Source organism: Nocardioides carbamazepini, from assembly GCF_024614185.1.
In the GTDB taxonomy this organism is placed as follows: Bacteria; Actinomycetota; Actinomycetes; order Propionibacteriales; family Nocardioidaceae; genus Nocardioides; species Nocardioides carbamazepini.
Genome location: NZ_JAHTLF010000025.1, coordinates 57,672 through 115,342 on the forward strand (window position 1 = coordinate 57,672; position 57,671 = coordinate 115,342).

General features: G+C 71.9%; 49 protein-coding genes (2 of these 49 cut by a window edge). 30 read left to right on the forward strand and 19 right to left on the reverse strand.

The genetic code is table 11. From position 1 onward, the window contains the following. A protein-coding gene (locus KVF89_RS26365) for a long-chain-fatty-acid--CoA ligase (RefSeq protein WP_257430106.1) crosses the window boundary here: on the forward strand, positions 1-74 show its 3' end. The gene continues 1,510 nt to the left of window position 1, outside the view; the window shows 74 of its 1,584 coding nt (coding positions 1,511-1,584); its start codon lies beyond the left edge, outside the window; the stop codon is at positions 72-74. On the opposite strand, the gene KVF89_RS26370 is transcribed toward KVF89_RS26365, so the two are convergent. Then, positions 67-573 (reverse strand): YflT domain-containing protein, encoded by a 507-nt coding sequence (locus KVF89_RS26370; RefSeq protein ID WP_257430107.1) that lies wholly within the window; start codon positions 571-573, stop codon positions 67-69. The two genes, KVF89_RS26365 and KVF89_RS26370, sit on opposite strands and share 8 nt — an antisense overlap. 75 nt (positions 574-648) lie before the next feature. Here KVF89_RS26370 and purS point away from each other — a divergent pair, with 75 nt between their 5' ends. Together purS and purQ are read left to right on the forward strand one after the other, a co-directional pair. Continuing rightward, the gene (purS, locus tag KVF89_RS26375; protein WP_257430108.1) at positions 649-906 is read left to right on the forward strand and encodes a phosphoribosylformylglycinamidine synthase subunit PurS; all 258 of its coding nucleotides are present in this window, start codon (positions 649-651) and stop codon (positions 904-906) included. Then, complete coding sequence (gene purQ / locus KVF89_RS26380; protein WP_257430109.1) at positions 903-1,571, forward strand: phosphoribosylformylglycinamidine synthase subunit PurQ; 669 nt, start codon at positions 903-905, stop codon at positions 1,569-1,571. Before purS ends, purQ begins: the two co-directional genes overlap by 4 nt. Positions 1,572-1,634: 63 nt before the next feature. Here the strand turns inward: purQ and codB are convergent, their stop codons facing one another. Continuing rightward, a complete protein-coding gene (gene codB / locus KVF89_RS26385) occupies positions 1,635-2,933 on the reverse strand; it encodes a cytosine permease (protein WP_257430110.1) in 1,299 nt (432 codons plus the stop codon). Next, positions 2,930-3,388 carry a nucleoside deaminase gene (locus KVF89_RS26390; RefSeq protein ID WP_257430111.1) on the reverse strand — a complete coding sequence of 153 codons (459 nt, stop codon included), beginning with the start codon at positions 3,386-3,388 and terminating at the stop codon, positions 2,930-2,932. The genes codB and KVF89_RS26390 overlap by 4 nt, the downstream gene beginning before the upstream one ends. Positions 3,389-3,500: 112 nt before the next feature. Here KVF89_RS26390 and KVF89_RS26395 point away from each other — a divergent pair, with 112 nt between their 5' ends. After that, positions 3,501-5,042, forward strand: coding sequence for a PucR family transcriptional regulator (locus tag KVF89_RS26395; protein ID WP_257430112.1), 1,542 nt, complete (start codon positions 3,501-3,503; stop codon positions 5,040-5,042). A 120-nt stretch (positions 5,043-5,162) separates the two neighbouring features. Here the strand turns inward: KVF89_RS26395 and KVF89_RS26400 are convergent, their stop codons facing one another. After that, the gene (locus tag KVF89_RS26400) at positions 5,163-6,380 is read right to left on the reverse strand and encodes a glycoside hydrolase domain-containing protein (protein WP_257430113.1); all 1,218 of its coding nucleotides are present in this window, start codon (positions 6,378-6,380) and stop codon (positions 5,163-5,165) included. A gap of 123 nt (positions 6,381-6,503) precedes the next feature. Between KVF89_RS26400 and KVF89_RS26405 the strand changes: the two genes are divergently transcribed. Together KVF89_RS26405 and purL are read left to right on the forward strand one after the other, a co-directional pair. Continuing rightward, complete coding sequence (locus tag KVF89_RS26405) at positions 6,504-7,943, forward strand: serine/threonine-protein kinase (RefSeq protein WP_257430114.1); 1,440 nt, start codon at positions 6,504-6,506, stop codon at positions 7,941-7,943. 43 nt (positions 7,944-7,986) lie between these two features. Then, positions 7,987-10,260 (forward strand): phosphoribosylformylglycinamidine synthase subunit PurL, encoded by a 2,274-nt coding sequence (gene purL, locus KVF89_RS26410; RefSeq protein ID WP_257430115.1) that lies wholly within the window; start codon positions 7,987-7,989, stop codon positions 10,258-10,260. A gap of 45 nt (positions 10,261-10,305) precedes the next feature. Here the strand turns inward: purL and KVF89_RS26415 are convergent, their stop codons facing one another. After that, on the reverse strand, positions 10,306-11,349 hold the full coding sequence (locus KVF89_RS26415) for a hypothetical protein (protein WP_257430116.1): 1,044 nt from the start codon (positions 11,347-11,349) through the stop codon (positions 10,306-10,308). A gap of 174 nt (positions 11,350-11,523) precedes the next feature. On the opposite strand from KVF89_RS26415, the gene KVF89_RS26420 reads away from it, so the two are divergent. The 6 genes from KVF89_RS26420 (at position 11,524) to KVF89_RS26445 (ending at position 17,857) form a co-directional block, all read left to right on the forward strand. After that, a complete protein-coding gene (locus tag KVF89_RS26420; protein ID WP_257430117.1) occupies positions 11,524-11,883 on the forward strand; it encodes a sterol carrier family protein in 360 nt (119 codons plus the stop codon). Positions 11,884-11,983: 100 nt separating this feature from the next. After that, a complete protein-coding gene (locus KVF89_RS26425; protein WP_257430118.1) occupies positions 11,984-13,336 on the forward strand; it encodes a dipeptidase in 1,353 nt (450 codons plus the stop codon). Positions 13,337-13,399: 63 nt separating this feature from the next. Next, entirely contained in the window at positions 13,400-14,794 is a 1,395-nt protein-coding gene (locus tag KVF89_RS26430; RefSeq protein ID WP_257430119.1) for an FAD/NAD(P)-binding protein, read from the forward strand. Positions 14,795-14,819: 25 nt separating this feature from the next. Continuing rightward, the gene (gene purF, locus KVF89_RS26435) at positions 14,820-16,289 is read left to right on the forward strand and encodes an amidophosphoribosyltransferase (RefSeq protein ID WP_257430120.1); all 1,470 of its coding nucleotides are present in this window, start codon (positions 14,820-14,822) and stop codon (positions 16,287-16,289) included. A gap of 169 nt (positions 16,290-16,458) precedes the next feature. Continuing rightward, entirely contained in the window at positions 16,459-17,520 is a 1,062-nt protein-coding gene (gene purM / locus KVF89_RS26440) for a phosphoribosylformylglycinamidine cyclo-ligase (RefSeq protein ID WP_257430121.1), read from the forward strand. A gap of 154 nt (positions 17,521-17,674) precedes the next feature. Further along, positions 17,675-17,857, forward strand: a complete 183-nt coding sequence (locus tag KVF89_RS26445; protein ID WP_257430122.1) for a DUF3073 domain-containing protein — start codon at positions 17,675-17,677, stop codon at positions 17,855-17,857. Between the two features lie 348 nt (positions 17,858-18,205). Here KVF89_RS26445 and KVF89_RS26450 read toward each other — a convergent pair whose 3' ends face one another. From KVF89_RS26450 to KVF89_RS26500, 11 genes are all read right to left on the reverse strand, one after another. Then, positions 18,206-19,336 carry an MFS transporter gene (locus KVF89_RS26450; RefSeq protein WP_257430123.1) on the reverse strand — a complete coding sequence of 377 codons (1,131 nt, stop codon included), beginning with the start codon at positions 19,334-19,336 and terminating at the stop codon, positions 18,206-18,208. Between the two features lie 53 nt (positions 19,337-19,389). Then, positions 19,390-20,778, reverse strand: coding sequence for an amidohydrolase family protein (locus KVF89_RS26455; RefSeq protein WP_257430124.1), 1,389 nt, complete (start codon positions 20,776-20,778; stop codon positions 19,390-19,392). Then, entirely contained in the window at positions 20,778-22,274 is a 1,497-nt protein-coding gene (locus tag KVF89_RS26460) for an amidohydrolase family protein (RefSeq protein WP_257430125.1), read from the reverse strand. The genes KVF89_RS26455 and KVF89_RS26460 overlap by 1 nt, the downstream gene beginning before the upstream one ends. Then, a complete protein-coding gene (locus KVF89_RS26465) occupies positions 22,267-23,073 on the reverse strand; it encodes an ABC transporter ATP-binding protein (protein WP_257430126.1) in 807 nt (268 codons plus the stop codon). Before KVF89_RS26465 ends, KVF89_RS26460 begins: the two co-directional genes overlap by 8 nt. Then, the gene (locus KVF89_RS26470) at positions 23,070-23,915 is read right to left on the reverse strand and encodes an ABC transporter permease (protein WP_257430127.1); all 846 of its coding nucleotides are present in this window, start codon (positions 23,913-23,915) and stop codon (positions 23,070-23,072) included. The genes KVF89_RS26465 and KVF89_RS26470 overlap by 4 nt, the downstream gene beginning before the upstream one ends. Then, positions 23,912-24,916, reverse strand: a complete 1,005-nt coding sequence (locus KVF89_RS26475) for an ABC transporter substrate-binding protein (protein WP_257430128.1) — start codon at positions 24,914-24,916, stop codon at positions 23,912-23,914. The genes KVF89_RS26470 and KVF89_RS26475 overlap by 4 nt, the downstream gene beginning before the upstream one ends. Positions 24,917-24,999: 83 nt before the next feature. Further along, positions 25,000-25,641, reverse strand: coding sequence for a GntR family transcriptional regulator (locus KVF89_RS26480; protein ID WP_257430129.1), 642 nt, complete (start codon positions 25,639-25,641; stop codon positions 25,000-25,002). 137 nt (positions 25,642-25,778) lie between these two features. After that, a complete protein-coding gene (locus tag KVF89_RS26485; protein WP_257430130.1) occupies positions 25,779-26,690 on the reverse strand; it encodes a LysR family transcriptional regulator in 912 nt (303 codons plus the stop codon). Positions 26,691-26,733: 43 nt separating this feature from the next. Next, positions 26,734-28,062, reverse strand: a complete 1,329-nt coding sequence (locus KVF89_RS26490; RefSeq protein WP_257430131.1) for an LLM class flavin-dependent oxidoreductase — start codon at positions 28,060-28,062, stop codon at positions 26,734-26,736. After that, positions 28,059-29,309, reverse strand: coding sequence for a flavin reductase (locus KVF89_RS26495; protein WP_257430132.1), 1,251 nt, complete (start codon positions 29,307-29,309; stop codon positions 28,059-28,061). Before KVF89_RS26495 ends, KVF89_RS26490 begins: the two co-directional genes overlap by 4 nt. 339 nt (positions 29,310-29,648) lie before the next feature. Then, positions 29,649-30,989: a hypothetical protein gene (locus KVF89_RS26500; RefSeq protein ID WP_257430133.1), complete on the reverse strand. Its 1,341-nt coding sequence runs from the start codon at positions 30,987-30,989 to the stop codon at positions 29,649-29,651. A 158-nt stretch (positions 30,990-31,147) separates the two neighbouring features. On the opposite strand from KVF89_RS26500, the gene KVF89_RS26505 reads away from it, so the two are divergent. The 9 genes from KVF89_RS26505 (at position 31,148) to KVF89_RS26545 (ending at position 40,540) form a co-directional block, all read left to right on the forward strand. Further along, positions 31,148-32,581 (forward strand): uracil-xanthine permease family protein, encoded by a 1,434-nt coding sequence (locus KVF89_RS26505; RefSeq protein ID WP_257430134.1) that lies wholly within the window; start codon positions 31,148-31,150, stop codon positions 32,579-32,581. Between the two features lie 22 nt (positions 32,582-32,603). Beyond that, the gene (locus tag KVF89_RS26510; RefSeq protein ID WP_257430135.1) at positions 32,604-33,506 is read left to right on the forward strand and encodes a LysR family transcriptional regulator; all 903 of its coding nucleotides are present in this window, start codon (positions 32,604-32,606) and stop codon (positions 33,504-33,506) included. An 87-nt stretch (positions 33,507-33,593) separates the two neighbouring features. Then, on the forward strand, positions 33,594-34,334 hold the full coding sequence (locus KVF89_RS26515; RefSeq protein WP_257430136.1) for an MOSC domain-containing protein: 741 nt from the start codon (positions 33,594-33,596) through the stop codon (positions 34,332-34,334). Further along, the gene (locus tag KVF89_RS26520) at positions 34,331-34,525 is read left to right on the forward strand and encodes a ferredoxin (RefSeq protein WP_257430137.1); all 195 of its coding nucleotides are present in this window, start codon (positions 34,331-34,333) and stop codon (positions 34,523-34,525) included. The genes KVF89_RS26515 and KVF89_RS26520 overlap by 4 nt, the downstream gene beginning before the upstream one ends. Next, positions 34,525-35,724, forward strand: coding sequence for an NAD(P)/FAD-dependent oxidoreductase (locus KVF89_RS26525; protein ID WP_257430138.1), 1,200 nt, complete (start codon positions 34,525-34,527; stop codon positions 35,722-35,724). Before KVF89_RS26520 ends, KVF89_RS26525 begins: the two co-directional genes overlap by 1 nt. A 219-nt stretch (positions 35,725-35,943) precedes the next feature. Then, positions 35,944-36,945, forward strand: a complete 1,002-nt coding sequence (locus tag KVF89_RS26530; protein WP_257430139.1) for a BMP family protein — start codon at positions 35,944-35,946, stop codon at positions 36,943-36,945. Positions 36,946-36,947: 2 nt separating this feature from the next. Next, on the forward strand, positions 36,948-38,516 hold the full coding sequence (locus KVF89_RS26535) for an ABC transporter ATP-binding protein (protein WP_257430140.1): 1,569 nt from the start codon (positions 36,948-36,950) through the stop codon (positions 38,514-38,516). Continuing rightward, a complete protein-coding gene (locus tag KVF89_RS26540; protein ID WP_257430141.1) occupies positions 38,509-39,606 on the forward strand; it encodes an ABC transporter permease in 1,098 nt (365 codons plus the stop codon). The genes KVF89_RS26535 and KVF89_RS26540 overlap by 8 nt, the downstream gene beginning before the upstream one ends. Before the next feature lies 1 nt (position 39,607). Next, entirely contained in the window at positions 39,608-40,540 is a 933-nt protein-coding gene (locus tag KVF89_RS26545; RefSeq protein ID WP_257430142.1) for an ABC transporter permease, read from the forward strand. A gap of 104 nt (positions 40,541-40,644) precedes the next feature. Here KVF89_RS26545 and eutC read toward each other — a convergent pair whose 3' ends face one another. Both eutC and KVF89_RS26555 read right to left on the reverse strand, forming a co-directional pair. Further along, complete coding sequence (gene eutC, locus KVF89_RS26550; protein WP_257430143.1) at positions 40,645-41,367, reverse strand: ethanolamine ammonia-lyase subunit EutC; 723 nt, start codon at positions 41,365-41,367, stop codon at positions 40,645-40,647. Continuing rightward, positions 41,364-42,764: an ethanolamine ammonia-lyase subunit EutB gene (locus tag KVF89_RS26555; protein ID WP_257430144.1), complete on the reverse strand. Its 1,401-nt coding sequence runs from the start codon at positions 42,762-42,764 to the stop codon at positions 41,364-41,366. The genes eutC and KVF89_RS26555 overlap by 4 nt, the downstream gene beginning before the upstream one ends. Before the next feature lie 273 nt (positions 42,765-43,037). On the opposite strand from KVF89_RS26555, the gene KVF89_RS26560 reads away from it, so the two are divergent. The 8 genes from KVF89_RS26560 to KVF89_RS26595 all read left to right on the forward strand — a co-directional run bounded on the left by KVF89_RS26560 (position 43,038) and on the right by KVF89_RS26595 (position 51,780). Next, positions 43,038-43,757 carry an SDR family NAD(P)-dependent oxidoreductase gene (locus KVF89_RS26560; protein WP_257430145.1) on the forward strand — a complete coding sequence of 240 codons (720 nt, stop codon included), beginning with the start codon at positions 43,038-43,040 and terminating at the stop codon, positions 43,755-43,757. 39 nt (positions 43,758-43,796) lie between these two features. After that, positions 43,797-44,522 (forward strand): SDR family NAD(P)-dependent oxidoreductase, encoded by a 726-nt coding sequence (locus KVF89_RS26565; protein ID WP_257430146.1) that lies wholly within the window; start codon positions 43,797-43,799, stop codon positions 44,520-44,522. Between the two features lie 14 nt (positions 44,523-44,536). After that, positions 44,537-45,412 (forward strand): nitrilase-related carbon-nitrogen hydrolase, encoded by an 876-nt coding sequence (locus KVF89_RS26570; protein WP_257430147.1) that lies wholly within the window; start codon positions 44,537-44,539, stop codon positions 45,410-45,412. A 35-nt stretch (positions 45,413-45,447) separates the two neighbouring features. Further along, positions 45,448-46,290: a polysaccharide deacetylase family protein gene (locus KVF89_RS26575; protein WP_257430148.1), complete on the forward strand. Its 843-nt coding sequence runs from the start codon at positions 45,448-45,450 to the stop codon at positions 46,288-46,290. A gap of 79 nt (positions 46,291-46,369) precedes the next feature. After that, the gene (locus KVF89_RS26580) at positions 46,370-47,401 is read left to right on the forward strand and encodes a sugar ABC transporter substrate-binding protein (RefSeq protein ID WP_257430149.1); all 1,032 of its coding nucleotides are present in this window, start codon (positions 46,370-46,372) and stop codon (positions 47,399-47,401) included. Between the two features lie 20 nt (positions 47,402-47,421). Next, positions 47,422-48,936, forward strand: a complete 1,515-nt coding sequence (locus KVF89_RS26585; protein ID WP_257430150.1) for a sugar ABC transporter ATP-binding protein — start codon at positions 47,422-47,424, stop codon at positions 48,934-48,936. Continuing rightward, positions 48,920-49,918 carry an ABC transporter permease gene (locus tag KVF89_RS26590; protein ID WP_257430151.1) on the forward strand — a complete coding sequence of 333 codons (999 nt, stop codon included), beginning with the start codon at positions 48,920-48,922 and terminating at the stop codon, positions 49,916-49,918. The genes KVF89_RS26585 and KVF89_RS26590 overlap by 17 nt, the downstream gene beginning before the upstream one ends. A gap of 92 nt (positions 49,919-50,010) precedes the next feature. Continuing rightward, positions 50,011-51,780: an ABC transporter substrate-binding protein gene (locus KVF89_RS26595; protein ID WP_257430152.1), complete on the forward strand. Its 1,770-nt coding sequence runs from the start codon at positions 50,011-50,013 to the stop codon at positions 51,778-51,780. A 96-nt stretch (positions 51,781-51,876) separates the two neighbouring features. On the opposite strand, the gene KVF89_RS26600 is transcribed toward KVF89_RS26595, so the two are convergent. Then, entirely contained in the window at positions 51,877-56,358 is a 4,482-nt protein-coding gene (locus KVF89_RS26600) for a phosphodiester glycosidase family protein (protein ID WP_257430153.1), read from the reverse strand. Positions 56,359-56,687: 329 nt separating this feature from the next. Here KVF89_RS26600 and KVF89_RS26605 point away from each other — a divergent pair, with 329 nt between their 5' ends. Next, positions 56,688-57,671 carry the 5' portion of an MMPL family transporter gene (locus KVF89_RS26605; protein WP_257430154.1) on the forward strand. 1,065 nt of this gene lie beyond the right edge of the window, so only the first 984 of its 2,049 coding nucleotides appear in the window; it begins with the start codon at positions 56,688-56,690; its stop codon lies beyond the right edge, outside the window.

Consider the following 57,671-nt stretch of genomic DNA (forward strand, 5'->3'; position numbering starts at 1 on the left):
CGCGCATCGTCGAGATCGTCGAGGCCCTGCCGATGACCGCCACCGGCAAGATCCTCAAGCGCGAGCTCAGCTGAACGGGTTCGGCAACGCGCCCGGGAGCTTCGCGAGGAGTTCCCGGGCCTGGCCGACGACCTTGTGCTCGACGAGCACCTCGTAGCGGGTCGCGACGACGGAGCTGACCGAGGAGAAGTCCCGCCGGCCGCGGGTGAGGGCATAGCCCGCGAGCGCGAACACCACGCCGAACGCCAGCCCGAGCAGCACCGTCGAGGCGATGATCGCCCAGGTGTCGCCGGTGCCGAAGAAGCTGAACAGGACACCGACGAACAGGCCGAACCACAACCCGCTCATGGCGCCACCGGCCGCGACCCGGCCGCTGGTGAGGCGCCCGGTGATCCGTTCCACCTGCTTGAGGTCGGTGCCGACGATCATGCAGTTCTGCACGGGGAAGCCCTCGTCGGAGAGGAAGTCCACCGTGCGCTGCGCGGTCGCGTAGTCGTCGTAGACCGCCAGGGACTGAGGGAACTCGAGCGCCAGCGGGGATCGGGAGGATGCGCCGGGAGTGGGGTTGCTCATTCCCCCAGTCTGCCCCGCGTCCGGCGGAAGAGCGCGGAATCGGCCGCCACGCCTCGCGGCACTAGACTGCGGGCCGTGGCCCGAGTCGTCGTAGCTGTCATGCCGAAGCCCGAGATCCTCGACCCCCAGGGGAAGGCCGTCCAGGGCGCACTGCCCCGGCTGGGCTTCACCGGCGTGACCGACGTCCGCCAGGGCAAGCGGTTCGAGATCGAGTTCGAGGGCGAGGTCACCGACGCGGTGCTCGCCGAGGTCGACAAGATGGCCGAGACGCTGCTCTCGAACCCGGTGATCGAGAACTACACCGTCACGGTCGAGCAGGGCGTCGCGCCGTGAAGGTCGGCGTCGTCACCTTCCCCGGCTCGCTCGACGACGTCGACGCACGCCGTGCGGTCCGCATCGGCGGCAACGAGGCGGTCGCCCTCTGGCACGGTGACGCCGACCTCAAGGGCGTCGACGCGGTCATCCTGCCCGGCGGCTTCTCGTACGGCGACTACCTGCGCTGCGGCGCCATCTCCCGGTTCGCCCCGGTCATGGAGAAGGTGGTCGAGGCCGCGAACGCCGGCATGCCCGTCCTCGGCATCTGCAACGGCTTCCAGATCCTCTGCGAGTCCCACCTGCTGCCCGGCGCGCTGATCCGCAACGATCACCGCAGGTTCGTCTGTCGCGACCAGCTGCTGCGCATCGAGAGCAACCGGACCCCGTGGACCTCGGCCTACGCCCAGGGGCAGGAGATCCGGATCGTGCTCAAGAACGGGGAGGGCGGCTTCGTCGCCGACACCGAGACCCTCGCCCGCATCGAGGGCGAGGGCCAGGTCGTGGCGCGCTATCTCGAGGTCAACCCCAACGGGTCCCTCGACGACATCGCCGGTGTCGCCAACGAGCGCGGCAACGTCGTCGGCCTGATGCCCCACCCCGAGCACGCCGTCGAGGAGCTCACCGGCAGCGGTCTCGACGGGCTCGGCTTCTTCACCTCGCTCGTCGAGACCGCCTTCGCCTGAGCTCCCGCGGGGTCAGACCCGGCCCCGGACCCGCCCCAGTGGGGCCCGGGGCCAGGAGCCGGCTCAGCTCCCGGTGGGGGTGAGCCGACGGTTGAGTCCGGCGCGCCCGACGGCGTACGAGCCGAATGCGGCCAGCACGACGCCGATGACAGGTGGCACGCCGAACTCAGTCTCCTTGGCGATCCACGCGATGCCGCTGGCGGCCGCGTAGACCGCGAGATTCATGACGTTGAGGGCGGGCAGGCGCTCGCCCTCGGGCATCCCGCCGCGGCGCCAGCGGGCGTAGTAGTCGCCGATGACGACGCCGCCGAGCGGCGGGATGAAGACGCCGAGCAGGACCAGGTAGTCCACGAGGTGGTTCTGCACCCCGACCAGCGCGAGCACGGTGCCGACGATCGAGCCGTAGATGACGAACGGCGTCTTCTTGGGCTTCTCGAACAGCTCCGCCCCGGCCACGCCGAAGGCGTAGGCGGTGTCGGCGTTGGACTTCCACAGGTTGCCGAAGAGCAGCACCAGGCCCCAGGTGATCAGGCCGAGGTCGTAGAGGACGAGGACGAAGTCGCCCTGGCCGAAGGTCATCGCGCCGGTGGCGCCGAAGAAGATCATCAGCCCGTTGCCGATGAGGAAGCCGATCACGCAGGCGACCAGCGCCTGGTTGCCGGTGCGGGCGAAGCGGGTCCAGTTGGGTGCCTGGGTCCCCGCCGAGACGAAGGTGCCGACCACGGTCGTGATCGCGACCGCCATCGTCATCGAGCCGTTGGGCTCGACGTCGGCGAGCCCGGACCAGCCGCCGACCTCCTCGAGGGAGCGGAAGAGCACCCAGAACGCGAGGATCAGGATGAGCGGGGTGGAGATCGCCGAGACCCAGTACATGCCGCGGTAGCCGTAGCAGGCGGTCAGGCACATGAGGACGCTGGTCAGGATCATCACGGCGGCCTTCGCGGCACCCGACTCCCACTCGAACGCCTGCGCGGTCAGATCGCCGATGGTGCCGATGACGACGCCGTACCAGCCGATCTGGGTGCCGCCCAGCAGGATCGAGCCGAGCTTGCTGCCGCGGTAGCCCAGCACGTAGCGCGCCATCACGACGGTGGTCAGGCCGGTCTTGGCGCCGATCCAGCCGAGCAGGGCGACGTACGTGCCGAGGATGAGCGAGCCGAGCAGGATCACGCGCAGCAGCTCGCCGAGCGCGAACGCCGAGCCGAGCTGGGCGCCGGCCAGCATGGTCGGCGTGAAGACGGTGAAGCCGAGCAGCACGACCGCCAGCGAGATGAACGACTTGCGGGCATGCGCCGGGACCGGGGTGACCGGGTAGTCGGGGTCGACCGGGGCGGTGGCCTCGGACGGCCGCACGGTGCTCACGCCTCTTCCCCGATGTCCTCGGCCCACAGCTCGGGCTTCTCGCGCATCATCGTGACCATCAGCTCGCGGCAGCTCGGGTCGTCGAGCACGTCGACCACGACGCCGCGCGAGCGCAGCCATTCCTCGGAGGCCTGGAAGCTCTGGTTCTCGCCCACGACGATCCGCGGGATGTCGTAGAGCACCGAGGTGCCCGCGCACATGAAGCAGGGGGAGAGCGTCGTGTAGAGCGTGCTGGCCCGGTAGACCTTGGCGGGGAGCCGGCCGGCGGTCTCGATGCAGTCCGTCTCGCCGTGCCGGATGGCCGAGCCCTGCTGGACCCGGCGGTTGCGGCCGACGGCGAGCACCTCGCCCTCGTGGACGAGCGCGGCGCCGATCGGGATGCCGCCCTCCCCCCAGCCGATCCGGGCCTGCTCGATGGCGAGGTCGAGGAACCTGCGGTCGTCGTCGGTGATCATGGGCCTGCCTCCGTGGGTCGATGTGTCGGGGCTCACATCACCAGAGGCGCCGCACCGCGACAAGGGACATAATGTCGGGCATGATCCATCATTCGCCGGACGGTTCGTCCTGATGGGGGCAACTCTCGCCGAGGTGCTGGCCCTCCCGTCGTTCCGTGCTGCCAGCACCGAGGTGCTGCACGGCGACGTCGAGCGGGTCCAGGTGCGCTGGGTGCACTCCTCGGAGGTCTTCGAGATGGGCGCCCTGCTCGCCGGGGGCGAGGTGCTGCTCACCACCGGCCTCGGCCTGCACGGGCGCACGGCCGACCACCTCGCGTCGTACGTCGACCAGCTGGCCGACGCGGGCGTCGCGGCTCTCGGGCTGGAGCTGGGCCGGACGTTCTTCGCCGTACCGGAGCCGATCCTGGCCGCCGCGCGCCGCCGCGGCCTGGCGTTGCTGGCGTTCCCGGCGATGGTGCCCTTCGAGCGGATGGTTGAGGACTTCCACGAGCTGCTGGTGCGCCGCCGGGTCGCGGCCGGCGGTGACGGCGGGGACGCGGGCTGGCGCGCGCTCACCCAGGTGGTGATCGAGGGTCGCGGACTGCGGGCGCTGCTCGACGAGGTGTCCCGGCTCGCGGGCTGCGCCGTCGAGCTGCGGGACCCGGAGGGGCAGACCGTCGAACGGAGCCGGATCGCGTCGGTCTCCGACGACGAGGTCATCCCGACGCCGGTGCGCGGATCGGCCGGGCCGGTCGGCACCCTGCGGCTCCTGGGCGCGGAGAGTCCCGAGAGGCTGCGTCTGGCCGAGGTCGCGGCGCACGCCGTCGCGCTCGAGGTCGGGCGGGGGAGTGGCGCGGGCCATCGCCCCGGGCCCGCCCAGTCGCTGGTGTCCGACCTGGTCGCCGGCGTCGTGGTCTCGCGGGCCGACGTGCTGCACCGGCTGGCCGCGCTCGGCTGGCCGCCCCAGGAGGGACGTCACCTGGTGGTCGCCGCGGTCGAGGTCGACTCCGCCGTACCGCTGACCGATGCGGCTGCCGCCGTCGAGGCGGCCTTCCACGACGACGAGCGGGCCGACCCGGCCGTGCTGGTCGGGGTGAGCGGTGGACACGTCGTCGTGGTGCACCGCGGGGGCAGGCGCCCGGTGCCGGCCCAGGTCCGCGACGAGCTGACCGGTGCCCGGGAGCGGCTCACCGTCCGGCTCCCCGGGCGGGTCCTGGTCGCAGCCGCCACCCCGGTCGCCGACCCGGGCGATCTGGCGTCGGCGGTCGGCCGCGCCCGGCAGGTGCTGCGCACCGCCCGGCGATACGGTCGGCGCGACGGGGTCGTGATGGAGCGCGACGTGGCGGCGCACCGACTGGTCACCTCGTCGGTGGACCCCGCCGCGATGCGCGGGTTCGTCCGCGAGCAGATCGGCCCGCTCATCGACCACGACCGCGAGCACCGCAGCGAGCTGCTGCGGACCCTGGACGCCTACCTCGCCTGCTCGCTGTCGAAGGCCCGAGCGGCGGACCTGCTCGGCATCCGCCGCCAGTCGCTCTACGACCGGTTGGCGCGGATCGAGAGACTGCTCGGCGTCTCCCTCGACGAGCCGGACCACCGTACCGGCCTCGGCATCGCGCTGCTCGGCTGGCGGATGCAGACCGGCCTGGACCCGCAGGTCGGCTTCGGCGGCTGACCCGTTGAGTCGGCGGATCTGACCGGTCGAGCCGTCACTTCTGGATCCGGTTGTCAGCGGCGATGGACGGAAGTGACGGTTCAACGGGTCAGATGTGACGACTCAACCCCAGCCGGCTCACTAGGAAGCGCCGCCGGCCAGCAGCGAGGCCCAGTTCTTCTTGGTCCACTTGTCCTTGACCTTCTGGCCGGCGCGGGCCTGCCAGCCGTGGATGCCGGCCTTCAGCTTCTTGTTGTACTTCTTCGACATCTTGCCCGGGTAGAGGCTCTGCTCCTGGAGCAGGCACTTGAGCGCGCGGACCTGCTTGGGCTTGGCCTTGCTCGGGGTGATCTTCTTGTAGTTGGCCAGGTTGACCTTGACGCCGCCGCACCGGAGCGGGCTCCCGTTGCCCAGCTCGAGGTAGTTGCTGTCGATGTTGATGGTGACGCCGCCCCAGGTCTCGTTGTGGCCGCCCCGGTACTGCTTCATCCGGTTGCCGGGCCGCCAGCCGTCCTCGGCGATGTAGCTGGTGGAGGTGTTCGCGACGTTGTCCCAGCGGGCGATCCAGATCCGGTCCGGGAGGACGACGTCGGCCCGGCCCTGCTGGCGCGCGTCGTCGAGGATCTTGATGCCCGAGCCGGCGCTGGAGTAGACCCCCGACACGTAGCCGAGCTGACGGATCCGGGCGGTCCAGCCGCTCAGGAAGGCGAGGGACGACTCGCGGCAGGTCGCGTCCTTGTAGTTGCTCCAGCCCTCGAGGTCGTACCACAGCGAGCTGCCGGGGACGATCCCCAGCGCCTGGGCGGCGGCCACGGCGCTGTCCGCCTCGGCCGTGCCCTGGGCGCGGGCGGCCTGGTAGCCGCCGGCGCTGGCGTTGCTGATCGTCGGGTCGATGGTGGCGCCGTAGCGGGGGAACCGGCCCACGCAGGTGGACTGCGGGCCCAGCGTGATCGGGAGGATCCGCCAGCCCTTGGCCAGCTGGGTGGACACCCACGTCGGGGTCAGGTTCTTCTGGGTCCTGCAGAACCGCGAGGCGCCGGAGATGTAGACCCCGACGGCTCGGAAGGGCGAGTGGGCCAGCCAGGCATCCATGTTCTTCTGCGACTGGGTCTCGCACTGGTCGAAGCCGTAGCCGGTGAAGTCACCGGGCGTCACCGGGTTCGTCGCGTTCGCGGCCAGGTCGACAGGCGTGTCGACGGGGGCGTCGGTCTCGGCAGCCTGGGGCGTGCCGCCGAGCGGCGTCAGCAGCGCCAGGGTCAGCAGCACGGCCAGCGCGCCGGCGGCGGCACCCGCGATCGGGACGCGGAGCCGGCGGTGGAGCCGGGGACGGGCGGACGGGGGAAAGGGCCGGGAAGGCATCGCGGACTCCAGGGGAAGGGGAAGCTTGGCGGGCGGGGAGCCGAGTCACGATAACCACAACTTTCACACGAGTAACAGGCCTCCCCGTGAACTACACATCTGTAATTCGCATACGGTGGCGGGGTGGCGCTGCAACCGGGTGACTCCTTCGGTCGGTACGACGTCACCGGACGACTCGGCCGCGGCGGCATGGGCGTGGTCCTGGCGGCGGTCCACCGCGACCTCGACCGGCCGGTCGCGCTCAAGGTCCTGGCTCCCCACCTCGTCGACGACGCGGCCTACCGCGCCCGGTTCCTGCGCGAGGCCAAGGCGCTCGCCCGGCTGGACTCCCCGAACGTCGTTCGCATCTTCGACGCCGGCGAGGAGGACGGCGCGCTCTTCATCGCGACGGAGCTGATCCCCGGCGGGGACCTCAACCAGCTGCTGCGCAACGAGGGCCCCCTGTTCCTGCCCGACGCGGTGGCGCTGGTCCGTGACCTGGCCCTCGGTCTCGGCGCGGCCCACGAGGTCGGCATCCTGCACCGCGACATCAAGCCCTCCAACGTGCTGGTCGGGCAGCAGGCGGACGGCCGGATCCGCCCGGTGCTGTGCGACTTCGGCATCGCGGCCGTCGCCGACCTCGAGCAGCTCGCCACCACCGGCGCCGTCGGGACGCCCGGCTACATGGCGCCCGAGCGGCACCAGGGCGTCGACGCGACCGTCGCCACCGACATCTACGCGCTCGGCTGCGTGCTCTGGGCGGCGCTGACGGCGCGGGCGCCGTACGAGGGGGCGACCGGTCAGGTCCTGCTCGGCCACCTCCAGGGACCGGTCCCGCAGCTGCCCGCGTCGAGCGCCGACGCCGCGGCGGTCAACGAGGTGCTCGCCGTCGCGATGGCGAAGGACCCCGCCGCCCGGTTCGGTACGACGGCCGAGCTGATCGCCGCCCTCGACGCGATCCCGCTCGACGACCCCGAGCCCACCCTGCTCGACACCGGCCCGCCGACCCGGCCGCGTCCGGCGGTCGCCGCGCCGCCCGGTCGTCCCCGGCGGGTCTCCTGGCAGACCGGACTCCTCGTCCTCGCGCTCCTCGCCCTGGTCGTCGGCGCGGCCGCCTGGGCCCTCAACCGCTCCGACCCGACGCCGTCGGCGCGCCCGAACGACCCTTCGACAGATGTCGCCGAGCCGGAGCCCGACGCGCTGCTCGCGGCCTTCCCGCGCGCTGCCGACTGCGAGGTGGTGCCCGATCCCAAGTCGGCCCGGGTGCAGGCCCGCTGGTGCCTCGACGACACGTCGTCGGTGTACTACGCCCAGTGGCGCGGCTGGGATGCCATGGACGCCAACTACCGCGACCGGGTCGAGCGGGACTACGCGTACCGTCCCGACCTGCGGTCGGCCTGGGTGGAGCTCGCCGAGGTCGACCGCGAGCACTGTCGGCGCAAGCTCGCCCTCTGGTACGACGACCGCGCGGCGCCGTACTCGGTCACGGTCTGCGCGGACAGCGACCAGGCGGTGCGCGCGGCGCTCGACGACCTCGACCTGCCGCCGGGCGACGAGGTCGCCGCCCGCAGTCCACGGGGCTGAGCCGATCAGGGCGATCGGGCCGGCCACGGATACCCTTGGGGCCGTGGCCGACACCGCTTCCGCACCTGCCCGTCCGACGCTCGACACCGTGGCCGTGGCGGCCGGTGATCCCGACCGGGAGCAGCCCTGGTCCGAGCTCGGCCTGAAGGCCGACGAGTACGACCGGATCCGCGAGATCCTGGGCCGTCGCCCCACCGGCGCGGAGCTGGCGATGTACTCGGTCATGTGGAGCGAGCACTGCTCCTACAAGTCCTCCAAGGTGCACCTCAAGCAGTTCGGCGAGCTCGCCCAGGAGACCCCGATCGGCCCGATGCTCGCCGGCATCGGCGAGAACGCCGGCGTCATCGACATCGGCCAGGGCTACGCGGTCAGCTTCAAGGTCGAGAGCCACAACCACCCGTCGTACGTCGAGCCCTACCAGGGTGCCGCGACCGGCATCGGCGGCATCGTCCGCGACATCATCGCGATGGGCGCCCGCCCGGTCGCGGTCATGGACCCGCTGCGCTTCGGCCCGCTCGACGCCGAGGACACCCACCGCGTGCTGCCCGGGATCGTCGCGGGCGTCGGCGGCTACGGCAACTGCCTGGGGCTGCCCAACATCGGCGGCGAGGCCGTCTTCGACGAGACCTACCTCGGCAACCCGCTCGTCAACGCGCTGTGCGTCGGCGTGCTGCGCCACGAGGACCTCCACCTGGCCAAGGCGTCCGGCGCGGGCAACCTCGTCGTGCTGTACGGCGCCCGCACCGGCGGCGACGGCATCGGCGGTGTGTCGGTGCTCGCCTCCGAGACCTTCGACGCGGACGGCCCGGCCAAGCGCCCCAGCGTCCAGGTCGGCGACCCGTTCATGGAGAAGCTGCTCATCGAGTGCACCCTGGAGCTGTTCGCGGCGGGCCTGGTCGCCGGCATCCAGGACCTCGGCGGCGCCGGCCTCTCGTGCGCGACCTCCGAGCTGGCCTCCGCCGGTGACGGCGGCATGAACGTCGCTCTCGACAAGGTGCCGCTGCGCGACTCGACGCTCTCGCCCGAGGAGATCCTCATGAGCGAGAGCCAGGAGCGGATGATGGCGATCGTCGAGCCGGACGACATCGACGCCTTCCTCGCGATCACCACGAAGTGGGACGTCGAGGCGGCCGTCATCGGCGAGGTGACCGAGACCGGACGGCTGGTCATCGACTGGCACGGCGAGACGGTGGTCGACGTACCGCCGCGGACCGTCGCCCACGACGGCCCGGTCTACCAGCGCCCGTTCGCCCGCCCCGACTGGCAGGACGCGCTGCAGGCCGACGGCGCCGAGGCGCTCCCGCGCCCGAGCAGCGGCGACGAGCTGCGCGCGACCCTGCTCCGGATGGTCGCCAGCCCCAACCTCTGCGACAAGTCGTGGATCACCGACCAGTACGACCGCTACGTCCAGGGCAACACGGTCCTCGCCCAGCCCGCCGACTCCGGCATGGTGCGCATCGACGAGGAGACCCACCTCGGCGTCTCCGTCGCCACCGACTGCAACGGCCGCTTCGCCAAGCTGGACCCGTACGCCGGCGCGCAGCTCGCGCTCGCCGAGGCCTACCGCAATGTCGCCACCGGCGGCGCGCTGCCGCTGGCGGTCAGCGACTGCCTCAACTTCGGCTCGCCCGAGGACACCGACGTGATGTGGCAGTTCGCCGAGGCCTGCCGTGGCCTCAAGGACGCCTGCGCCGAGCTCGGGATCCCGGTGACCGGCGGCAACGTCAGCCTCTACAACCAGACCGGCGAGACCGCGATCCTGCCGACCCCGGTGGTAGCCGTGCTCGGTGTGATCGAGGACGTGCGCCGGCGTACCCCCTCGGCCTTCCAGGCCGCCGGTGAGCGGATCGTCCAGCTCGGCAGCACCCACGAGGAGCTCTCCGGATCCGAGTGGGCGCACGTCGTCCACGGCCACCTCGGCGGTCGCCCGCCCGCGGTCAACCTCGCCAACGAGCACAATCTCGCCCTGGCCCTGCGCGACCTGGTCGGTGTCGCCACCAGCGCCCACGACCTGTCCGACGGCGGCCTCGCCCAGGCCCTCGCCGAGGCCGCGATGGTCAGCGGCGTCGGCGCCCGGGTGGAGCTGCCGGGCGACGCCTTCGTCGACCTCTTCGCCGAGTCCGCGGCCCGGGCGGTCGTCACCGTTCCGGCCGACAGCGTCGACGAGCTGATGACGATCGCGGCCCGCCACGGCGTGCCCGCCGTCGAGCTCGGCAGCACGGGCGGCGACGCGCTGGTCGTGGAGGGCCGGTTCGAGGTACCGCTCGCCGAGCTGCGCGAGGCGTGGAGCGGCACGCTGCCGAACGCCCTCGGCTGAAGGACGACGCGATCCTGGCCGCGCCGTCGTGCGGCCGGCCCGGCGCTACGGCAGCCGGGTCCGGTCGGTCACCGTCAGCTTGATCTGCTCCGGAGCGTCGATCGTGCCCCAGGTCGAGGTGCGCCCGAGCTCGTAGCGCTGCTTGACCACGAGGTTGCGCGGGGCGTCCTCGCCGACATCGAACAGCACGTGGAACACCGCGCTGCAGTTCTGGTTGGCGATGTCGGGGCAGGTGCCCCGGCCGGCGTCGCGGATGACCTGCACGGCCTTCGACCCGCCGAGGGTGAAGGCGCCGTCGACGGTCCCGGGGTAGTAGATCGCCCCGGCGCTGAGATCGGTCGTGGCCTCGTCCCACCGGCCGAACGCCGTCTCGACGGTGGTGGCCAGCCAGGTGCGCCCGTCCGCCGCCCAGTCGTCGCCGGCGTACGGCAGCAGGACCGGTGGCGTCATGGTGCAGGTGAACGCGAGCTCGCTGACCGTGAGGGTGCGGTTCGGCCGGGCGGTGCCGCCGCAGGGGACCGCCTCGGTGGGTGCCGGGTCGAGCTCGTAGAGGGGCGCGGCGGCGCCGGCGTCCACCTCGCCCGTCGTCAGATCGGCGGTCTGGGTCACGCCGTCGAACTCCACCTTCAGCTCGGGGTCGTCTCCCGACCCGCTGACGGTGACGAAGAAGGCCTCCGCCCCCTCGGTCGAGACCTCCGGCGGGGGGATCCGGTAGGACGCCCCGTCGACGACCAGGTCGACCACCGGCGTCGCTGTCGTCTCCAGGTAGCGGGCGTAGGCGCCGAGCGAGGTGGTGTCGTACTGCCAGCTCACCGGCATGAACACCTCGCCGTCGGTCGCGGTCAGCTGCTCGAGCTGACGGGTGTCGTCGGCGGAGATCTCCCGGACCGGCTTCCCGACGGTGACCAGGAGGTCGCCGATCGGCAGCGCCACGGTCGTCTCGCTCCCGCTGTCGGCGATCCGCGCGTCGGGGCGGGCCGGGACCACGTCGCCGGCCGCGACACCGGCCGAGTCGCCGCCGCACGCGGCGAGGGCGGGCGTGAGCAGGAGGAGGCCGAGCGCAGCCGCGGAGCAACGACGAAGGAGCATGGGCCCCATTGTGGTGGCCGCGGCCCGGTGCCGGGCGCAGACGTCCGGAATGACCGCCCACCTGAGCGGGTCGGCCGCGGGCGGTCGATAGGCTGCGGCTCATGGGGATGAGGTGCACGCACTGACCGGGAAGGCCGCGGTCCCTCCCCTCCCGCCGCCCGCGGGAGGCGGGTGATGCCGGCCCGGCTCCGCCCCGCCGCCGCCGAGGATGTCGCCGCCGCCCTGGCCCGGGTGGCCGCCGGCGCCGCCGAGCGCGCGGACCTGCGGCTGTTGACCAAGCACTTCCTCGCCCTCCTCGAGACCCGTGCACCCGGACGGTCCGTCGAGGTGCGGGTGCCGCCGTACGCCGCCGTGCAGGTCGTCGAGGGCGTCCGGCACACCCGCGGCACCCCGCCGGCCGTGATCGAGACCGACGCCGCGACCTGGATCGCGCTCGCCACCGGGCGGCTCGCGTGGCCCGACGCCGTGGACGCCGGGCAGGTCCGGGCCAGCGGCGAGCGGACCGACCTGGCGCCGTACCTGCCGCTGGGGTAGGGGTCGGTCCCCGAGAGGGCCGCCGCGACCGCCGCGACCGTCGTGGCCCGAGGGGCCGCGAAGGTGCCATGCCTCGATCGTGCCCCCTAGGTTTGGGGGCATGACCGGACCTGTCTCCACCACCGACCTGCGTACGCGCCTCGCCGAGATCCTCCCGGCTGTCCGATCGGACCTCGAGGCCCTCGTCCGCATCCAGTCCGTCAGCGCCGACCCCGACCGCCTCGACCAGGTCGAGGTGAGCGCCCGGGCGACCGCCGACCTGTTCGCCGCGGAGGGCGTCGACGTGCGGATCGTGCGCGCCTTCGACGGCGCGCCGCCCGCCGTGATCGGCGAGAGGAAGGGCCCCGAGGGCGCGCCCACGGTCCTCCTCTACGCCCACCACGACGTGCAGCCCGAGAACGACCACGCCGAGTGGGACAGCCCGCCGTGGGAGCCGACCGAGCGCGACGGGCGGCTCTACGGCCGCGGCGCCGCCGACGACAAGGCCGGCATCATGACCCACGTCGCGGCGCTGCGTCTGCTCGGCGACGACCTGCCCGTCACGGTCCGCCTGTTCATCGAGGGCGAGGAGGAGGTCGCGAGCGCGACCCTCCCGCAGCTGTTGGAGAAGTACGTCGAGGAGCTGCGCTCCGACGTCATCGTGATCGCCGACTCCGGCAACTGGGACATCGGCGTCCCGGCGCTGACCACGAGCCTGCGCGGCCTGGTCCGCGTCAACGTCGAGGTCCGCACCCTCACCCACGCCGTCCACCAGGGCATGTGGGGCGGTCTGGTCCCCGACGCGCTCATCACCCTGTCCCGCCTGATCGCCTCGCTGCACGACGACGCGGGCAACCTGGTCGTCGCGGGCCTGCACTCCGGCCCCGCCGCCGACGTGGACTACCCCGAGGAGCGGCTGCGCGCCGAGTCCGGAGTCGCGTCCGGTGTCGAGTGGATGGGCTCGGGCCCGGCCGTCGAGCGGCTGTGGACCCAGCCGGCGCTGTCGGTGATCGGTCTCGACGCGCCGAAGGTGGACGGCTCGTCCAACACGCTCATCCCGGCTGCCCGGGCCCGCCTCGCGCTGCGCACCGCCCCTGGCGAGACCTCCGCGAACGCCCTCAACTGCCTGCGCGCCCACCTCGAGCAGCACGTCCCGTGGGGTGCCCACCTCACGGTCGAGGTCGTCGACACCGGCGAGCCGATCGCGCTCGACGTCAACGGCCCGGCGTACGACGCCGCGCGGGCCGCGTTCACCGAGGCGTGGGACGGCACCGCGCCGGTCGACATGGGTGTCGGCGGCTCGATCCCGTTCATCGCGGAGTTCCTCGAGAGCTTCCCCGCCGCGTCGGTGCTCGTGACCGGCGTCGAGGACCCCGACACCCGCGCCCACGGCCCCAACGAGGGGCTGCACCTGGCGGAGTTCGAGAAGGTCCTGCTCGCCGAGGCGCTGCTGCTGCGCAATCTCGGCGCCTGAGTCGCGGGGGGTGGCGGTGAACCCGCGCCCCTCAAAGTAGAGTGATACGCTAGACTAACTCGCATGACGGCGACGAGCACCACGACGGCCCCCCGAACGAGGACCCGGGTGGCGGTGATCGGCGGGGGTGCCAGCGGCGTGCTCACCGCGATCAACCTGCTGGTGCGCAGCGACGACCCCGGGCTCGAGGTCGTGGTCCACGAGGCCAGCGGGATCGTCGGGCGCGGGGTGGCGTACGGCACCAACGACCAGCGGCACCTGCTCAACGTCCGGGCGCGTCACATGAGCGCGTTCCCGGACGCCCCGTCCGACCTGCTCGACTGGGCGCTGCGCACCGGCCGCAGCAGCGACCCGCAGGGCTTCCTGCCGCGTGCCGACTACGCGATCTACCTGCAGGACCGGCTCGCCGACGTCGCCGACGACCGGCTCCGGATCCGCGCCGGCCGGGTGCTCGACGTCCGGCCCTCCGGCTCCGGCTTCGAGATCGTCACCGAGCGGGCTACCTCGAGTGCCGACGCCGTCGTGCTCTGCCACGGGAACCAACCGCCCCGTCCGCTCGCCACGGCGGACGGGGCGGTTCTGCCCGACGCGGCGTGGCACGTCGCCAACCCGTGGGAGCTGGCCCGCCTGCGCACCCTCCCGGCCGATGCCCGGGTCGTCGTGGTCGGCACCGGCCTGACCGGCATCGACACCGCCATCACCCTGCTCGAGGACGGCCCGGAGCGGCACGTCACGCTGGTCAGCCGGAACGGGCTGCTGCCCAAGCCGCACGTCGGGCAGGCCCACACCGCCTGGGTCACCAAGGTCCCCGACGACGCCGTGACCGCCGATGCGATCGCGGCCGCGGTCGCCGAGGAGTGCCGGGCCGCCGACGAGCGCGGCGTCAGCTGGCGTGCCGTCGTCGACGGTCTCCGCCCGCTCACCCAGGAGCTGTGGCGCCGGCTCCCCGTCGCCGAGCGGCGCCGCTTCCTCGACGTCCACGCCCGCGACTGGGAGGTCCGCCGGCACCGGATGGCGCCCGAGGTCGCGCTGCGTGTCCAGTCCTACCGGTACGACGACCGGCTGGTCGTGCACACCGGCAGCCTGCACGCCGTCGAGGACCTCGGCGAGCGCTGTCGGGTCACCACCGCGCCCGGCCGCCCCCCGGTCGAGGTGGACGCCGTCGTCAACTGCACCGGCCCCCTCGCCGACGTCCGTCGCAGCACCGATCCGCTCCTGCGTGCCCTCGTCGCCCGCGGCACGGTGGTCCCCGACCCGCTCGCGCTGGGGATCGACGCCACCGTCGACGGCGCGGTCCGGGGGACCGGCGGTCGGGTGGTCGACGGCCTGTTCGTGGTCGGCCCGCCGCGCAAGGGCACGCTGTGGGAGTCGACCGCCATCCCCGAGATCCGGGCCCAGGCCGCGCAGGTCGCGAGTGCCGTCGTCGAGCGGGTATCTCGTCAGGTCGTCGCGAACTGAACGATCGGGAGTTCGGCCGGTAGGCTTGCGCAACGTGTGCGGAGTCTTCGGTGTATGGGCCCCGGGTGAGGACGTCGCGAAGCTGACGTACTTCGGCCTCTACTCGCTGCAGCACCGCGGGCAGGAGTCCGCGGGCATCTCGGTGAGCAACGGTCGTCAGATCCTCGTCTACAAGGACATGGGCCTCGTCTCCCAGGTCTTCGACGAGAACACCCTGGAGTCCTTCGCGGGCCATCTCGCCGTCGGCCACTGCCGCTACTCGACGACCGGCGCGAGCACCTGGCAGAACGCGCAGCCGACCTTCCGGCCGACGGCGGACGGCTCGATCGCGCTCGGCCACAACGGCAACCTGATCAACACCGCTCAGCTCGCGGAGATGGTGCAGGCGCTGCCGAGCGACGACGGCGAGCTCGACATCCACGCCCGCAACCTCGAGTCGTCCACCAACGACACCAGCCTGGTCACGGCGCTCCTCGCGCACCACCCCGACCAGTCGCTGGAGACGCGCGCGCTGGAGCTGCTGCCCCAGGTCAACGGTGCCTTCTCGTTCGTCTTCATGAACGAGAACACGCTGTACGCCGCCCGCGACCCCGAGGGCATCCGACCCCTCGTGCTGGGCCGGCTCGAGCGGGGCTGGGTCGTCGCGAGCGAGGACGCCGCGCTCGCCACCACCGGCGCCAGTGTCGTGCGCGAGGTCGAGCCGGGCGAGCTCATCGTCATCGACGAGGACGGCCTGCGCTCCCACAAGTTCGCCGAGCCGCGCCGCAAGGGCTGCGTGTTCGAGTACGTCTACCTCGCCCGCCCCGACGCCACCATCGCCCACCGCAGCGTCCACGAGGCCCGGGTCGAGATGGGCCGCCAGCTCGCCCGCGAGTTCCCGGTCGAGGCCGACCTCGTCATCCCCGTGCCCGAGTCCGGCACGCCGGCCGCGTCGGGCTACGCGCTCGAGAGCGGCATCCCGTTCGGCCAGGGCTTCGTGAAGAACGCCTACGTCGGTCGCACCTTCATCCAGCCCAGCCAGACCCTGCGCCAGCTCGGCATCCGGCTCAAGCTCAACGCGCTCGAGCACATGATCCGCGGCAAGCGGATCGTCGTGGTCGACGACTCCATCGTGCGCGGCAACACCCAGCGCGCCCAGGTCCGGATGCTGCGCGAGGCCGGGGCGACCGAGGTCCACGTCCGGATCTCCTCGCCGCCGGTGAAGTGGCCGTGCTTCTACGGCATCGACTTCGCCACCCGTGCCGAGCTGATCGCCAACGGCCTCGAGGTCGACGAGATCGCCGCGTCCGTCGGTGCCGACAGCCTCGGCTACATCTCGCTCGAGGGCATGGTCCAGGCGACCGGCCAGCAGCAGTCGAGCCTGTGCACCGCCTGCTTCACCGGCGACTACCCGATCGAGCTGCCCGATGAGAGCCTGCTCGGCAAGCACCTCCTGGAGGCGACGCTCAAGCCGAGCACGCACGGCGAGGCGCTTCCTGTCTTCAACAATCCATAATGGGCCGAGCGTGTCGCCCGATCGAGGACGCCGCACGGTCCTCGCTTCGCTCGCACCGCGGACGCCCTCGATGCGCTTCGCGCGGCGCGCCACGCTGCCGGCCACGCGGTCGAGGCGGTCCGGATCCACAACTTTTGCTGGCGGCAACATCGCAGATTAAGGAATTGCAATGACTGACAACGCCTATGCCCGTGCCGGCGTCGACATCGAGGCCGCGGACCGCGCCGTCGACCTGATGAAGGAGTGGGTCGAGAAGGCCCGCCGGCCCGAGATGCTCGGCGGTCTGGGCGGCTTCGCCGGTCTCTTCGACGCGACCGCGCTGACGTCGTACAAGCGGCCGCTGCTCGCGACCTCGACCGACGGCGTGGGCACCAAGGTCGCCGTCGCGCAGCTGATGGACAAGCACGACACGATCGGCTTCGACCTCGTCGGCATGGTCGTCGACGACCTCGTCGTGTGCGGTGCCGAGCCGCTCTTCATGACCGACTACATCGCGACCGGCAAGGTCGTGCCCGAGCGGATCGCCGCGATCGTCAAGGGCATCGCCGAGGCGTGCGTCGAGGCCGGCTGCGCGCTGGTCGGCGGCGAGACCGCCGAGCACCCCGGCCTGCTCGCGCCCGACGAGTACGACGTCGCCGGCGCCACCACCGGTGTCGTCGAGGCCGACGCCCTGCTCGGGCCGGGTCGGGTCCGGCCGGGTGACGTCGTGGTCGCGATGGCCGCCAGCGGCCTGCATTCCAACGGCTACTCCCTGGCTCGCCACGTGTTCTTCACGCAGGCCGGCTGGACCGTCGACCGCCACGTGGAGGAGTTCGGCCGCACCCTGGGCGAGGAGCTCCTCGAGCCGACCCGGCTCTACACGAAGCCCTGTCTCGCGATCGCCCGCGAGACCCAGACGCACGCGATGGCCCACGTCACCGGCGGCGGCCTCGCCAACAACCTCGCGCGGGTCATGCCGCCCGAGCTGAAGGCGACCCTCGACCGCGCGACCTGGACCCCGGCCCCGGTCTTCGACGTCGTGCGCCGGGTCGGCGAGGTCCCCCAGCCCGACCTCGAGGCCACCCTCAACTGCGGCGTCGGCATGGTCGCGCTGGTGGCTCCCGACGCCGTCGAGGCGGCCGTGGCCCGTCTCGCCGACTTCGGCATCGACTCCTGGGTGGCCGGCGAGGTCGCCGTCGACCCGGAGCAGAAGGGCACCGTCGAGCTGGTGGGCCAGCACCCCGGTTGGTGACCTGCGCCTCATTCGCACTCTCCGGGAGCGGCAGAAGACATCCCGGCGTGCGGGAACAGCCACCGGCCATGTACCGTTGGACCCACGAGACTACGTATTCAGCAGTCCGGGGCCCGGAGGGCTACCGGCCAAGTGTGCGAGGGGGCTGGACCCTATGGGCCGCGGCCGTGCGAAAGCCAAGCAGACCAAGGTCGCTCGCGACCTGAAGTACCGCACTCACGAGACTGATCTCTCGGCTCTGGCCGCTGAGCTCCATGGCGAGCCCGCGACCAGCGCCGACGAGGTGGAGCCCGAAGTGCTCGACAAGTGGTCGGACTACGCCGACCGTCGCGACTGAGCTGGATGGGCCGAGCGTGTCGCTCGTTCCTCGCGACACGCTGCCGGCCGCGCAGTCGAGTTCCGTAGGTCCTGCGTCCGCGTGGCGGCAAGACGGTCGGCTCGCGGAAAGACTCGGTTCCTCCGCTCCGGTCGCTCGTTCCTCGCTCCCTGCGCTCCGTCGCCGTCGCTTCCCGCGATGACCGACGGGCGATGACCGACGGGCGATGACCGACGGGCGATGACCGACGGGCGATGACCGACGGGCGATGACCGACGGGCGATGACCGACGGGCGATGACCGACGGGCGGGTCTGCGCGGGGTGCGGCGTCGGTCGGCCTCGGCGGGCCCACCGGGCCGTCGTCGAGGTCAGGTCCGCCGCGCGAGCATGCTGGTCGCCAGCACGAGACCCGCGACGAGCACGACGGCGGAGGTGTAGCTGCCGGTGGCGGTGGCGAGCAGGGCGCCCACCGACGGGGACACGGCGATGCCGAGGGCGACAGGCAGGTTGAACCAGCCCATCACCGCGCCGAAGTTGGCGGGGCCCCATCGCTCCAGCACGCCGTCGCGCATCAGCAGCGTGTGGCTGCCCCGGACCGCGCCGGCCAGGACCGCGAGCGCGGCAAGAGGGGTGACGGGCGGCGCGAGGGCCAGCGCGAGGAGCGCCAGCGCCGCCACCAGCATGAGCCCGCGGGTGCGTGCGGGCGGGGCGCCTCGTGAGGGAAGCAGGGTGAATCCCACCCGACCGATCACCTGCCCGAGGCCGACGAGGCCGAAGATGATCGCTGCCTGCTGGTAGGTCGCACCCTTCTCGACAGCGACCGGCACCAGGTTCAAGGTGACGCCGAAGAGCGCCACCCCGGCGACCAGCATGCAGAGCTGCAGCAGGATGAACCGGGGCTGTCGGGTGGTCTCGCGCAGCCGTTGCCGGGGGACGCGCAGCTCGGCGTGCGGCACTGCCCAGGTCGTCCTCAGGCAGAGCAGCTGCAAGGGCAACGCGAGCGTGCCGTAGGCGACGGCGAGCCCGACGAACGTCGGGCGCCAGCCGAGGTCCGTGACCGCGTGGGCGACCAACGGGGCGAAGAGTACGGAGGCGGAGCCTCCGACGGCGGTGATCACGGTCATCGGCCAGGACCCGTGGTCGCCGTACCAGCGGGTGATGGCGATGAACGCCGGCGTCCACAGGCAGCCGGCCTGTGCCACCCCGACGAGCACCCAACCGAGGAGGAAGAGCGGCGCCACGGCGGTCGCCGACAGCGCCATCCCGGCGCAGCCGAGTGCGGTGCACCACGGCATCACCCGGCGCAGGTCGCCGGCGTGGTCGATCGTCCGCCCGAGCCACACGCCGGCCGCGGCCGCGGAGACCAGGCAGATCGAGTACACCAGCATCAGCAGCTCGTGCGACCAGCCCGTCGCCTCCGCGATCCGCGGTGCCGCCACCGGATAGGTGTAGTAGAGGACGCCCCAGCTGAGCAGCTCCGCGACAGCCAGAGCGGCCATCGACGTCCTTCGTCCCCGGCGCGCCGACCCTCCGGCGACCCCGGCGACCCCGGTCACCACAGTGCCCGCGACAGCCGATCTCCGTCGAGCCGGACATAGAGGTCCCGCGCCACGGCGCGCCCGCGGCGGAGCACCTCCGTCTCGTCGACACGGGTGAGCGCCCCGGCCTCGACCACGATCTCACCGTCGACCAGGACCATGTCGGCGGTGTTGCCGGTGGCCGAGTAGACCAGGTTCGACACCGGATTGTAGAGGGGCTGCCAGCTCGGTCGGTCGGTATCGAAGAGCACCAGGTCCGCGCGCTTGCCGACCTCGACGGAGCCGAGCTCGTCGGCGACACCGAGGATCCGCGCGGCGTGGACGGTGGCCATCTCGAGCGCGTGCTCGGGCGGCATCACCCTCGGGTTGACCCGGACCTCCTTGTAGCCGCAGGCGACCAGGAACATCTCTCGGACCAGGTCGTTCGGGCCGGAGCAGGCATGGTCGGTCCCGAGGGCGACCGGGACCCCGAGCGCGAGCAGCTCGGGGACGTGGCCCATGGCGATGTTGCCGTATCCGTTGTGGAGGCTCGACGTCGGCGCGGCGACGACGCCCGCGCCCGAGGCCGCGAGCAGAGCGATCTCCTCGGGCTCGAGCCAGCCGCAGTGGACCAGCATCGCCAGCTCGTCCAGCACTCCGAGCCGGTGCAGCCGGGCGATCTCGGTGGTGCCGTGCTTGGCGACCGACGCATCGTGGGTCGAGTAGCTGAAGCAGGCGTGGGTCTGGAGCACCCGACGATGTTCCCGGGCCACCTCGCCGAGTGCGCGGATGAGGTCGTCGCTGCTGTTGTTCAGGCCGCGGAAGCTCACCGATGCCCGCACCCTGCCGTCGAGCGCGCCGTCGAAGGTCCGGACCAGGTCGTCCGCCTGCTGCTGCGCCTGGTCGGGCGTGGCGACCAGGGCGTCGGGCACCGCACCGAAGTCGGAGCCTCCGAGATCGAACGCGCTGCGGGCGAGCACGATCCGCTGACCGGTCCGGGCGACCCCGTCCACGCTCGCCTGGGGGTGCTGGTTGCCCGGGTCGACGAAGCAGGTGGTGCCGTTGAGCAGGGACTCGCGCGACGCCAGCAGTGCCGAGGTCACCACGTCGTCGTACGTCAGTGCGGCCTCGTAGGGGTACATGCGCTGGATGAGGAACTCCCGCGCGTTGGCCTCGTCGGCCAGTCCGCGGGAGAGCTGGAAGGACGCATGCAGGTGGCAGTCGATGAAGCCCGGCGTCGCCACCCGGTGCCGGGCGTCGACCATCCGGGCACCAGCAGGAGCGGGCACGTCGGTGGTGGGGCCGACCCAGGCGATCACCCCGTCGCGGACGACCACCGCGGCGTCGCGGAGCACGCGGCGCTCGGCGTCCATCGTGACCAGGTGGTCGATGCCGTGGAGGACGACGGCCTCGGGGCTGCTCATCACGGACGGGGACCGACGTAGGTCAGGTCGTCCTTGACCTTGACCTCGACGAGGACGTTCTGCTCGGCGGAGTCCTCGCACAGGGCCGACCGGTGGGCCACTCCCCGCGGGATCACCAGGATGTCGCCGGCGCGCAGGACGTTGCTGCCCAACTCGGTCTCCCACAGGAGCGCGCCCCGGATGCAGATGATGATCTCGCTGTAGTCGGTGCTGCGGTGCCAGAAGCCCATGTCCTCGACACTGCGCTTGGAGACGTCGAGCTTGGCCGCCACCGAGTCGAGGACGCGGAGCGGCGCCCCGTCCGCCTTGGCCTGGTTGTCGGGACGGATCCGTTCGTCGTGGACGCTGAAGACACTGAGGTGCTCGGCGCCGGAGACGACCTGGGGCAGCGCGAACGAGGGGCCGTGATCGACCTCGATACGGCGGTCGGCGGTGGTGATGACCTCGCGGCGCGGGTGGGTGGGGTGGGGCTGGGTGGGGTGGGGCTGGGTTCCGTCGGGCACGGTGGGGACCTTTCTGGTGAGGGCGAAGAAGGCAGCGGCATTGGCGCCGAGGATGCGGTCTTTGACGTCGGACGCGAGGCTGGAGAGGTCGACGACCCGGCGTGGAGCGGGATCGCGGATCGGGAACGGGTAGTCGGACCCGAGGAGCACCCGGTCCGGACCGGCGAAGGAGACGAGACGCTCCAGCGCCTCCGGTCGGTAGACGACGGAGTCGAACCACAGACAGCCGCGCGACCGCTCGGGGTCGGTGGTCCCGGGGGTGATGGCGTGGTTGCGCTCCAGCCGTCCCCAGAGCAGGGGGATCGAGCCGCCGCCGTGCATCAGGAGCAGGCGCGTGGCGGGACTCCTGGCGAGGACGCCGGAGAGGACCAGCCGGGCGACGGCCACGTCGGTGTCGTGGGGTCTCCCGACGGTGTTCGGCAGGCCGAGATCACTGGTGCGGCGCTCGGTCGTGTGGAAGGACGGGTGCATCACCACCGCCATGCCGCGGGCGGCGAGCTCCGCCCAGACGGGTTCCAGGCTGGGGTCGTCGAGCTCGAGGTGGCCCGCGCGGCAGCCGATCGTCACGGCCCGGTAGCCGGTGGCGTGGCTGGCCTCGATCTCGCGCAGGGCGGCAGCCGGGTCCTGCAGCGGCAGTACGGCGAGCGGGACCAGTCGGGGCTCGCCGTGCAGCTCCTCCCACTGCAGGTCGTTGAGCAGCCGGCACCACCGGCTGCCCTCCCCGGCATCGAGCTGGTAGCCGAAGAGGTCCGCCCAGGTGCCCACCACCTGCAGGTCGATCCGCTGCTGGTCGAGCCAGCTGAGGGAGGTGGTGGCCGAGTTGAGGATCTCGGGCATGGGCCGGACCTCGTCGAGGCCGGGCATCGCCAGGGCGTCGCGGCCCGACGACAGCCGCACGACGTCGAGCGAGGGAAGCGCGCCACCGGCGTCGCGCACCGCGTCGAACAGGCCACGGGGGACGTAGTGACCGTGCGCGTCGACGACCTCAGTCATGGGTGTCCGGCCGTCCCGCGACCCCGGCACCGGCGCCGGAGTCGCGCAGCCCGGCGCGCACCTGCTCCTCGATCTCGCTGTCGGAGCGGCCCCGCGAGCGCAGATCCCGCACGTCGACGACCCTGCGGACCTGGCCCGGCCGGGTGAAGACGAGGACCCGGTCGGCGAGCGTGACCGACTCCGGGACGGAGTGCGTGACGAAGATCGTCGTCATCTCCTCCTCGGCGAGCAGCGCGAGCAGGTCGGCGCGCACCGAGGCCGCGGTCATCTCGTCCAGTGCGCTGAACGCCTCGTCCGCGACCAGCACCTCGGGCCGGATGGCCATCGTCCGGGCGATCGAGACGCGCTGCCGCATGCCGCCGGACAGCTCGTGCGGATAGGCCTCCAGGAACGAGCCCAGCCCGAGGCGGGTGAGCCAGTCCGTGGCGATGCCGAGCCGCTCCGACCTGCCGACTCCGAGCATCTCCAGCCCGAACGCGGCGTTGCCCACCGCAGTGCGCCAGTCGAGCAGCCGCGCGGACTGGAAGATGATCCCCACCCGGCCGGCGAGCTCGGAGAACTGCGCGAACGGATCGAGGCCGATGACGCGGACCTCGCCGTCGGTCGGCCGGGTCAGTCCGAGCAGGAGGTTGAGCGCGGTGGACTTGCCCGAGCCGGTCTCTCCGACGATCGCGACCCGTTCGCTCCCGTGCACCGAGAAGGTCAGCTCGTCCACGGCGCGGAAGCGGTGCCCGCGCTTGGAGAACTCCTTCCCCACGCCGTCGAAGCGGACGAGGGCGGTCGGTGATGCGGCGTTCATCGGCGTTCTCCTACCGGCCGCCAGGCGAGCAGGCGGCTCTCGATCAGGTTGAGCACGGTCTGGAAGAGGAGGAGCATCAGCACGAGGAGCAGGGTCCAGGCCATCGCGTCCGCCATGTTGAAGAGCGACTGGGCCAGCAGGAGCCGGTTGCCGACGCCGACGGTGGCGCCCACCAGCTCGGCGACCACGACGGCACGCACCCCGTTGCCGAGGTTGACCGCCCAGCTGCTGAGGATCGCCGGCGTGATGGCCGGCAGCACGATCTGCCGGAACTGGTTCCAGCGCGAGGCACGGAACGCGTGGCCGAGCTCGCGGAGCTCCTGAGGCACACCCCGCACGGCGCCCTCGACGAAGAGCGAGAAGTTGGGGAAGGTGACCATGACCAGGATGAACGCGATCCGGACCTCCGCGTCGGTGAACCACAGCACGGCGAAGACCACCCAGGACAGTGCCGGGATGCCCTGCACGAAGTACAGGATCGGCCGCAGGTAGGTCCGGATGCCCTCGCTGAACCCCATCAGCACGCCGGGGACCATCCCGATCGCGAAGGCCAACAGCAGACCGATGAGGATCCGCACGCCGGTGCGGACCAGGTTCTCCAGTTGGGCCCAGTCGGTGACGATCGCCTGCATCGACGACCAGATCTCGGTCAGCGACGGCGTCGCCACGGGGGAGAGGAAGACCGAGGAGAGCTGCCAGAGACCGGCCAGGGCTCCCAGCGCGATGACGCCGGGGACCGAGCGCCGCAGGCGGTCTCGCACCGACATCCGCCGCCGGGGCGCCGGGCCCGTGGGGAACTCGGTCGGACCGTCGCTCAGGGGCGTTCGGCTCAAGACGCTCATCGCGCCAGCTCGCCGTCGTAGACGAGGTCGCCGACCTCGGGCTTCTCGGTCAGCACGCCGTACTCCACCGCCGCCTCCAGGAGGGCCTCGAGCTCGGCGGCGGCGTCCTTGGCGGGATAGACGTCCAGTGCCAGCCGGTCGGGAGCGCCGATCAGCTGGCGCAGCGCGTCGCCGTCGACGCCCGTGGCCTCGGCGATGAGCTCGGCGGCCTCGTCCGGGTTGTCACGGATGAAGTCGACCGCGTCGGCGAAGGTCGCGTACATGGGCTGCACCAGGTCCTCGTTCTCCGCCAACCAGGCGCGCTGCACGGCCATCCCGACGTAGGGGATCCGCTCGATGCCGAGCGCCTTCTTCAGGCCGCCGACGAGGTCGAGCGACCGGAAGTCGTCGTTGCCGGCGGTCAGGACGGTGTGGGCCGGCTCCCAGAGCTGGACGGCGCCCTGGCGCCCCGACTTGGCGGCGGCGACGAGGCCGGACGGCTCAGCGGTGTTCTCCTTCAGCGAGCTCAGCTCCACCCCGTCCAGACCGGCGGTGATCTTGAACATCGCGTAGTTCGTGGTCGAGAGCGCCCCGACGACCGTCTTCCCGGCGAGACCGCTGACGCTGTCCACGGCGCTGTCGCTCGGAGTCACCACCGTGCCCCACCAGTCGAAGACGTTGAACAGGTACTCCGTGTCGGCCCCCTGCTGGTTGAGGAGGGCGACATCGGTGAGCACGCTGGCGCCCGCCGTGACCTGGGCCGAGCCGTTGGCGACCTCGGTGCGCAGGGCGACGGTCGACTTCGGCACGAAGGTGATGTCCAGGCCGTTGGCCCGGTCCAGCTCCAAGCCGTCGATGATCGGCGCGTAGAAGGACGTGAGCGAGGGCGCCTCGAGCACGGCGATGTCGACGAGGGCGAGGTCGCCCTCGCGCTCGGCGCCGAGCTCCTCGGAGCCGCAGGCGGTGGTGAGTGCGAGCACGAGGCTCGACACCGCTGCGATGCGGATGACGGAGTGCTTCATGGTGATCCTTCCTTGCCGCGGGGGCATGGATGAGAGGGATGAGGGGATGGGCGGGATCGGCCGGGCGGTGTCGTCGCCGCGGGTCAGGCGTCGATGAGTGACCGGACGGTCTCGAGGTGCTCGGCCATGAGAACGGCGGCCCGGTCCGCATCCGCGTCGAGCAGCGCCGACACGATCTGCCGGTGCTCGGCGAGGGAGTCCTCGAGGCGGTGGGGGCTGCCGAGCGATCGTCGGCGGATCTGTGCCACGTGCGCGCTCAGGCTCCTCAGGACCGCCGCGAGCGGGGGCGCGTGCGCCATGTCGAGGATGAGGTGGTGGATCTGCGCCTGCCGGTCCGCGAACGCGACGACGTCGCGCGCCGCGCAGCACTCGGCCATCTCGGCGAGCAGCCGGCCCAGCCGCTCCGCCTGGTCCGGCGTGCGCCGCGCGCTGGCCCAGCGCACCGCCATCGACTCCAGGGCGATGCGCATGTCCAGCACGTCGCGGCTCTCCTCTGGTGAGATCTCACGGACGACGACACCGCGGTTGGGGCGTCGTTCCACCAGGCCCTCCTGCTCGAGCCGGGCCAGCGCCTCGCGGACCGCGGCACGGTTCACCCCGAGTGTCGAGACGAGGTCCATCTCGACCAGACGCTGGTTGGGCCGCAGGCGACCGTCGAGGAGGGAGGCACGGAGGTCCTGGTAGGCCCGACCGGTCATCGATCGGGCGGGCGTCGTCGCGCTCATGTGCCTTCCCCTTACAGGTATGGGATTGGTGATGTCCGTCATGGTTCTGCGTCGCGTCCGCCACGGTCAACAGGACTGCCGACGGGATTGCTGACAGCTCGCCCAAGAGGTCCTTATGGCTGCCGGCGTTCCCCTGCTCAGGAAGGGGTGCCGCGGTGGACCTCCGCCTCGCGGAGGGCCTCGACGATCAGGGTGTACTCGGGGGTCGCCACGAACTCCACGGACGCGACGATGCTGACGCGGCGCGTGCAGCGAGGCTGGCCGAGAGGCACGGCCACGACGTCGGAGCGGTGCTGGGCGATCGCCAGGCTCGGCGCCAGGCCCACCCCCACCCGGGCGGCGACCAGGCCCTGCAGCGACTGGTAGTCGTCGGTCCAGAAGACCGCGCGAGGAGTGACTCCGGCGCGGCGGAACAGCAGGTCGTGGATCCGCTCGTAGGGGGCGCGGTGGTTGCGCAGGATCCACGACTCGTCGCCCAGGGCGACCAGGTCGACCGACTCCTTCTGGGCCCGCGGGTGATCGGCGGGAAGCAGGACGCAGATCGGGTCGTCGGTCAGCGCGACGTAGGTGAAGGTCCCGTCGACAGGACGCGGCGCCAGGTCGTACTCGAAGAGGAGGACGATCTCCGCCTCGTGCTCGCGGAGCAGCGAGACCGGGTCGACCGCGTCGAGCTGCTTGACGGCCAAGCGGATGTCGGGTCGCTCGTGGAGGACGCGTTGGAACGCGCGGGGCAGCAGGTCCACCCCGGCCGTCGGGAATGCGCCGATGGTGATGTGGAGGTGGCCGTCGCGCTGGGCCTCGAAGTCGCGCTCCAGCGCCGTGACCTGTTCGAGGAGGGTGCGGGCGCGGTCGCGGAGGAAGACGCCTGACTGGTTGAGCCGGACGCCACGGGCTCCGCGCACGAACAGCGGCTCGCCCAGGTCGCGTTCCAGCAGGCCGATCTGCTGGGACACGGCAGGCTGGCTCAGGTAGAGCTGCGCCGCAGCCGCCGTGAAGGAGCCGGTGTCCGCGACCGCCACGAACAGCTGGAGTCGTCGCAGGTCCAACACGGCTGCCCCCTTTCGCCGCGGCGCCGACGCTGCCGAGTCACGGTCAGGCAGGCACTCGCGTCGCGGAGGCGGTCGGCAGCCCGAGGTTGCTCCGCAAGGTCTCGTGCTCGTAGTCGAGGTGCATCAGGCCGCGTCGCTGGAGCTCCGGCACCAGGAGGTCGACCACGTCGTCGAGTGCCTCGTGCACGATCGGCAACATCAGGTTGAAGCCGTCCGCCGCTCCGGCGACGTAGCGCTCCTCCATGGCGTCCGCGACCTGCTCGGGGGTGCCCACGACCTGATGGTGGGCGGTCGGAGCCCGTTCCAGCAGCTCGCGCACGGTGAGGTCGTCCTTGACCGCCAGCCCGACCACACTGCGTCGCCAGCCGACACCCCCGGCGAACTCCTCGTCGGGCACCAGGAGGTCCGTCCGCAGTGGTCGGTCCAGCTCGAGCGCCTCCACGGGTAGCCCGGTCCACTTCGACAGGCCGGCCAGATGGACCTCGATCGGAACGGTGTCGAACAGCTGCTTCTTCTTCGCGCGCGCCGTCGCCTCCGTGTCGCCGATCACGGTGGACATGCCGGGCAGGACCTTGACGCTGTCGGGGTCCCGGCCGAAGGCGGCGGCACGCCGGCGGATGTCGGTGCGGAACTCCAGCGAGCCCTCGAGGGTGTGCTGAGCGCAGAACACCACGTCCGCCAGCCGACCCGCCTGATTGCGCCCGGCCTCCGACGAGCCGGCCTGGAAGACGACCGGACGCCCCTGGGGAGTGCGCGGGAAGGGCAAGGGGCCCTTCACCCCGAACAGTGGACCGACGTGGTCGATCTCGTGCACCTTGGCCGCATCCGCGAAGACTCCGGTCTCCTTGTCGCCGACGAGGGCGTCGTCCTCCCAGCTCTCCCAGAGCGCCACGACCACGTCCATGAACTCCTCCGCGCGGGCGTAGCGGCGCGCCGCGTCGGGGAGCGGACCGGCGCCGAACTGCGCGGCGGTGCCGGCGTGAGCGGTGGTGACCATGTTCCAGGCGGCGCGTCCGCCGGTCATGTGGTCCAGGGTCGCGAACCGCCGGGCGACCTCGTAGGGCTCGTTGTAGGTCGTCGAGGCGGTGCCCACCAGGCCGACCCGCTCCGTCACCGCGCCCATGACCGCCAAGACGGTGGCTGTGTCCAGCGCTCCCGTCGGCCGCGCGGCGCCCGTCTCCGCGTTCGTGATCTGCTCGGCGAGGAAGACGCCGTGGAGCTTGCCGCGCTCCGCGGTCAGGGCGATCCTCTTGTAGTAGGCGCTCTTGACGTAGTCGTCGGCGTCGCCCTGCCGGACGCGCCAGGCGTCGTGCAGCTGTCCCATGCCGTACATGACGGCGGCGTTGATGACCATCTTGCGGTCGCGCTTCACGGTAGACCTCCTTCTCCTCGCGCGCGGTCGCGCGCAGAACATCTGTGCCCGTCGTCGCCCTGACCGAGGGCGCGGGTGCTCGGCAGACCGCCGATGCTCAGGGCCGCTCGCTCCAGCTCGGCCCTGATGTGCGTCAGGGGGACGTCGTCCTCGGCACCCGGCACGTCGTGGACGCCGATCTGGAACGGGACCCGCCCACAGCCGTCCCGGACGGGGACGGCCAGCATGCGAACCGTCGGTTGCGAGACGTTCGTCGGCGCCGACTCGTCGTACGACTGGCGCAGCTCGTCGAGGAGCCGCATCAGTGCGCGACCCTGCGCGGGCGTGCGGACATCGTCCGCGATCACTTCGAGCATGTTGTCGAGCTCATCGTGGCGAGGGCTCTTCCGGGCCAGCACCCAGCCCTTGCTGCGGATCAGGCGAAGCTGCTCGGCAAGCGACTCGCGATCGCCGTCCTCCCCGGCCCGTGACGAGCGACGGAGCCAGGCATCCTGTGCCCCCTCGTCGGCGTTGGCGACGAGCAGGGAGCCGAGCGGCGGCGCGAGGGGCAGGCGTCGTCCGACCAGAGGGGACGGGTGGATCGACGTGTGCCCGATGACGGCGACGTGCACGAGCTGGTCGTCCACGGCCGCGGTCACGACGATCTCGGAGCCGATGGTCTCCGCCGTCCGCTCCAGGATCGGACGCGCCGCCTCGACGGCGCGCAGGAGCGGGAACAGGTGCGCAGGCGCCCCGGCCGCGAACTGCAGTGGGGCGAACCGGCCGTAGCCACGCTCGAAGAACAGCAGCGGGAGGGCCGGCCGAACGACGTCGAGCGCACGGATCCGTCCGACCACGAGGAAGTGGTCACCGATCTCGCTGATCCGGTCCAGGTCGGCGTCGATCCACGCGATCGCACCGTCCACGATCGGACTGCCGCTGGGCGAGGCACGCCACTCGACCTCGCTGAACTTGTCCTCGGCGGACGAGGCGAAGGTGCGGCACAGGGCCTCCTGGTCGGCGCCGAGCACGTTGACGCAGAAGGCGGGGGAGCGCCGCAGCCGGGCGAAGCTCCGCGAGGACCGGGCGGGCAGGAAGGCCACGAGTGCGGGGTCCAGCGAGACCGACATGAAGGTGCCGACCGTCATGGCCTCGGGCCTGCCGTCCGGTGACAGGGCGGTGATCACCGTGACGCCGGTGGGGTAGTGGCCGAGCACGTCGCGCATCAGCTGGGGGTCGATCCGGTCGGGCTGCTCGATGATCGTCACGGCTCCTCCTCGGGGCGGGTCAGGGCGACTCGGAGGCCACCCTAGGAACGCCGCCCGGCCGGCAGTAGGGACCAAAGAACGAGGCTTGCCAGAAGGAACGCTTATGGCCGAGCACGCGGTCTTGAGGCTCCCGCGCGGCAGCTCCTCGACGCCCGTCTCCCTGTGCTTGATGGCCATGACGCCACCTGACCAGGCCACGCCGACGCATCTGCCCCTCGGAGCGACACCACCCGACGATCCTGTGAACAACCCTTGTGGACAACCTGGACTGTGCACGAACGACGGCACCGAGCGGGACGCAGGAGGCCTGCGACGCCCGGGGGAGGGGCGGGGCGTCGGTCAGCCGTCGACGGACGTCGCCGCGCGCATGACCACGACGTCCCCGTGGGTGCCGTAGCCGGCCAGCCGGCCGCCGTACCTCGTCCCGTCGAACGTCACCAGCCGCCACTCGTCGCCCGGCACGTCCGGGTCGGGCGGTACGACGGTCGGCCACGGGATGTTGGTGGGGTACGGCGCGGTCAGGGCGCCGACCTCGGTGAGCGACGTGTCGAAGACGGGGTACCGACCGCGGACCGCCCGGCGGTTGTCCCGGCCGTCGCTGGCGAGGACCCGCCAGGCGTCCCCGTCCCGCAGCAGGGTGGTGCCCTCGGTCGCGCGCCGGCCGGTCGCCGCGCCCCGCAGCGCGAGGTGGTCGAGCGAGGGTCCGGCGGCGAGCAGCGGGTGGAAGTCGAAGAACCTCCGCGCGCTGACGTAGCCGACCAGCCAGCCGCCCTCCGGTCCGTCGGGGCGCACGAGGTGCGGGTCCCACATCCCGACGCTCGGTCCGTCGGTCGGCAGCGTCAGCCGCCGGGTCGCCAGCACGTGCTGCCCGCGGGTGAGGTCCTCGGTGGACTCGGCGAGGGTGATGCCGAGCGCGCCGGGCACCCGGTCGGCCTTGCGCGCCGGGAAGTCGGACCAGGTGCTGGTCGCGACCAGCCAGCGCTCGCCGTCGCGGACGAGGTGGGTGGCGTGGTCGCCGTACACGCCGGGCCGGTCGGGACGCTCGAAGAACAGGTCGCTGCGCCAGTCGAGATCGCCGGACGCCGACAGTGCCCACACCGAGGTGTGCGCCGTGTCGAAGAAGCCGGGTCCGGCGCTGGTCGCGGTGAGGAGCACGTCACCGCCGACCCGGTACGGCGACCCGTCGGCGTGCGACACGACGCGGACGTCGCGGAGCCCGAGCTGCCCGAAGCTCCCCGCGCGCACGTCGTCGACCCCGCCGGAGGCGTCCGGCCGCAGCCCGGCCAGCCACGCCGGATCCCGGGTGTCGGGTCCGCCGATCTCGCGCAGGTCGATCCGCCCGCGGGCCACCCACCCGTCGCGCTCCCGGGTCAGCACCGCCAGGTGGCTGCCCGTCAGGGTCAGACCGAGACGGCTCGCTGACGCGCCGACCCGGCCGTGGCGCCGGCTCCGCAGCACCCGCTCACCGTCGCCGAGGCCGACGCGCAGCGACACCCGGCCCTCGTCCAGCCGGACCGCCAGCCGGGTCCCGTCCGGACCGTGCAGCGCGAGCTCGGCGCCCTGTCCGCCCCGGACCGCCGCCTCGACCGCGCCGAAGGGTGCGCGCAGCGGGAAGGCGTCGGCCGCCGCCACCAGCGCGACCGGTCGGAGGCGGGCGGCGATCTCGAAGGACGGCAGCACCCGCGCAGGCTACTTGCTCGCCGGCCGCGGTCAGGTAGACGCCTGGCCGCCGACGCGGGCGCGGCCATAAGCCGCGCTACTGGGACCTTCGCGTTCTCGTGATTGCTGCCGCGCGCGGGGCGGGATTGAGTCGGTCTACCTCGAACCGGGAGATGACCATGGCTCACGACATCACGGACCCCGCCCCGCCGACCCGGCGCCTGCTCTACGGCGTCGACGACGTACCCCGCCCCTTCCCGAAGGCACTCGGACTCAGCCTCCAGCATGTGCTCACCATGTTCGGTGCGACCGTCGCGGTCCCCCTGCTGCTGCGCGAGCCGCTCGGCTTCGACGACGCGCAGACCGCGAAGTTCATCAGTTGTGTCTTCATCTGCTCAGGACTCGCGACCCTGCTGCAGACGACGGTCGGCAGCCGGCTCCCGATCGTGCAGGGGGTCTCGTTCACCTTCTTGCCGGCGCTGTTCTCGATCATCGCCGGGTCGAGCGGCGGCGAGGTCTCGATGCAGTACGTCGCGGGCGCGATCCTCGCGGGATCGCTCGTGTCCATCGCGATCGGCTATCTCGGCGTGGTCGGCAAGATCCAGCGGTTCGTGACGCCGGTCGTGATCGCGCCGACCATGGTGCTCATCGGCGTGAACCTGGCGGGGGCGGCCTCCGAGGAGTCCGCCAAGAACTGGTTCATCGCCTCGATCGTCATCGTCGCGGTGCTGGTGTGCACCTTGATCCTCTCGCCGTGGAAGCGCGCGTTCTCGCTGTTCCCGATCCTGCTCTCGGTCCTGGTCGCCTACGTCGCCGCGATGGTGTTCAGCTATCTGGGCGTGATCGGTGAGGGCAATCCCGCGTACCTCACCTTCGTCACGATCGGCGACTCCGTCGCCGAGAGTCCGTGGATCCGGAGCCCCGAGGGTCTGCTGTTCCCCTGGGGAGCCCCGCGCTTCAACGCCGGGTTCATCATCACGATCGTGATCGCGTACATCGTGTTGACCATCGAGTCGCTCGGCGACATCCACGGCATCTCGCGGGCGGCAGGGCGGGGGAACCCGTCGCGCCAGGAGCTGAACCGCGGCATCGGCGCCGAGGGACTCGGCTGCGCGGTGACGGGGCTGTTCGGTGGGGTCGCCTCGTCGTCGTACGCCGAGAACGTGGGACTCGTCGGACTGACCCGGGTCGCCAGCCGCTATGTCGTGATGCTCGGCGCCGTCGTGCTCATCGTGCTCGGCTTCTTCGCCAAGTTCGCCGCGGCGGTCGCGACCATCCCGAGCCCGATCGTCGGCGGTCTCTACATGGTCACCTTCGGGATCATCGCCTCGATCGGCTTCTCGACGATGCAACGGGTGGACCTCAACTCGCAGCGGACGCTGACCATCATGGGCTTCGCGATCCTCGCCGGGCTGTCGGTGGCCGGCTACTTCGAGACCGTCGTCGATCCCGACTTCGGGCCCGAATGGCTGACCAACGCGGTCATGGGCGTCGGCGGCAGCGCGATGGCGGTCGGCGCCTTCGCGGCACTGCTCCTGGACAACGTCGTGCCGGGGACGGACGCCGAGCGGGGGATTGAGAACCTGGCCGACGGCGAGCCGATCATCCCCTGAGACAGCCTGGCATGATGCGCCGATGATTGATGTCCGCCAGCTCCAGTACTTCGTCGCGCTGAGTGCCGAGGGGACCTTCGCACGGGCTGCTGAGCACCAGCACATCACCCAGTCCGCCCTCAGCCAGCAGATCGCCCGGCTGGAGCGCGAGGTGGGCGTCCAGCTCTTCGAGCGGGGGGCCCGCGGCGCGCGCCCTACCGAGGCCGGCGCGGCGCTGCTGCCGATGGCGCAGGAGGTGCTCGACGGTCTCGTCGCGTTCGGCGCCCGGGCCGCGTCGATCGTGCGCGAGGCACGCCAGGAACTGCGTGTGGGGTCGCCGACCTACGCCGTGCGCAGCGGTGCTCGGCAGCGGACGGTGGCGACCTTCGTGGCCGAGCACCCGTCGGTCGAGATCGGGTTCGACAACGCGTGGAGCCCGCGGTTGCTGGACGCACTGGCCGAGGGCCGGCTCGACCTGAGCTTCGCCATGCTCGCCCCGGACGACCGCCGGCTGGAGCTGCTCCTGGTCCAGGACGAGCCCGCCCTCCTCGTCGTCCCGGTCGGCCACCGCCTGGCGGGGCTGCCCACGGCCGGGCTCGCGGACCTCGCGGGCGAGCAGGTTCTGCTCTACCCCCGCGCCGTCAACGCCTGGCTGCATGCGCAGATGGCGCCGCCTCTGGAGGCCGTCGGGGCCGTCGCGGGCGAGCTGGAGGAGTCGTCACTGCCGGCGGCCATCGATCAGGTGCGGGCCGGACGCGGGCTCTTCCTCGCGGTGCCGTGGGAGATGGACTTCGTCAACCCGACCCAGCTCGAGGGGCTCGCCGTCGTCGCGACCTCGGGCGAGCCCGGCCTGCGCTACCGCCTCTGGCTGGCCCGGCGCGCCGGTGAGCAGTCGGGCGCGATCGACGCCTTCTGGCGCTGCGCGGTCCGTGCCGTGGCGGGGTGACCGGCGCCCGCGGCCATTAGCGGGGCTAATTGCTCCTTCGCCGGTTCGTCCTGTCCCCGGCCGGCCGAGCCGACTTCACTGGTCGACATGAGCGAGACCACCGGGCACCTGCTGGCCCTGAACATCGGAGCGGTCGGGGAGATCAGGCAGGGGCCGCGCAGGATCGTCACGGCGTACCACAAGAGCCCGGTGGAGGGCCCGCTCGAGCTCGGGTCGCTCGGCTTCCCCGGAGACGAGCACGTCTACGAGCACCATGGCGGACCGGACAAGGCGGTCTGCGTCTACCCGTACGAGCACTACGCCTACTGGGAGGAGCGCCTCGGCATCCAGCTGCCCGCCAGCGCCGCCTTCGGCGAGAACTTCACGCTGGTCGGGCTCACCGAGCGCCAGGTCTGCCTCGGCGACGTCTTCGCGATCGGCGAGGCAGTCGTCCAGGTCACCCAGCCACGGGCGCCGTGCTACAAGATCGCGGCGCGCTACGGCGTCCCGAAGATGGCCGTGTACGTGCAGCAGGAGAGCTTCACCGGCTACCTGCTGCGGGTGGTGGAGACCGGTGCGGTGGAGGCCGGGCAGACGATGCGCCTGCTTCGCCGCCCGGAGCCCGACCACCGGGTGACCGTGGCCGAGGCCAACACGATCCTCAACGTCGCGAAGAAGGACGTCGAGGGTGCGCGGCGGCTGCTCGCCGTACCTGACCTGCCGGGCGGTCTGCGCCCCGATCTCGAGCGCCGGGTCCGCGAGCACGGTGCCGAGGACGACGTCGACCGCCTCTTCGGCGACGACGTCGCGTCTGACTCCCCCGACCCCACAGAAGGTGGCACCCGATGAACATCGAGGCGGACCTGGGCAAGTGCCAGGGCTTCGCGAACTGCGTGATGGCGGCTCCCGAGGTCTTCGACCTCGACGATGCGTCGCTCGTCGTGCTCGCCCGGCGGCAGGTGCTCCCCGACGAGCTGGAGGACGTCCGGGAGGCGGTGCGCTCGTGCCCCGTCGAGGCGATCTGGCTGACGGAGTCGTGATGGCTCCGCGACGGATCGTGATCGTCGGGGCGTCCCTGGCCGGCCTGCGGGTTGCTGAGGGACTGCGCAGCCACGGCTATCTCGGTGAGGTGGTCCTGATCGGCGACGAGGATCATCCGCCCTACGACCGTCCTCCGCTGTCGAAGCAAGTCCTCTCCGGGACCTGGGAGCCGAGTCGGACCTACTTCCGCACCCCGGACGAGCTGGCGGCGCGGGGCATCGTCCATCGCCGCCGGACGAGGGCGACGAGCCTCGACCGGGACGTGTCCGGGGGTGTCGTCCGTTGCGCCGACGGCACTGAGGAGCGCTTCGACCACGTGGTGGTGGCGACCGGCGCGCGGGCGCGGCGGGTCGGGGCCTGGGAACTGCCCGGTGTGCAGACGCTGCGGACCATCGAGGATGTCCGCTCGCTGACGGAAGCCTTCGCACGCCGGCCACGCCTGACCGTCGTCGGAGGTGGGTTCATCGGCGCGGAGGTGGCCAGCGCCGCGCGCCACCGCGGCCTGGACGTCACCCTCGTGGAGGCGCTCCCGGCTCCACTCAGCCGGGTGCTGGGCACCGAGGTCGGCATGGCGTGTGCCGGCCTTTACCGGCGCAACGGGGTGCGGGTGTTGACGGGTGTGGCGATCGAGGGTGTGCAGGGAGGGCCTGGCGTCGAGTCGGTCGACCTGACCGACGGCACCCGGATCGACAGTGACCTGGTCGTGGTCGGGATCGGTGCGGTGCCCAACACGGAGTGGGCCGACGGCGGGGGGCTGCGACTGGACGGCGGCATCGTCTGCGACGCGTCCGGCGGGGCGGGCGCTCGAGTTTGGGCGGTGGGCGACGTGGCGCGCTGGTACCACCCGGTCTTCGACGCGCATATCCGGGTCGAGCACTGGACGCACGCCACCGAGCAGGCGCACCATGTCGCGCGGGCGATCGCCGGCCAGGCGGTCGGGCCGATGACGGCGATCCCGTACGCGTGGTCGGACCAGTTCGGCGTCAAGATCCAGATCGTCGGTCGTCCGTCGCCGGACGCGACCTTCGTGCTCGCCTCCGGCACCCCGGAGCAGGGCAGATTCGTCGGCCTCTACGCCGCCGCCGGCCGGGTGGTCGGCGGGGTCGGTTTCGACCAGCCGAGGGCCATCGCACGGGTCCGGCGGATGGTCGCTGGCGCGGCCGAGGTGGGGGCCGCCGTGCAGGCGCTGGCCGGGTAGCCCTCCAGCACCGGACGGGACGCCCTGGGGCCGGGGAGCATACCGGTGACCGACCGGTTCGCATTAGTTGCCCAAGAGGTCGGATCCGGTTGGGCAACGCTCGCCGGTGCCGTCCCTTACCAGGCACCACAAGGATCTCCCGAAGTGACGCCCGACACATCCGCCCTCGTGGCGGCCCCAGGTAGGTCGGGCGTGGGACTCCTTGAAGGGTGTGGCGACATGCGCGGACTCATTCGACTCATGGCGGGGCTGGTGGCGGTCCTGCTGGTCGCGGCCGGCTGCGGCGGCGGCGACAGCGACGGCGGCTCGGGCGACGGGAAGGTGCGGATCGCGGCGATCTTCTCCGGACCGACCACCGACGCCGACTACAACGCTCTCGGACTCGAGGCGCTGAAGGCCGCCGAGAAGGATGGCGCCGAGGTGTCGTACTCCGAGAGTGTCGCGGTGCCCGACATCGAGCGTGTGCTCCAGGAGTACGTCGCGGACGGCTTCAACGTGGTCTGGACGCACGGCTCGCAGTTCTACGAGGCCACCGCCAAGATCGCGAAGCAGAACCCCGAGGTCCGCTTCATCGGCGAGTTCGACGGCGAGCCCGAGGGCCAGCCCGAGAACGTCTGGGTGATCGACCGCAACTTCCACACGGTGTTCTACCCGCTCGGCGTGCTCGCCGCGAACCTCACCAAGAGCGGCGAGGTCGGCTACCTCGGCGGCCTGAGCCTGCCGTTCTCCTACTCCGAGGTGCACGCCGTGGAGCAGGCGATCGCGGACAGCGGCAAGGACGTCGAGCTCACCCCCGTGTGGAGCGGTGACTTCAACGACACCGTCAAGGCGCAGCAGCTCACCAGCCAGCTCATCTCCGGCGGTGCGGACGTCATCGTCACCTCGCTCAACCTCGGCGTGGTCGGTGCGTTCAAGGCCGTCAACGACACCGACCCCGGCTCCGCCTGGGTCACCGTGAAGTACACCGACAAGTCCCAGAACGGGCCCGAGCACTACGCGGCCACCGTCCTCTACGACTTCGTGGGCCCGCTCGCCGAGATCCTCGCCGACATCGACGGGGGCACGACCACGGGCCACTACGTCATCGGCTTCGGCCAGGGCGCGAGCGTCGACGTGGGCGGCAACGTCCCGGCCGAGGTCAAGGCCGAGGTCGAGAAGGCCGTCGCCGGGATCACCGACGGCTCGATCGAGGTCGAGCTCGACCAGGCCGAGGTGAAGTGACCGTGGAGAACCCGCGTCTGGAGATGCGGGGGATCGTCAAGACCTTCGGGCCGGTGACCGCTCTCGATGCCGTCGACCTGGTGGTCGGGCGCAACGAGGTGCACGGCCTGCTCGGCGGCAACGGCGCCGGCAAGACGACGCTGATGAACGTCCTCTACGGGCTGTACCGGCCCAACGCCGGCGAGGTCCTCCTCGACGGGCAGCCGGCCAGCATCGGCTCGCCGAAGGACGCCATCGCCGCCGGGGTGGGCATGGTCCACCAGACGTTCCTCCAGGTCGACAACTACACGGTGACCGAGAACATCGTGCTCGGGACCGACGTGCCCGGCCCGCTGCGGCTGGACCTGTCCGACGCCAAGGCGCGGATCCGCGAGCTGAGCGAGCGGTTCGGGCTCACCGTCGATCCGGACGCGGTCGTGGAGGACCTGCCTGTCGGCGTGCGTCAGCGGGTCGAGATCCTCAAGGCCCTCTACCGCGGTGCGAAGCTGCTCATCCTCGACGAGCCGACCACCAACCTGACTCCCCAGGAGGTCGACGACCTCTTCGGCTCGATGCGGGCGATGGTGGACGACGGCATGAGCGTCGTGCTCATCACGCACAAGATCCGCGAGACGCTCAGCGTCTGCGACCGGATGACCGTGATGCGCGACGGCCGCCGGGTCGAGACCATCGAGCGCGCGGACACCGACGCCGAGCACCTCGCCGAGAAGATGGTGGGCAGCACCACGGACCCCGGTGCCGCGGTGGATGCCGCTGCGCTCGGGGCGGTGGACGCCGAGAAGGTCGAGGAGATCCTGTCCTCGGTCGGTACGACGACCGCGGTCGCGGTCCGTGACCTGGTCGTCGTCAACGACCAGGGCCACGAGCTCATCCAGGGCTTCGAGCTCGAGCTGCGCGAGGGTGAGATCGTCGGCATCGCCGGTGTCGCCGGCAACGGCCAGGTCGAGCTCGCGGAGGCGCTGGCCGGCGTCCGGCCGCTGCGTTCCGGCAGCGTCGAGGTCTCGGGCCGCTCGATGGGCGGGCTGGCGACCTCGACCTGGTTGCACCACGGGGTCGCCTATGTGCCGGAGGACCGGCACCGCGACGGCATCCTGCCGACCGCGAGCATCACGGAGAACCTGGTGCTCGGCTCGCAGCGCAGCCCTCAGGTCCGCAGGCGCGGCCTGATCGACTGGGGAGCCGCGAAGCAGCGGGCCGTCGACGCCATCGCCGAGTTCTCGGTGCGCGCGAACGGCCCGGCCACCCTCGTCGGCGACCTGTCCGGCGGCAACATCCAGCGGGTCATCCTGGCCCGGGCCTTCGCCCGGCAGCCGCGGATGCTGATCCTGCACAACCCGACGCGCGGCCTCGACATCGGCTCGACGCGGTTCGTGTACCAACAGGTGCGCAAGGCCACCGCGGCCGGCTGCGCGGTCCTGCTCATCTCCGAGGACCTCGACGAGGTGATCGCCCTGTCCGACCGGGTGATCGCGCTCTACCAGGGCTCCCGCGCAGGGGAGTGGCAACACGGATCCGTCGACGCCTACGCGGTCGGCCGCAGCATGACTGGACTGGGAGAAGCTCGTGTCTGACACCCTCACCGCGCCCCCGTCGGCCGCATCGGGGCCGCCGGCAGGCCCCGGGCAGCGACCCCGCCGGGTCGTCGAGGCGCTCTGGCTGGTCGTGCCGTACATCGTCTCGGTGGTGCTCGCCTTCGTGGTGGGCGGCCTGATCATCGCCGCGATCGGGCGGGACCCGTTCGCCGCGTTCGAGTCGGTCCTGACGACCAGCTTCAACACCCGGTTCGGGACCATCGAGACCCTCCACAAGTGGGTCCCGGTGCTGCTGTGCGCCTATGCGTTCGCGATCCCGCTCGCCACGGGCAAGTTCAACATCGGAGCCGAGGGCCAGCTCCTGGTGGGTGCGACCGGTGGCGTCGCGCTCGGCATCCTCTGGTCCGACCTGCCGATGGTGCTGCTGCTGCCCTGCGTCCTGGTCGCGGGAGCGCTCTCGGGCGCCGTGTGGGCCGGGATCGCCGCCTTCTTGATGACGAAGTTCCAGGTCAACGAGATCCTCAGCACCGTCGTGCTGAACTTCATCTCGTTCCAGCTCATCGACTACGTCGCCAGCCACGTCTGGCCCGATCGCGGTGCCGGCCACCCGGCGACCACCCCGGTCGGGGAGGGTGCGCTGCTGCCGGGCATCGGCCAGGCGCCGCCCATGCACACGGGTGTCCTCCTGACCGTCTTCCTGGTGATCGTGATCGCGGTGTTCATGCGGCGTACGTCGACCGGGTTCGAGATGCGCGCCGTCGGCGCGAACCTCCGCGCCGCCCAGGTGCACGGCATCCGCACGTCGCGGCTCGCCGGCGCGGGTCTGGTCGTCGGCGGGGCCGTCGCCGGTCTGGCCGGTGCGATCGAGGTGGCCGGTGTCCACGGCAAGATGCTCGAGGGCATGCAGTCGAACTTCCTGATCCTCGGCATCATCGTGGGCCTGATGGCACGGGGCAGCATGCTCGCGCTGCCGTTCATCGCCTTCGGCATCGCGGTCCTCGAGGTCGGCGCCGGGTCGATGCAGCGCACCGCGCAGGTGCCCGTCGAGATGGTCCTCATCATCGAGGCGCTGATCCTGCTCTTCCTGCTGTTGTCCGACATCGCCCGAGCGAAGATCCGGAGGCACTGACATGGGTGAGATCACCGAGTTCCTCACGCTGATGATCCCGGCGATGGTGCCGTTCCTGCTCGCGGCGCAGGGCACCGTCCTCAGCGGCCGGGCCGGCGTCTTCAACGTCTCGCAGGAGGGCCTCATGGTCCTCGGCGCGGCGGTCGGCTTCCTGGTCAGCTTCAAGGTCGGCAGCAATGTCGTCGGCATGGCGGCCGCCTTCGCGATCGCCGGCGTCTTCGGCCTCGTGCTGGCGTACATGACCACCCAGCTCCGGCTGGACCAGTTCGTCGTCGGCCTGGCGCTGTACTTCGCGGCGCTGGGTGCCGCGGGCCTCCTCTATCGCGAGGTGATCGGGGTGACCATGGAGCCGCCGCTCATCCCGACCCTGGAGGACAAGCCGATCCCGCTGCTCTCGGACATCCCGTTCCTGGGTGAGGTGCTCTTCGACCACGACCTGGTCGTCTACCTCGCGTTCGCGATCTCCGTGGCGATCTGGTGGTTCATGTACAAGACCCGCAGCGGGCTGGCGTTCCGTTCGATCGGCGAGAACCCCAAGGCGGCCGACAGCCTCGGCATCAACGTGACGTGGGCCCGGACCTGGTCGACCGTCGTCGGCTCGGGCCTCGTCGGCATGGCCGGCGCCTACCTGCCGATGGTCTACACGGGGCTCTACACCGAGGGCATGGTGGCCGGTCGCGGCTGGCTGGTCATCGCCCTGGCCTTCCTCGGCGGCTGGCGTCCGCACCTGGTGATCGCCGGCGCGGCGTTCTTCGCCGGCATGGAGGTCCTCGCCCTGCGGGCCCAGGTGGCCGGCATCGGCATCCCGCACCAGTTCGTGCTGATGCTGCCGTACGTCGCCACGCTGCTGGTGATGGTGTTCGCGTTCCGCTGGGCGCGGCAGCCGTCCTTCCTCGGACGCAACTACGACCGCGAGAGCCGTCTGGTCGGCTGACCGGACCGCCGACCGGCCCCCGAACGCGAAGCCCCTGCCGAGAGTCCCGGCGGGGGCTTCGTGCCGTCGGCGCCGCGTCGCCCGCCGAACCGGTGGCCAGATGATCAGCCCAGCTCGAGGCGCCCCTCCTTCAACGCGATGCCGGTCGCCCGCAGCTGACGTGCGCCGTGCACGAGTGAGGCGATGGTCCGGGCGGCCGTCTCGTGGTCGAGCCCGTGCGGAGGGTGGATGTTGGAGACGCAGTTGCGGGCCGAGTCCGGTGTCCCCGGGTGCGGCGCCCAGGTGAGGTAGGCGCCGAGGCTGTCGGCCGTGGTCAGCCCCGGTCGCTCGCCGACCAGCACCAGCGCCATCCGGGCCCGCCAGGCTGCGGCGACGTGGTCGCCCAGCGCCACCCGGGCCTGGGTGGCGATCACCGGAGGGGCCCACCGGGTGCCGGGCAGCAGCGGCCGGAGAGCCCGCAGCACGCCGTGAGCGTGCCGCTGCACGGCCGTCGCGCTCAGGCCGTCGGCGAGCACCACCACCAGGTCCGCACCGGGCTCGGCCGACGGGAGCGGGTCGCGGAGCCGGCGTCCCAGGTCCGGCCGGGTCAGGTACGTCGCCCGGTCGGGTGCCGCGGACGCGACGACGACGGGCGCCGCGAGCCCCGGGATCGAGGCGAGGTCGGCGACGAGCGCGGAGACGTCGAGCGGCTCGTGCACGGCGTCGCGCGCGGCGGCGTGAGCGGTCACGAACTCGAGCCGCTCTCGGGTGCCGGGCGCCTCACCGAACCGCTGTTGCCCGATCCGGGCGGGGGTGTGGGCGCGCAGGGCCGCCCAGAAGTCGCTCACACCAGCTCTCGCAGCACACTGAGAGCGGGGTCGACCGGACGGATGCCACCGTCGTCGGCAAGCAGGCCGACCCGGTCGAGCCAGGCCTCGAACTCCGGGGCCGGCCGCTTGCCGGAGATCCGGCGGGCGTAGAGCGCGTCGTGGAAGCTCGTCGACTGGTAGCCGAGCATCACGTCGTCGGACCCGGGGACGGCGATGATGAACGAGCACCCGGCCGCGGTCAGCAGGGTCAGCAGGGTGTCGGTGTCGTCGGAGTCGGCCTCGGCGTGGTTCGTGTAGCAGACGTCAACCCCCATCGGGACGCCGAGCAGCTTGCCGCAGAAGTGGTCCTCCAGCCCCGCGCGGATGATCTGCTTGCCGTCGTAGAGGTACTCCGGGCCGATGAAGCCGACCACCGTGTTGACCAGGAACGGGTCGAAGGCCCGCGCGACGGCGTACGCCCTGGCCTCGAGGGTCTGCTGGTCGACGGGGAGGCCGCCCGTGCCATGATGCGCGCCCGCGGAGAGGGCGGAGCCCTGGCCGGTCTCGAAGTACATCACCTGCTCGCCGACCTCACCACGGCCGAGGGACAGGGCGGCGTCGCGGCCCTCGGCCAGGACGGCGAGGTCGACCCCGAAGCCGGCATTGGCGGCCTGGGTGCCCGCGATCGACTGGAAGACCAGGTCGACCGGCTCCCCGGCGGCGATCAGGTCGATGGTGGTCGTGACGTGCGTCAGCACGCAGGACTGGGTCGGGATCTCGTAGCGCCGGCGCACCTCGTCGAGCAGCCGGAGCAGGCGCGCCACGGTCTCGGGGTTGTCGGAGGCGGGGTTGATGCCGATCACCGCGTCGCCGCAGCCGAGCAGCAGCCCGTCGAGCACGGCGGCCGCCACGCCGGCCGGGTCGTCGGTCGGGTGGTTGGGCTGCAACCGGGTCGCCAGTCGCCCCGCGAGGCCGATCGTGGACCGGAAGCCGGTCACCACCTCCGTCGCCGCGCCCACGGCGATCAGCTCCTGGTTGCGCATCAGCTTGCTGACCGCCGCGCCCATCTCCGGGGTCAGGCCGGGCGCGGCGGCGGCCAGCGCGGCGGCGGCACCCGGTCCGGCGGCGGTCGCGAGCAGCCACTCCCGCAGGCCGCCGACGGTGAGATGTCGCAGCGGCGCGAAGGCCAGGGCGTCGTGGCCGTCGAGGATCAGCCGGGTGACCTCGTCGTCCTCATAGGGCACGACCGGCTCCTCGAGGAAGGTCGTGAGGGGAACGTCGGCCAGCACCCACTGCGCGGCGGCCCGCTCGGCGCCCGACTCGGCAGCACTGCCGGCGAGGACGTCGCCGGACCGCAGGGGCGAGGCCCTGCCGAGCACCTCCACCAGCGAGGAGAACGCGTAGGTCCGGCCCCGGGCCCGGTGCGTGTACCTCATGCGGGCTCCCTTCGTCGTGCGCGGCGGTCGTGCGCTGACTGGCCAGCGTAGGCCCGCGCGCTGTGCGGCGGCGTCGGTCGATCGACGTATCCCGCGGACGGCCTCGCGCCTCGTCCGTTACGGCTGACCACCTCGTTCGTGAAGATCCGGTCTCGCTCACGCTCACCGGCGCGCAGATACGTCAAACGACGGACGCGCCGGCCCGCGCCGCCTTCCTACGGTCCTCGTCACCACCGGGTGTGACCCGGACCGCACGACGAGGAAGCAGGACGCATGGACAACCTGACGGGACGCGTGGCGCTCGTGACCGGCGCCGCCCAGGGCATCGGGTACGCCGTCGCGACGCGGCTGGCCGAGGCCGGAGCCCGGGTCGTGGCGACCGATGTGCGCGACCAGTCGGACCTCGGGGAGCACATCGCGACCCGCTCGCACGACGTCACCTCGGCCGCGCGCTGGGCCGAGGTCGTGGGGGAGGCCGTCGCGGAGCACGGCCGGCTCGACATCCTCGTCAACAACGCCGGCGTCTCGGGCTACGACCAGCTCCACGAGCTGCCGCTCGCCGAGTGGGAGCGGATCGTCGCGATCAACCAGACCGGCGTGCTGCTGGGCATGCAGACCGCGCTCGGCCCCATGCGGAAGCAGCGCTCCGGCGCGATCGTGAACATCTCCTCGATCTGCGGCGCCACCTCGGTGCGGGGCGTCGCGGCGTACCACTCGTCGAAGCACGCCGTGCTGACGATGACCAAGAACGCCGCGGTCACCTATGCCCGTGAGGGGATCCGCGCGAACGCCGTGCTGCCGGGCTGGATCCGCACCCCGCTGACCCTCGGGCAGACCGACGACCTCAACGAGGCCTTCCTCGACGCGACGCCGATGGGCGCCGGTGGTGAGCCGCAGGACGTCGCCGAGGCCGTGTGCTTCCTCGTGTCCGACCGCGCGCGGTTCATCACCGGGGTCGACCTGCCGGTCGACGGCGGCTACCTGGCCCGCTGACGCCCGCAAGCACACAGACACCGATCGGAAGGAAGCGACATGGACCGGCTCAAGGACAAGGTGGCCGTGGTGACCGGCGGTGCCGTCGGCATCGGCCTGGCGACCGCGCGGCTGTTCGCCGAGGAGGGCGCGACCGTCGTCGTCGCGGACCTGGACAAGCCCGAGCAGGAGGTCGACGCTCCCGGCCTGGAGTACGCCGAGCTCGACGTCACCGACGAGGACGCATGGTCCCGCGTCGTCGCCGAGGTGGTCGCTCGCCACGGCCGGCTCGATGTGCTCGTCAACAATGCCGGCGTCATCGACTACGCCGCGATCGACGCCGTCACGCCCGAGGACTGGGCGCGCGTGATCGGTGTCGACCAGACCGGCGTCTTCCTCGGTATGCGCGCCGCACTCGGCCCGATGCTCGCCCAGGGCTCGGGCTCGATCATCAACCTCTCCTCGGCGTGGGGGGTGGTCGGCTCGGAGGGCGTCGCCGCCTACCAGGCGGCGAAGGGCGGCGTGCGCGGCCTGACCCGCAACGGCGCGGTGACCTATGCCTGCCGCGGCGTCCGCGTGAACACGGTGATCCCCGGGTGGGTCACCACACCGCTCACCGACGCGCAGCCCGCGGAGAAGAACGCGGAGGTGATCGCGCTGACGCCGCTCGGCTACGGCGCCGAGCCGCGCGACATCGCGTGGGGCTGCGTCTACCTGGCCAGCGACGAGTCCCGCTACGTGACCGGCAGCGAGCTGGTCATCGACGGCGGCCTGCTCGCCCAGTGAGAGAGGACGTTCCCATGAGCCGCACCCTGGCCGTCGCCGCCGCGCAGTTCGAGCTGCGCGAGGTCGACTCCTTCGATGCCTGGGCCGCTCAGGTCCGCACCCTGCTCGACCGCACCCCCGACGCACGCGTGGTCGTGCTGCCCGAGCTGGTCACCGAGTCGCTGTTCACCACCGATCCCGGCTGGCGCGAGCACCCGATCGCCCAGCTGACGCGGATCGCGGAGCACACCGACGCCTATGTCGCGCTCTTCACCGAGGAGGCCGCGCGCCGCGACCAGTGGATCCTCGCGGGCACCCATCTGGTGGCGACGCCCGGCGGCGGCCACGAGAACGTCGCCTTCCTGTTCGGTCCCGGCGGCGAGGTGCACCGTCATGCGAAGACCCACATCTTCCCGGCCGAGGCCGACTGGGGCACCGGCGAGGGCGACGAGCTGGCCGTGCACGAGATCGACGGCGTCACCGTCGGCATCGCGATCTGCTACGAGGCCGAGATCCCGGAGGTCTGCACGACGCTGACCGCGATGGGCGCCGAGGTGCTCCTCGTGCCGTCGTACACCTTCACGGAGGCGGGCTTCTGGCGGGTGCGGCACTGCGCCGCGGCCCGGGCGATCGAGAACCAGGTGTACGTCGTGCACTGCCCCACCGTCTCGCACCTGGCGGCGCCGCTGGCGCCCGGTTGGGCGCGGGCCTCGGTGCTGTCGCCGTGCGACCTGGTCTTCCCCGCCGACGGCGTCCTGGTCGAGGCCCGCACCAACGAGCAGGACGCGATCACCCAGGTGCTCGACCTCGACCTGCTGGCGGAGAACCGCAGGACAGGAGCGGCCACCACCCACCGGGACCGGGGGCGCCGTCGCGACCTCTACGAGAAGTACGCCCACATCACCCTCTGATCCTCCCGACCGACCGGACCACCTAGGAGCACCTCATGCCTCTCAACCTCCCCGAGGGCAAGAAGATCGCCGTCAACATCGGCGCGGACTTCGACGCCCACGCCGTGTGGATGGGCACCTTCGGCAAGACCAGCCCCAGCTACCTCTCGCGCGGCGAGTACTGCGCGACCGTCGGCGTACCGCGGCTGCTCGACCTGTTCGACCGCTACGACATCCAGGGCACCTGGTGCACGCCGGTGCACACGATGGAGACCTTCCCCGAGGCGTTCGCGAGGATCGTCGAGGCGGGCCAGGAGATCGCGGCCCACGGCTGCTACCACGAGTCGGTGCCGAGCCTCGACCAGGACACCGAGATCCGGCTGATGGAGCAGACCATCGAGGGTCACCTCAAGCACGTCGGCAAGGCGCCGCGCGGCTACCGCTCGCCGGCCTGGGACTTCACCGAGCACACCCTGGAGCTGCTGGAGAAGACCGGCTTCGAGTGGGACTCCTCGCTCATGGGCCACGACTTCCAGCCGTACCACCCGCGACCGGTCGACGTCCGCTGGGAGGAGGGGTCGGTCTTCGGTCCGCCGAGTCCGCTGCTGGAGTTCCCCGTCTCCTGGTACCTCGACGACTTCCCGGTCGGCGAGTACATCCCCGGGGTGAACCCGGGCCTCGGCTCCAGCGAGGTGATGTTCCAGCGCTTCCAGGACCACTTCGACTTCGCCTACGAGCGGGAGAGCGCGCCGGTCCTGGCGATCACGCTGCACCCGCAGACCGCGGCCCGCGCCCACCACCTGCTGGGCCTCGAACGGCTGCTCGACCACATGGCGTCCCACGAGGGCGTGTGGTTCGCGTCGCTGAGCGACATCTACGACACCTGGACCGAGGACTGACCCGGTCCGCAGCTCCGTCTCGGGCCCACCGGTCGCAGCGTCGCGCCCGTCACTCGACCCCACGTTCGAAGGAAGCCACATGAAGCACCGTCCCCTCCTCTCCGTCGCCGTCGCCGGCGTCGCCGCCTGCCTCGCGATGGCCGGCTGCTCGTCCGGTGTCTCGGACACCGCCTCGGCGTCGACCGAGATCATCGACCCGCCGGTCTCCGACCCGGCCGACCTCAAGATCGCCTACTTCTCGGCCGGAACGAGCAACTCCTACCTGCAGGCCGCGATCGACGAGGCGAAGAAGACCGCCGGTGAGCTCGGCGCCGACCTCGACGTCTTCGACGGCGCCTTCGACGCGCAGGTCCAGTTCGACCAGATGCAACAGGCCCTGACGAGCGGCAAGTACAACGCGTTCGTCGTGGAGCCCAATGACGGCAATCTGGTGTGCGACATCCTCACCCAGCAGGCGCCGGAGAAGGACGTTCTGGTCTCCGTCTTCAACCTGCCGATCTGCGGCCGCGGCACGAACCTCGGCGAGGAGACGCACCAGCCCGGCACGATCACCTATGTCGGCGGGCAGACCCTCGACGTCTACGAGGACTGGGTGCAGGACGTCATCGACTCCCACCCCGACGGGGCGAAGATCGCGCTGGTCTCGGGACCGGACCTCAACGCCAACACGCTCTGCTTCTTCGAGGCGGCCAAGGCGTTCGCGAAGGTCGACGGCTTCGAGGTCGTCGCCCGGCAGACCACCGACTACACGACGCCGAAGGCGTTCGACGCGGCGCAGACGATCGTTCAGGCCAACCCCGACGTCGACATCATCATGTCGAACTTCTCGGGCATGACCCGCGGCGTCGTCGAGGCGGTCGGCGGCAAGGACGTCGAGATCTACGACTTCGGCGGCGACGAGTGGGCACTGCAGAACGTCGCGTCCGGCGCGCTGACCAGCTCGGTGATGATGCTGCCGCGCGTCGAGACCCGCGAGGCCATCGAGGCCGTCGCCCGCTACGTCGAGGGCGAGGACGTTCCCGTGTTCATCAACCTCGCCGAGTCCGACAGCCTGCCCGGCACGCCGTTCGCCACCAAGGAGAACGTCGCGCAGTTCACGGCCGAGTACTGAGCAGGGTCCCGGAGACTGTCATGAGCGACACCAACACGCCCGCCATCGCCTGCCGTGGGGCCCGCAAGGTCTTCGGGGGAGCGGTCGCCGTCGCCGGTGCGGACCTCGTGGTCCGGGCCGGGGAGGTGCACGCGCTGGTCGGCGAGAACGGCGCGGGCAAGTCCACCCTGCTCGGCATGGTCAGCGGTCGGCTGGGCGCCGACGGCGGGACCGTCGAGGTGTTCGGGCACCGGATGCACGGCGGCAACCCCCGCGAGAGCAGGGAGCGCGGCCTGGTGGCGGTCTACCAGGAGCTGACGATGGTGCCGGGCCTGACCGCCGAGGCCAACGTCTTCCTCGGCCAGGTCCGCACCCGGCACGGCCTCCTGGACGGCCGTGCCATGCGTCGGCGCTACCTCGAGCTCTGCGCGGAGCTGGAGATCGACGTACCGCCGACGGCGCTGGCGCGCGACCTGTCGGTCTCGCAGCAACAGATGCTCGAGATCATGCGCGGCATCGAGAGCAACGGCCGGGTGCTGGTGCTCGACGAGCCGACCGCCGCGCTGGCCGAGCACGAGCGGGACACGCTCTACCGGATCCTGCGCCGGCTGACGGCACGCGGCACGACGATCGTCTTCGTCAGCCACAACCTCGACGAGGTGCTGGATCTCAGCGACACCATCACCGTGCTCCGTGACGGACACGTGGTGCGCAGCGCTCCCCGGGGGGAGTGGACCAAGCCGACGCTGATCGAGCACATGGTCGGCCGCACGGTCGACAGGCTGGCCGAGCGCGGCACGCACCCGTTCGGCGCGGAGGTGCTGGCTGCGCGCGGCGTACGACTGCCCGGAGTGCTGCACGACATCGACGTCACCGTGCGGGCCGGCGAGATCGTCGGTCTGTGGGGCCTGGTCGGCTCCGGCCGCACGACCTTCCTCCGCTCGCTCGCCGGTGCCGAGCCGGCCTCGTCGGGCGAGCTGCGCCTGCTGGGGGAGCCGGTCCCGTGGCCGCGCTCGGTCCGTCAGGCCGTCGGCCGGGGGGTGGTGATGGTGCCCGAGTCGCGCAAGCAGGCGCTGGTGCTCGGCATGGACGGCACCAGCAACTACTGGCTCGGCCGCGGTGGCCGCCGGATCTTCCTCGACCGCCGGACGGAGCGGGTGGAGGCGGGCGAGACGGCCGACTTCTTCGCCTTCAAGCGCTCGCGGATCGGGGAGCCGGTGCGCAACCTGTCGGGCGGAAACCAGCAGAAGGTGCTGCTGGCCAAGTGGGCCGGGCACGAGCCCGACGTGTTCCTCATCGACGAGCCGACCCGCGGCATCGACATCGGCGCGAAGGCCGAGGTGCTCACCTCGCTCGTGCGCCTGGCCGCCGAGGGCGCCGCCGTCGTCGTCACCTCCTCGGAGCTGGAGGAGGTGCTCGCGATCGCCAACCGGCTGCTCGTCTTCGCCCACGGCTCCGTGGTCCGCGAGATCCCCAGCGACGACCCCGAATTCAACGTCGACGCCGTCGTGCGTCACGGCTTCAGCACAGGAGAGACCCATGAACCCGTCCACTGAACTCTCGCCCGCCGGCGCGGTGGCCGCCGTGCCGGCGCCCGAGCGCGCCTCGCTCGCGCCGCTGGCCTCGCGCTTCGCGATGATCGCTGTGCTCATCGGCCTGGTGGTGCTCGCCAGCATCCTCTACCCGGGCTTCCTCGCCCCCGCCAACCTGCGCGACCTCCTGCTGCAGAACACGGCGGTCGGCATCGTGGCGCTGGGCATGACGTTCGTGATCATCTCGGGAGGCTTCGACCTCTCGGTCGGTGCGACGTACGCGCTGGGGGCCACGGTCTCGGCCGGCGTGGCGATCTCGACCGGATCGCCGGTCGCGGGGATCGTCGCGGCGGTCCTGGCGGGGCTCGTGTGCGGTGTCGCCAACGGGATCCTCGTCGCCCGGGTGGGCATCAACCCGTTCGTCGCGACCCTCGGCAGCGCGTCGGTGATCTCGGGAGTCGCCTACCTCTACTCCAGCTCGGCGCCGTTCATCGTCTCCGACGCCGACTTCAAGATCCTCGCCCGCTCGAGTGTCGCGGGTGTGCCCACGCCGATCCTGGTCCTCGTGGTCACGTTCGTGATCGGTGGCATCGCGCTGGCGATGACCCGCTACGGCCGCAACATCTACGCCGTCGGCGGCAACCACGAGGCGGGCTGGCTGTCCGGCCTGCGGGTCAAGGACCTCACCGCCAGCGTCTACGTCCTGACCGGTGTGCTCGCCGCGTTCGCGGGCACCATCGACGCCTCGCGGCTCGGCGTCGGCCAGGCCGACGTGGGTGCCAACATCGCCCTCGACGCGATCGCCATCGTCATCGTCGGCGGCACGTCGCTGCGCGGCGGCGAGGGCGCGGTCTGGCGCAGCGCGGTCGGCCTGCTCATCTTCGCGACGCTGACGAACCTCTTCTACAGCCTCAACCTGTCGCAGAACTGGCAGCTGATCGCGAAGGGGACCATCGTGCTGCTCGCCGTGGCACTCGACTCCTGGTCGCGCAACCGGCGCTCCTGAGCGACGATCGACGAGCGCGGCCGACCCCGGGCGGCGCCGTCTATCCTCGGGGGAGGGGCTCGGGTTCTGCTCGGAGGGGGAAAGGAGGGGCCGTGCCCAAGGACGAGACCACTGTCGCGACCGCGCACGAGATCGTCCTCGCCCCCGGGGGAGAGCTCTCCACGATGCGTGGGGTCGGCGCCGAGGCGGCCGGCCGCCTCGAGGGCCTGCTCGATATCGCGCGGCGGGCCGGTCGGCTCGCGGGCCACCACGAGCTGTCGTTCTACTGGCGCGACGGCGACAACAGGATCGTCTTCGCCACCGTCCGCTCACCGGGCCACGAGTCCCGCACCTCACTCTCCTGGGTCGACGAGGCAGAGCTCCCGCACGGCGTCACCCAGCGCGAGCTCGACGTCCTCACGTTGCTGGTGGGCGGCCTCAGCAACGCCCAGATCGCGACCCGGCTCTGGACGAGCGTCCGCACCGTCTCCACGCACGTCGAGCGGGTGCTGGCCAAGCTCGAGGTCGCGACGCGAGCCGGTGCCGCGGCGGTCGCGGTCGAGGAGAGCCTGCTGGTGCTGCCCGTCCCGGGCGGCCCGGAGGGCTTCGAGCGGCTTCTCATCGGCAGGCTCAGCACGCCCGACCAGGAGCCGGCGCCACTGCCGCTCGGGCGTCGCCCGCCGCCGCCACGCAGCGGTCGCCGTTCGGTACGACGACCGATACTGCTCGGCAGCGCCTTCCCGACCACGGGCCAGATCGCCGAGGACGGCCTCGAGATGGTGCGCGCCAGCCAGCTCGCCATCGACGAGATCAACGCCCGCGGCGGCATCAGCGGCCGCCCGGTCAAGCTCGTCAACGTCGACCTGGACATCCGGAGCTCGGTCTCCGTCGCGCGCGCCTTCGACGAGCTGGCCGGTCTCGACGTCGACGCGATGGTCTCGGGCTACCTCGACGACCAGCGGGTGGCTCACGAGATCGCCGCCGAGCACCAGGCGCCTTATCTCCACGCCGCGACCCTGGACGCGATGGTGCGGGTGGTCGAGGACAACCCGAGCCGCTACGGCAACGTCTTCCAGATCTGCCCGAGCGACACCAACTACGGCCCCGGATTCGTCAATGCGATGAGCTTCCTGCGCGAGTCCGGGCAGCTCTCGCCCCACTCCCGCTCGCTCGCCGTCGTCCGCGGGCGGTGGAAGCTCGGCGACCTGGGCCTGGAGGACGCCGTCGCCCGGGCCGAGCGCGACGGCTGGCGCATCGACTACCTCGCCGACGACGTCGTCGGGGACGAGGCGTGGCGCGAGCACGGCCGCCGCGTCGCGCAGTTCGCCCCTGCCGCGGTCCTGATCGGCACCTACTTCGAGGACGAGGCGGCACAGTTCGTGCGCGCCTTCCAGGCGGACCCGGCACCGACGGTCCTCTATGCGCTCTACGCGCCCTCGATCCCGCGGTTCCGAATCGACCTCGGCCCCGCGGCCGAGGGACTTCTCTGGGCCACGACGACCGGCACCTACTCCGACGACGTCGCCCGGGCCTTCTCCCAGCGCTACCGTGACGCCTGGGCGGTGAGCCCCGGCCGCTCCCATGCGGGCATCGCGTACGACCGGGTGCGGATCCTCGCCTCCGCCTGGTCCCGGGCGGACTCACCGCGCGACTTCACGTCGGTGATCGAGTCGCTGCGCCAGGGGGTCCACCGCGGGGTCAACGGTGCCTACAGCTTCGCCAACGCCGGCCAGTCCGCCCTCGCCTACCCGTTGGCGACCCCGGACCCCTCGATCGGCATGGCCCACCTCGTGTTCCAGATCCAGGACAACCGGCAGCGGATCGTGCACCCCGCGCCGTACACGGAGGCACGCTTCCGGCGCCCGGCCTGGTGGCCCGCCTGAACGCAGACCGGGCCGGACCGGGGCGAGCGGCCCGCGGGCGCGGACCGGCGGGGCACTCACCCCGCCGGACCCGCGCCCGAGGTCCGGTCCGCCCGGTCAGCGCCGTGTGATCCGCCGCGCCTTGCTCGTCGCGGTCGCCGGTTCGTATCCGGCGGCGGTCGCCGTCACGGTCACCCGGACCCGCTTGCCCGCCTGCTTCGGCTTGAGGGCGAGCCGGGGCACGTCGGTCGTGACGCTCTTGCGGCCGATCCGCCACACGTAGCTGAGCTGGGCGCCCTGTGGCAGCACGTTCACCCTCACCCGCAGCCGCTTGCCCGCGACGGCCTTGCCCACCAGCGTGACCTGGCCGAGCTCGGCCTTCCCGGGCGCGACCGCGGCGTCGGCCGTCCCCTGGGCGGTGACGGCGATCTTGCCGGCCTCGGCCGCCAGCACCCGTACGCCGAGCCTGCTGCCCAGGTCGCTCGCGACCGGCGTGTAGGAGCTGCCCGTCGCACCGGAGATCGGGGCGCCGTCCCGCAGCCACTGATAGGCCAGCTCGGTGGACGGATCCCAGGCGCGAGCCGTCGCTCGGAGCGGCTGCCCGACCCGGGCGGAGCCCTCCACCAGGACGGACCCGAGCCGCACGGTCTCGGGGACCGGGTCGGGACCCGGCCCGCCGCTCGACTCCGCGACCGCGGTGGTCGCCGCGCTGGTGGCGCTCGCCGGCTCATGCCCGGCCAGGTAGCCGCTGACCCGCACCGCGAGCCGGTGGCCGAGGTCGGCCCGGACGGCCGTGTAGGCGCTGGAGAGCGCACCGGGGATCGGTGCGCCGTCGCGCAGCCACTGGAAGGTGAGGGTGGTGCCCTCCGGCCACGACCCGGTGTCGGCCAGCACGGTGGCGCCGACCTCGGCGATGCCGCGCACGCTCGCCCGGGGCGCGCTGAGGCGGGCCAGCGCGACCGGCTCGGCCGCGGCGGCCCTGACCTCGATCGGGGCCCGGTCAGGCGCGCTCACCGTGGCCACCACGGTCAGCACGGTGCCCAGGTCGTCGATGCCGGCGGCGTGACCGGGGCCGGTGGCTCCCTCGATCACGGCGCCGTCGCGCAGCCACCGGTAGGTGACCTCGGCGCCATCGGCCCACTCGCCGAGGTCCGCGGTGAGGGTCTCGCCGAACATCGGCGTACCCCGCAGCGTCAGGTCACCGCCCGTGACGGTGACCTGGACCGGCGTCTCGGCGTCGTTGACGGTGAGGGTCGCGGAGGCCGAGCCCGACCGCAGCGCGGTCAGCTGGTGCGTGGACGGGTCGATGGCGACCACGGCAGTCTCGGGTGCGTCGGCGGCCGGGCCGACGTACACGCCGGTGTCGCCCTTCCAGGCGTAGCTGGTCGGCCAGGCGACGTCGAAGGTCCGGGCGCCGTCGTCCTGGGAGACGCGCGGCGCCAGGTCGTGGATCGTCCCGACCGGCAGGACGCCGCCCGGCTCCGCGACGACCAGCTCGTCGACCCTGGTCTCGACCTCGGCCTTGAGCCAGTCGGTGCCGCCGTCGGAGAGCTGCCAGCGGCCCTCGGCGGGGTCGACGCCGAGCATGGTCCAACCGGTGAAGCCGCCGTCCTCGGGCACCGAGGCCGGGCTCTTGCCGGAGTTGCCGTTGACGACGTAGGGCACACCGTCGACCTGCTCGGCGTGGAAGACGCCGACGTGGCCGGCGACGTAGGCCACCGACTTGCCCGAGTCCGCCCGGAACTCCTGCAGCCAGTCGTCGATGAAGGCCGCCTCGTTGCGGTCGGCCAACTGGCTGCCGTCGGTCGGGAGCGGGTCGTTGGTCGGCATGTGGGTGAACAGCAGCACGCCGGTGATGGACGGGTCCTCGGCCGCGGCGTCGAGCTGCTCGCGCAGCATCTTGACCTGGGCGAAGTCGCTGGCGAGCTTCCCGGTGGCCGAGTTCAGCGTGATGAATCGGGTGTGGCCGAGGTCGAACACCTGGGTCGTGTCACCGAACTCGGTCTTGAAGTTGGCGATGTCACCGCCCATGATCTCGTGGTTGCCGGGCACGTAGTACCACGGGAAGTCGATGCCGGCGAGCTCCTCGTCGAGGATCGAGCGGGCGAGGTCGAAGTCGGCCTCGCTGGCCTCGTCGACGAAGTCGCCGTTGATCACCAGCACGTCGGGCTCGGCGGCCACGATCTCGCGCAGCGCCTGCCGGGCGCCCGTCACCGCCCCGCTCTCGGGATCCCGCGCCACGAACTGCGCGTCCGACATCACCGCGACCCGCAGGTCGCTGTCGTCGGTCTCGCCGGCCTCCGCCACGACCGGGTCCTGCGCCCGCTCCGCGACCGGCGCCTCGACGCCCTCCGGCGGCAGGTAGGCGTAGATCTGGGAGAACTCCAACGATCCCGTGTACTGCTTGGCCGCGACGGTCTCCAGGGCACGGATCCGCTCCAGCTTGAGCGGGAAGGAGAACGTCTCGGGCACGAGGAAGTCGACCCGCTCCCAGCCGGTCCAGGTGGCGTGCAGCGACTGCTGGCCGTCGGGACCGTCGATCCAGTTGCGCACCCCGTTGGCCTGCATGACCTGCAGCCGCAGCAACGATCCCTTGCCGTCGCCCTTGATCCACACCGACAGCTTCTGGGGGCGCCCCGGGATGTCGATGCCGGTACCCGGGGCGACGGCGTACCGGCCGCGGGTGGCGGTGGAGCCGGTGAAGTCGTAGTTGAGCCGGATGCTGGCCGACCCCTCGAAGCCCTCGCCGGGCTCGATGCCGCCCACCGGGGCCCGGTCGTGCGCGGTGGTCCAGCCGGAGACGTCGGAGAAGTCGTCGATGAGCTTCAGCTCCAGCGGGACGGCGACGGCGACCTGCGCCTCGTGGCCGCCCACCCGGAACCGCAGCGTGGCCGACCCCTCGGTCCCGGTGGCGGTGATGGTGAAGCGGCCGTCGGCCGTGGGCGCGACCGAGAAGAGGTCCGGCGCCGGGTTGACGACCTCGACGTCGGCCGGCTCGATCGGGGCGCGGAAGCCCTGCACGTCGATGCCGGTCAGCGCGAGGGTCTGGGCCGAGCCCTGCTTCTCGAGGTTCAGCACCGTCTGGTCGAGCTCGACGCGGTGGAGCTCGCCGAGCACCTGCAGGTCGATGCCGCCGACCGCGGCGCTGTTGCTGGCCCGGACCGTCGCGGTGCCGGCGGCGCGCCCGGTGACGATGCCATCGGCGACGGTTGCGACCTGGCCGTCGCTGCTGCGCCATCGGTCGGGCCGGCCGGGGGCCGAGGAGAGGGTCTCGTCCACGCCGAGCGCGCTCAGCGCGCGGTGCAGACCGGGGAAGACCCGGTCGGCGCCCTCGTCCTGGGAGGCGGTCTCGACATCGAAGGCCACCAGCGAGCCCGAGCCCGGCCGGGCCAGGACCAGCCCCATGCCGTCGCCGTCGTAGCGCTCATAGCCGTCCGACGGTGTGTTCATCACGGTGGTGTCCTCGTCGCCGGCGAGCCGGACGTTCATCTGGCTCGACCCGCCGCCGTCGGCGTTGATGGCGTCGTACGCGCCGAGGTCGAGCATCAGCTCGGCCTGCTGGTCGAAGTTCATGCCGCTGGCGACGGCGGTCCGGCCGTCGACGACCACGAAGTACGCCGTGCGGCGGTCTTGGCTGAACCCGACCATGGTGCGGGGGTTCTTGTCGGTGAAGTACCCGTCGCCACCCCAGGACCCCTTCTGGCCGCCGGTGACCAGCCGGTGCCAGGCTCCTCCGGCCTCCTCGATCTCGACGCCGGGATCCTGGATCCGGTAGCTGACCTCGACCTGGTCTCCGGTTTGGAGCGCCGCCAGCCGGATGCCGGCGGCGCTGCCGTCCTCGGCGACGAGGATCTGCGTCCCGGCCGGGATCTCGCCCTCGCCGACGGTCTGGGCGACCTGCTGCACCTTGTTGTCGGGGCCGACCCAGACCTCCACCCCGGCGGTGGCGTCGGGCAGCGCGCGGGCGCGGGAGTAGGTGCCCCACTGCGCGTTGTAGAGCGCGACACCGCCCGCGGGCATCGCGTAGGCGTTGATGCCGGTGATCGAGACCGAGCTGTCGTCCGCGAAGGTCGCCGCGCCCTCCAACACCAGGTCGACCAGTGCGCCGAGACCGTCGGAGGTCATGCCGACGGAGGCGGCGGCGTCGGGGTTGCCCGACTTGATGATCTCGCCGTCCCTGACGCCCCAACCGGCCGCGGCCCAGGAGTTGTTGATGTCGAAGCGGTCCAGGTTGACGCCGGCGATGGCGTCGGCGGCATCGACCATCTCGGTCACCGTGCCGCCAGGGCCCGCGACGGTCTCCGGCGTGAGGTACGTCATCTTGACGGTCTCGTCGCCGAGGTCGGCCTTGAGGATGTTGACCTGCTGCCAGCCGTTGGGGTCGAGCCTCTCGTACTGCACATGCACCAGGCCGGGCGCGACCTCGGTGCGCGCCAGGCCGTTGATGACCGCCGTGCCGTCCGCGTCGAGGTTCATGCCCTCGACGACGATCCGGTCCGAGGCTCCGGCGGGCGACGGGACGAGCATGACCCCGGCGCCCACGGCGAGTCCCACACAGGCGGCGACGAGGCTGCCGCCACGTCGGGAGAAGAATGACATCTGCCCTCAGATCCGAGCGCCCCTGGTCTCGTCGGGCCGGATGCGGGCGCACTTCACCGGCCGGTCAGCACCTGATCGCACCGGCGTGAGCGGCAGGCGTCCGGAAGGTGGCCCCCGCCGATCCCCCGTGGGGACAGCAGGCGAAGACGCGCGCCGGCCGAGGTCGCCCACCCGTCTCGCCGGACCGCTCCGGGCCTGGTTCGGTCGGCGTGCGCGAACGGCTCGGCCAGCTCAACGACCTGCCCGGCGGCAACGTCCGTGAGGAGAGGAGCGACGCCGTCCACGTGTCCGGCCATGGTGTCGGGGGCCGTGGGCCCTATCTTTCCGTCATGGAATCGTCCGCGGTGGTCGCGCGCCTGCTCCGCCCGCGGTCGGCCTGGATCCTGCCGGTGCTCTACCTGCTCGTCGGAGGCGCCCTCATCGGCGTGTTCGGCACGGCGCCGGTCGACCGCGCGGCGACCGACAAGCTGCCGGACGGCTACGACTCGACCGAGGTGGTCCGCCTCCTCGAGGACTTCCCGTCCGGCGACGGCCAGGTGGCGGTCGTGCTGTTCGCGGCCGAGCAGGCCCTCACCCCGGCCGACCGGACGGCGGTCGAGCAGGTCTTCTCCCGAGCCGCGGGTGGGGCTGCGACAGTGCCGCTGCAGGCGGCGGAGGACGGCACCGCGCTGGTCGGTGTGCTGCCGATGCCGAGCACGGACGCGGCGAAGCTCGCCGACGACGTCGAGGAGCTGCGGGCCGGCGTACGGGAGGGCCTGCCGGACGGTGTGCGGGCCGAGGTCACCGGTCCGGCCGCGATCCAGGGCGACCTCGCCCGGGTCTTCGAGGGCGCCGACCTGACGCTCCTCGCGGTGACCGCCTCGGTCGTGGCGGTGCTCCTGATCATCACCTACCGATCGCCCGTCCTGTGGCTGGTGCCGCTGCTCGTCGTCGGTCTCACCGACCGGCTCGCGGCGGTGGCGGCCACCCACGTCCTCAGCGCGCTCGAGGTCGCCTTCGACCAGTCGACGACGGGCATCCTCTCGGTGCTGGTCTTCGGGGCGGGCACCGACTACGCGCTGCTGCTGATCTCCCGCTACCGCGACGAGCTCCGTCGTACGCCGAGCCGCCCCGAGGCGATGGCCCGGGCGTGGTGGCGCACGAGCGAGGCCGTGCTCGCCAGCGCGGCCACGGTCGTCGTCGCGCTGCTGACGCTGCTGCTCTCCGCCTTCCCGACCACCCGCGGCCTGGGTCTCGCCTGCGCCATCGGCGTCCTCGTGGCGGCGTTCGCCGTGCTGGTCGTCCTGCCCCTGGCCCTCGTCGTCTTCCCACGG

Bases quoted from the DNA above. Each gene is read 5' to 3' on its own strand.
- KVF89_RS26370 (WP_257430107.1), bottom strand. From the start codon at position 573: ATGAGCAACCCCACTCCCGGCGCATCCTCCCGATCCCCGCTGGCGCTC.
- KVF89_RS26390 (WP_257430111.1), bottom strand. From the start codon at position 3,388: ATGATCACCGACGACGACCGCAGGTTCCTCGACCTCGCCATCGAGCAG.
- KVF89_RS26395 (WP_257430112.1), top strand. From the start codon at position 3,501: ATGGGGGCAACTCTCGCCGAGGTGCTGGCCCTCCCGTCGTTCCGTGCT.
- KVF89_RS26400 (WP_257430113.1), bottom strand. From the start codon at position 6,380: ATGCCTTCCCGGCCCTTTCCCCCGTCCGCCCGTCCCCGGCTCCACCGC.
- KVF89_RS26415 (WP_257430116.1), bottom strand. From the start codon at position 11,349: ATGCTCCTTCGTCGTTGCTCCGCGGCTGCGCTCGGCCTCCTCCTGCTC.
- KVF89_RS26420 (WP_257430117.1), top strand. From the start codon at position 11,524: ATGCCGGCCCGGCTCCGCCCCGCCGCCGCCGAGGATGTCGCCGCCGCC.
- KVF89_RS26425 (WP_257430118.1), top strand. From the start codon at position 11,984: ATGACCGGACCTGTCTCCACCACCGACCTGCGTACGCGCCTCGCCGAG.
- KVF89_RS26430 (WP_257430119.1), top strand. From the start codon at position 13,400: ATGACGGCGACGAGCACCACGACGGCCCCCCGAACGAGGACCCGGGTG.
- purM (WP_257430121.1), top strand. From the start codon at position 16,459: ATGACTGACAACGCCTATGCCCGTGCCGGCGTCGACATCGAGGCCGCG.
- KVF89_RS26445 (WP_257430122.1), top strand. From the start codon at position 17,675: ATGGGCCGCGGCCGTGCGAAAGCCAAGCAGACCAAGGTCGCTCGCGAC.
- KVF89_RS26450 (WP_257430123.1), bottom strand. From the start codon at position 19,336: ATGGCCGCTCTGGCTGTCGCGGAGCTGCTCAGCTGGGGCGTCCTCTAC.
- KVF89_RS26455 (WP_257430124.1), bottom strand. From the start codon at position 20,778: ATGAGCAGCCCCGAGGCCGTCGTCCTCCACGGCATCGACCACCTGGTC.
- KVF89_RS26460 (WP_257430125.1), bottom strand. From the start codon at position 22,274: ATGACTGAGGTCGTCGACGCGCACGGTCACTACGTCCCCCGTGGCCTG.
- KVF89_RS26465 (WP_257430126.1), bottom strand. From the start codon at position 23,073: ATGAACGCCGCATCACCGACCGCCCTCGTCCGCTTCGACGGCGTGGGG.
- KVF89_RS26470 (WP_257430127.1), bottom strand. From the start codon at position 23,915: ATGAGCGTCTTGAGCCGAACGCCCCTGAGCGACGGTCCGACCGAGTTC.
- KVF89_RS26475 (WP_257430128.1), bottom strand. From the start codon at position 24,916: ATGAAGCACTCCGTCATCCGCATCGCAGCGGTGTCGAGCCTCGTGCTC.
- KVF89_RS26480 (WP_257430129.1), bottom strand. From the start codon at position 25,641: ATGAGCGCGACGACGCCCGCCCGATCGATGACCGGTCGGGCCTACCAG.
- KVF89_RS26505 (WP_257430134.1), top strand. From the start codon at position 31,148: ATGGCTCACGACATCACGGACCCCGCCCCGCCGACCCGGCGCCTGCTC.
- KVF89_RS26510 (WP_257430135.1), top strand. From the start codon at position 32,604: ATGATTGATGTCCGCCAGCTCCAGTACTTCGTCGCGCTGAGTGCCGAG.
- KVF89_RS26515 (WP_257430136.1), top strand. From the start codon at position 33,594: ATGAGCGAGACCACCGGGCACCTGCTGGCCCTGAACATCGGAGCGGTC.
- KVF89_RS26520 (WP_257430137.1), top strand. From the start codon at position 34,331: ATGAACATCGAGGCGGACCTGGGCAAGTGCCAGGGCTTCGCGAACTGC.
- KVF89_RS26525 (WP_257430138.1), top strand. From the start codon at position 34,525: ATGGCTCCGCGACGGATCGTGATCGTCGGGGCGTCCCTGGCCGGCCTG.
- KVF89_RS26530 (WP_257430139.1), top strand. From the start codon at position 35,944: ATGCGCGGACTCATTCGACTCATGGCGGGGCTGGTGGCGGTCCTGCTG.
- KVF89_RS26545 (WP_257430142.1), top strand. From the start codon at position 39,608: ATGGGTGAGATCACCGAGTTCCTCACGCTGATGATCCCGGCGATGGTG.
- KVF89_RS26555 (WP_257430144.1), bottom strand. From the start codon at position 42,764: ATGAGGTACACGCACCGGGCCCGGGGCCGGACCTACGCGTTCTCCTCG.
- KVF89_RS26560 (WP_257430145.1), top strand. From the start codon at position 43,038: ATGGACAACCTGACGGGACGCGTGGCGCTCGTGACCGGCGCCGCCCAG.
- KVF89_RS26565 (WP_257430146.1), top strand. From the start codon at position 43,797: ATGGACCGGCTCAAGGACAAGGTGGCCGTGGTGACCGGCGGTGCCGTC.
- KVF89_RS26570 (WP_257430147.1), top strand. From the start codon at position 44,537: ATGAGCCGCACCCTGGCCGTCGCCGCCGCGCAGTTCGAGCTGCGCGAG.
- KVF89_RS26575 (WP_257430148.1), top strand. From the start codon at position 45,448: ATGCCTCTCAACCTCCCCGAGGGCAAGAAGATCGCCGTCAACATCGGC.
- KVF89_RS26580 (WP_257430149.1), top strand. From the start codon at position 46,370: ATGAAGCACCGTCCCCTCCTCTCCGTCGCCGTCGCCGGCGTCGCCGCC.
- KVF89_RS26585 (WP_257430150.1), top strand. From the start codon at position 47,422: ATGAGCGACACCAACACGCCCGCCATCGCCTGCCGTGGGGCCCGCAAG.
- KVF89_RS26590 (WP_257430151.1), top strand. From the start codon at position 48,920: ATGAACCCGTCCACTGAACTCTCGCCCGCCGGCGCGGTGGCCGCCGTG.
- KVF89_RS26600 (WP_257430153.1), bottom strand. From the start codon at position 56,358: ATGTCATTCTTCTCCCGACGTGGCGGCAGCCTCGTCGCCGCCTGTGTG.